The organism is Streptococcus infantis (assembly GCF_964243025.1).
Taxonomy (GTDB): domain Bacteria; phylum Bacillota; class Bacilli; order Lactobacillales; family Streptococcaceae; genus Streptococcus; species Streptococcus infantis_N.
Genome location: NZ_CAXTDJ010000004.1, coordinates 57672 through 114142 on the forward strand (window position 1 = coordinate 57672; position 56471 = coordinate 114142).

Here is a 56471-nt window from a genome sequence, read left to right on the forward strand (position 1 = left end):
TTGAGTTCACGATACTTGGTTTGAATTTTTTCCTGCTCTTTTAAGAGCCAGTTTTCTAATAGCTGTACTGCCAAGTTATTCTCCTCTTTCTAGCCAGTTTTCTAAAACTTGGTAAACACCCGCCTTACTGTTAGCTGGAGCTACTTTTGTCGCAACTCTCTTAACAGCCTCTTCTGCATTTTCCATAGCGTATGAAATTCCTGCCAACTCTAACATTTCAATGTCATTTTCACTATCACCAAAGGCCATGATTTGTTCAGGTTTTAAGTTCCAACGTTTGAGCAATTCTACTAACCCCCACGCTTTATGAATCCCATCTTGTAAGATATCAATACAACCATAACCGCTGGAAACAGCTCGCACATGCCCATCAAATAGGTCATTAATTTCCTGTAAAACCGATTCGGATCGTTCTTCACCAACAACCATACTCATCTTGAGAACACCACCGAAGAGATTAGAGTCAAATTCATCGACGAATTGCATTCGTTGATAGAGCTTTTCAATCATCTCTGGAGTCATAAATTTATCAAGTTCTGTAAAAACTGTACCTTCTTTGACAAAACCACCATTCATAGCAGTTACAACAAACTGATCCTGACATTCTCTACCTTTAAAGTGAGCTAAAGCTCTATCAACCATGGCATCATCCCAAGTTTGTGCTTGAATCAATTCATTGTTCTCGAATATTCGAGCACCGTTAGCAACTACGAGAACCACTCTCTCTGCTAAATGTCCCAGTAATTGTCTCATACGATGAACTTCATTTCCCGTTGCAATGACAAAACGAATATCACATTGGTCCAGCTTGTCCAAAATTTTTTCTAGACGAGGTAGATCCAGTTGTCCCTTGGGGTCTAACAAGGTGCCATCCATATCCGTCGCAATTACTCTAATGTCCATCTTTTTCTTCTCGCTCTCCATTGCTACCATTTCAAACCTACATGCTCATTCATTTCTTTGTAGGCTGTATCAATCCGTTCCTTGGTTTCATCATCTAACTGGCTACGATATTTCCCACCCTCAATGAAATCATCTAAGATATAGGTCTGGTATAGATAGAGTGGATAACCTTCTGGAGAATAAGTTCCTTTTGGTGTCCTATTAACCCAGCTAGGATGAGCTTTAGCAGTCTCAATCGTAGTCTTTCCTGCTTTTTTCTTAATGGTCACGTCCATGAGAACACCACGTTCTGTCCATTTGGCATTTTCCTCATCCTGCATGGTTTCAATACGCTGATTCGATAGGAAATTCCCCATAGAGTAGATAATAAGTTTCTTATCCCCGTCTTTTTCAACTGTCTCAGCTGGTTCAACAACGTGAGGGTGTCCACCGAAGATAATATCAGCCCCCCAATCGATCATTTTATGGTATAGTTCCTTTTGCTCTTCTGTTGGTTCCAATTGATACTCAATTCCCATCTGAGGCATGACGACTGTTATATCTGCTTCTTTTTCAGCTCGTTCAATTTCTGCCTTCATTTTTTCTTCATTGAGGTCAGAAAGATGATTGTCGTAGTCTTCTTTAGAAATGTATTCTTCAATACCGTTAAAGCCATAAGAATAAGCTAGAAGAGCAACTTTTATGCCTTTGACTTCCTTGATGACGATAGGCGCCTTATCTCTTGGTTCGTGGGGGTAAACTCCGATTGGTGTCATTCCAGCTTTTTCGATAGCATCAGCAGTTGAAAAAACTCCCTCAATCTGAGAATCTAAGATATGATTGTGAGCCAAGTCTAACACTTGGTAACCAGCATCCTTTATAGCATCCATGACTTCTCCTGGTGCATTAAACAAAGGATAACCTCCTAGGTAGTGATCCTTGTTTACAGTTCCTTCAAAGTCACCGATAACTAAATCTGCTTGTTTGAGCCAAGGTTTTACATACTCAAAGTTTTCATGGAAATCATAAGTACCATCTTCCTTTAGGGCAGTTCGATAAATCGGAATATGATAGAGGAGGTCACCATTTGCCATGATGCGCACACTCGTTTCTTCTTCCGTTACGGAATTCTGACCTTTAGAGTCTGAATTCTGACTCACTGCAGGTGCATTCCTATTCCACAATGGAACTCCCTTAATTCCTTGAGCTAATAAAGTCAAAGCCATCGAAATCGCAACAACAATCAACAACACAACAACAAAGGTTTTATTACTCCACTGTCGATAGTTTTTGAAAAATTGGATAGACTCTCTGACAACTGGTAATCCTGATTGCTTTTTTCTTCTACTACGTTTTTCCATATCTTTTCTCCTTGCTTTTTGATGCAATTCTCCTTACCTTATTATACCACAGACAAATAGCTATTTCCCTTTATTAGCAACTTCTGTGACTTTCTTTCTCAACTATTTTGTGTTATCATGGAATTGTAATGGAAGGAAGGAGAGAAGATGTCTGCTATAGAACGTATTACAAAAGCTTCACATTTAATCGACATGAAAGATATTATCCGCGAGGGCAATCCAACCCTACGTGCAGTTGCCGAGGAAGTCACTTTCCCATTGAGCGATCAAGATATCATCCTTGGTGAGAAAATGATGCAATTTTTAAAACATTCGCAAGACCCAGTTATGGCTGAAAAGTTAGGTCTACGTGGAGGAGTCGGACTTGCTGCACCACAATTAGATATCTCAAAACGCATCATTGCTGTTTTAGTTCCTAATATCACCGAGGAAGGTGAAACACCTCAAGAAGCCTATGACTTACAAGCTGTTATGTACAATCCTAAGATTGTCTCACACTCAGTCCAAGACGCTGCTCTAGGAGAGGGAGAAGGTTGCCTATCAGTCGATCGTGCTGTCCCAGGTTATGTTATCCGCCATGCTCGAGTAACTGTCGACTACTTTGACAAAGATGGCGAAAAGCATCGCATCAAGCTAAAAGGCTACAACTCCATCGTTGTACAACATGAAATCGACCACTTAAATGGTGTTATGTTTTATGATCGTATCAATGAAAAGGATCCTTTCGCAGTCAAAGAAGGTTTACTCATTCTGGAATAAAGAAAATCCCGTTGAAAGACGGGGTTTTATGTTATAATAGAGCCATGAAAACAAATGATATTGTCTATGGCGTTCACGCCGTTACCGAAGCACTGTTAGCAAATACTGGAAACAAACTCTATCTCCAAGATGATTTAAGAGGTAAGAATGTAGAAAAAGTCAAGGAACTGGCAACTGAAAAGAAAGTATCCATCTCTTGGACTTCAAAAAAATCACTTTCCGAAATGACTGAAGGAGCTGTCCACCAAGGTTTTGTTCTACGTGTTTCTGAATTTGCCTATACTGAACTTGAGCAGATTCTTGCTCAGACTCGTCAAGAAGAAAACCCACTAGTATTGATCCTCGATGGACTAACTGACCCTCATAACCTAGGTTCTATCCTAAGAACAGCCGATGCAACCAATGTTTCAGGCATCATTATTCCCAAGCATCGAGCAGTTGGTGTGACACCCGTAGTTGCAAAAACAGCAACAGGTGCTATCGAGCACGTCCCCATCGCTCGCGTTACCAATCTCAGCCAAACCTTGGACAAGCTAAAAGAAGAAGGATTTTGGACCTTTGGAACTGATATGAATGGAACTCCTTGCCATAAATGGAACACCAGCGGAAAGGTCGCCCTTATTATCGGAAATGAAGGAAAAGGTATCTCAAGTAACATCAAAAAGCAGGTGGACGAGATGATCACTATTCCAATGAATGGACATGTACAGAGTCTCAATGCAAGCGTTGCTGCTGCTATTCTTATGTACGAAGTCTTCCGCAATCGATTCTAATAAAAAGTGAGGTTGGGACAAAAGATCCCGACCTCACTTTTTATTAGCAATCAAACTTTGACGCGGTAGCTGATTGAACTTTTTGTTCGTCTTTTAGACTCCAAAAAGCTCCTAATCAACCTCACGGGGCTGGGACTACGAAATCGAGACTTTGTCTATCGATTTCTGTCCCACCGCCTTTTTAACTATGTTCAGTAATATATTTATAGGCTTCTTGACCTGCAATCGCACCATCTCCAACTGCTGTTGTAACTTGGCGAAGGTCTTTCTGACGAACATCTCCAACTGCAAAGACACCTGCAACACTTGTCTTCATGTGGTCATCTGTCACAATCCAACCTGACTCATCTTGGATTTGTAACTCTTTTGTAAAATCGCTAACTGGATCTAAACCAACATAGATGAAGACACCTCCAAAGGCATGTTCAGTCACTTGATTTGTTTTAACATTTTCAATGACAACTGACTCCACACGGTTTTCACCCTTGATTTCTTTTACGACAGAATCCCAAATGAAGTAGATTTTTTCATTGGCAAAGGCGCGGTCTTGCAAGACTTTTTGAGCACGAAGCTCATCACGACGGTGAACGATGGTTACAGATTTGGCGAACTGTGTTAAGAAGATTGCTTCTTCAACAGCCGAATCTCCTCCACCTACAACCAACAAATCTTGGTCACGGAAAAAGGCTCCATCACAAACCGCACAGTAAGAAACACCTCGACTGTTAAGTTCTTCTTCACCTGGAACGCCTAAGAGGCGATGTTTTGAACCAGTCGATACGATAACTGTGCGAGTTTCAAATTCTTCATCGTCTGTGATTACTTTCTTAACATCACCATGGTCCTCAATATTTTCTACAAAGCCATAGAGATGTTCAACACCTAGATTTTCAAGAGGTTCAAACATCTTTTCTGCTAACTCAGGTCCACTAATGTTAGCATAACCTGGATAGTTTTCAATGTCAGAAGTATTGTTCATCTGACCGCCAGGAAGACCACCTTCAATCAAAGCTACTTTGAGATTGCTGCGAGCTGCATACAAGGCTGCAGTCATCCCAGCAGGACCTGCACCGATAATAATCGTATCGTACATTCTATTTCCTTCTTTCTTGTTGTAACTATTCTTATTCTAACGGATAAAATCCTATTTGACAACTATTAAGCCTTGAGAACCAACAAGATGCTCATGGTTGCAAAAGACAATACTGGAATTGTTAGAACTCCAATCATAATCATATCATAGAGGTGAGCCTGACGCTCCTTAGCAGTTTTATCGACACCTGACAGGGCTCTAAAACCAATCCAAATCCCTAAGACAACCAAGACTAGTAAAATCGTCAAAACCAAACTCTCTAAATACAAAGCAAATAGCTGAACTAACATGCTCTCTCTCATTTCTATTATTTTTAAAGAGCAAACCCAGTTAGCTTAGCCAACTGAGTTTTTCTTATCTTCTATTATATCAAATATAGGTCCGTTTGTAACTAGCAAAGAACTCTTTTGTTCGTTCTTCTTTGGGATGGTTGATAATCTCATCCGGTGTTCCAGATTCAATAATCTTTCCTTTATCCAAGAATAAAACCTTATCAGCTACTTGAGCAACAAAAGACATATCATGACTAACCAAAACCATGGTTTGACCAGACCTAGCAGCGTCTGCGATTGATTTCTCAACTTCACCCACCAATTCTGGATCAAGTGCTGAAGTTGGTTCATCCAAGAGTAAGACGTCTGGTTTCATGGCTAGAGCACGCGCTATTGCGACCCGTTGTTTTTGCCCCCCTGACAAGTGACGCGGATAATGCTGTTCACGATCAGAAAGTCCAACCTTAGCTAGCTCTTCCTTAGCAATTTCAGTCGCTTCTTCGTCCGATAGTTTTTTAACTACCACTAAGCCTTCTTTAACATTGTCTAGCGCTGTTCTACGCTCAAATAAATTAAACTGTTGGAAAACCATCGATAGTTTGCGACGAAGGGTCAGAATTTCTTCTTGCGTAATTTGAGAAAAATCAACTTTGAAATCATCAATCTGAATACTTCCACTATCAGGAGTTTCTAGATAGTTTAGGCTACGAAGAAAAGTAGATTTACCTGCTCCTGATGAACCTATCAGAGCAACAACTTCTCCTTTTTCAATCTCCAAGTCCAAGTGATCTAAGACAGTTTGACCCGAAAAGGATTTACTTAAATTTGAAATCTTAATCATTAACGTAGGTCTCCTTTCAGATCTGTTTCTACACTATCTGGTGCTTGAATAGCCATCTTTCTCTCAATAAAACGGCCAAGATTTTCAATAACGATATTTACCACCCAGTAGACAAGGGCAACTGAGATAAAACGTTCAAAGTAACGATAGTCTGCACCACCCAAAATCTGAGCTTGGGCAAAGACTTCTACAACACCTGCACTGAAGGCTAGGGAAGTCCCCTTGGTCAAGCCAATCAAGGAGTTAATCAAGGTTGGTGTTGCCACAACCGCCGCATTTGGAATGATCACTCGACGGTAAACTTGACCACGTGTCATACCAAGACTTCGAGCTGCTTCAATTTCCCCTGGATTTACAGAAAGAATGGCTGCACGGATAGTTTCACTAGCATAGGCTGCCTCGTTAAAAGCAAATGCCACAATCGCAAATGTTGCTGCTGGAATAGCATTAATGTTCAGAGAAGTTCCCCATTGTTGATTCAAGGCTTTCAAAGCTAGTGGAATCCCGTAATAAGTCAACATCAGTTGAACTAAAATTGGAGTTCCTTTTAGGAAACTAACAAAAAAGGCTTGTAATGGGTATATAAATCTAACTCGGTTGATTTTAACGATAGCAAAGATTAGGGCTAGCATGATACCAAAAAAGGCACCAAATACCGTTAACATCAATGTTGTAGGTAATTGCTGTACAATTCTTGGAATCCCATCAAAGACAGAACGCCAACTAAAAAGTTTGCCATCTGGAATATATTGCATCAAATTTTGATACCAATCAGATGCTAAAATCGTTGTAACATTCATAGAAACATCCTCTCAAGATAATGATTCATTCTATCATACTTATGCTCTAATTAAAAATATTTGCTACGAGCATATCAGATTTCATCTACCTTCTAGTTTATCATACTTTAAAAGTGGGAGGTTATATATTTTATCTATCAAGGAGATAAGTAAAATCTATTTTAATGCTAACTCTTCGTATTCTTTACGGTAGCCAATCTGCTGAATTCGTCCATCTTTCACAAGAATTGGTCGTTTTAACAACATTCCATCACTAGCTAAGAGTTTAGCTGCTTCTTTATTAGATAAAGTTCCAACCTTATCTTTCAATCCGAGTTCACGATATTTGATTCCACTCGTATTGAAGAACTGTTTTAATTCAAATCCTGAAGTTTCTAACCAGTTTAAAATCACCGTTTCACTTGGTGTTTCTTCTACTATATGAACGTCTTTATATTCAAGGCCTAGCTGATCAAGTTCCTTTTTTGCTTTTTTACAAGTTGTGCATTTTGGATATTCGATAAATTCTAACATATATTCACTTTCTAATATTTATAATCTGCCCTTTCGTGGTTCAAGAGCCAAGCTTTTCTTTCGAGTCCTGCAGCGTAACCTGTCAGTCGCTTGTTTGCTCCAAGTACTCGGTGGCAAGGTACTAGAATGGACCACGGATTACGACCTACTGCTCCACCAACTGCTTGGGCAGAGGCTACACTTAGGTCTTTAGCTATTTGTCCATAGGTTACTGTAGTTCCAAAGGGAATTTCCTGTAAGTAAGACCAAACCTTCTTTTCAAAATCCGTCCCAATCGGAGCTAGAGGAAGTTCCGACAAACTCGGATTCTGCCCTAAAAAATAGTCATCCAAATAAGAAATAGCCTGATTCAGAACAGGATGAGTTTTAACTTCTTCTATATTATCAACTATCAGGCCTCTTTCAAAATGATTTTGGCCCTCCACCCAAATACCAAATAGATATTGGTCGGTAGCAACTATTGACAAGAGCCCAATTGGAGAAGTATAGACTATTTTTGAAAATTTATTTTTCATTCGATTTTATTTTTTGATAGGCCAAGCGTTCCCCGTCTACTGGAACTTTACCAACTTGTTTAAAACCAAGCTTTTCAAAGATATGCTGCATTGCTTTGTTTTTAGCGTGCGTATCTGAACGAAAATCTAGGTAATCAAAGCCTTCAATCAAGCCTTCTAAGAAGGTCTGAGCAACACCTTGACCTTGCACATCACTAGCAACAGCAATACGGTGAAATACTAAGTATTCTGCTTCATTTCCCTCCCAGTTGCCATCATAAATTGCTTCATAAGCTTTTTCCGGGCTTTTAGTCACTGCTGCATAGGCTAAGAGTTCTCCTTCTTCCAGCGCTACGTAAGCCTGTCCAGAGATAATATCTTCAATAATGGTATCTGCATCTGGGTAGCCGTTTTGCCACTGAGTGCTACCAGCTTCTGCCAAACATTTCTTGGCTCCCTCAATCACTTGCATAATCTGATTTACTTCATTAGGAAAGGCTAAGCGAATCTCCATCATTTATCCTCTTTTCATACTATTTTCTCTCATCATAGCATAAATTATTTCTTTCTACAAGCACTTGAAACTTGACTTATTATTTCTATTATTTTATAATCTAGTTATCAAAACTAGATAAAAAGGAGTTGGAAATGAAAACTACTTTTTCCTATCCAAAATGGGAAGAAATTCCAAATATCAATCTCTATCTGGACCAGGTTCTACTCTATGTCAATCAAATCTGTCCTCCAGCTTCTCCTGACATGGAGAAAGGTTTGACAGCATCCATGGTGAACAACTATGTCAAACACGGTTATATCAGTAAACCTGAGAAGAAAAAATATCAACGCAAACAAATCGCACGATTGATTGCTATTACCACTCTCAAGTCTGTTTTTTCTATCCAAGAAATTGCTCAAACCCTTAATACTCTAAACACAGACACTAATTCAGAAGAACTTTACAATGCTTTTGTGGACTATATGAATGAAGATATTGATCCAGCTAATCCCATTATCCAGGCAAGCTGCCAAACGGTCAAACTCTATCATCAAACACTTGCACTAGTCTATTCAGAAACCGAAGAGGAGGAAACAAATGAATACTAGTTTCAAACTTAGTAAACGACTTAGTTTTGGAGAAGAAATTGCCAACAGCGTTACCCATGCTGTAGGAGCATTTATCATGCTCATCCTACTTCCTATTTCATCAACCTATAGTTATGAGGCACATGGTTTCTTATCGTCTATCGGTGTTTCCATCTTCGTCATCAGCCTCTTTCTCATGTTCCTTTCATCGACCATTTATCATTCTATGGCTTATGGTTCGACTCATAAGTACGTCTTGCGTATCATCGACCATTCTATGATTTATGTGGCAATCGCTGGATCTTATACTCCTGTGGTTTTAACTTTGATGAACAACTGGTTTGGTTATCTCATTATTGCTATCCAGTGGGGGACAACTATTTTCGGTATTCTCTATAAAATCTTTGCCAAGAAGGTCAATGAAAAATTCAGTCTCATTCTCTACCTCATCATGGGTTGGCTAGTTCTAGCTATCTTACCAGCTATCATCAGCCAAACAACTCCAATTTTCTGGAGTCTCATGGTATCAGGTGGTTTATGTTATACAGTTGGTGCCGGTTTTTACGCTAAGAAGAAACCATACTTCCATATGATTTGGCATCTCTTCATCCTAGCAGCCTCTGCTCTCCAATACATTGCCATTGTTTATTATATGTAAAAAAAGAAGTTGGGAAAAATCCCAACCTCTTTTTTTATTTACACATATTGATAAAATACTGGTGCAAGCGAAGATTATTTGTCAATTCCGGATGAAATGAAGTCACTAGCATATTCTTTTCTTGAGCGGCAACGATTTGATGATTCACTACTGCCAGAACATCAACACCCTTACCAACTTCACTAATAATAGGTCCACGGATAAAGGTCATGGGAATTTTACCAACACCCTTACAGTCTGCTTCAGTATAAAAGCTTCCTAGCTGACGTCCATAGGCATTGCGCTCTACTACTATATCCATAGTCGCTAGATGGCTTTCCTCTTGAGAAGTGATTTGTTTTGCTAGCAAAATTAAACCCGCACAAGTTCCAAAGACTGGTAAACCATTGAGAATAGCCTCTCTTAGAGAGAGTAGCATATTCTGGTCACGTAGAAGTTTGCCCATGGCCGTTGACTCGCCTCCTGGCAAAATCAAACCTGAAAGCTCACTTCGATGTTGCTGAAAATCTTCTAGGTTTCGCAGTTCAATACTTTCAACTCCTAGTTGAGCAAGCATTTTCTCATGTTCTACAAAGGCACCTTGTAGGGCCAATATTCCGATTTTCATCTATTTTCCTCGCTCAGCCATGAGAATTTGGATCTCGTTCTCGTTGATACCTACCATGGCTTCTCCTAAATCTTCAGAGATTTGAGCTAGAATTTGAGGATTTTGATAGTTGGTAACTGCCTTAACAATTGCTGCCGCACGTTTGACAGGATCACCTGACTTGAATATCCCTGAGCCAACAAAGACACCTTCTGCACCTAGCTGCATCATAAGAGCAGCGTCCGCTGGTGTTGCAACTCCTCCAGCCGCAAAGTTAACAACTGGTAATTTTCCATTTTCGTGGACATATTGAACTAATTCTACAGGTACTTGGAGTTCTTTTGCAGCAACATATAACTCGTCCTCACGGAGGTTTTGAATGCGGCGGATTTCTTGATTCATCATGCGCATATGACGAACAGCCTGTACGATATCTCCTGTTCCTGGTTCCCCTTTTGTACGAATCATAGAAGCTCCTTCAGCGATACGACGCAAGGCTTCTCCTAGGTCTTTAGCACCGCAAACAAAGGGAACTTGAAATTCTTTCTTGTCCACATGGAAACGGTCATCAGCTGGAGATAGAACTTCGCTCTCATCAATATAGTCAATCTCGATGGCTTCTAAAATTTGAGCTTCGACAAAATGTCCAATTCGAACCTTAGCCATAACTGGAATGCTGACCGCTTCTTGGATTTCCTTAATCATCTTTGGATCACTCATGCGAGAGACACCACCCGCTGCACGAATATCAGCTGGGATTCGTTCCAAGGCCATAACTGCTGCTGCACCTGCAGCCTCAGCAATTCTTGCCTGTTCAGGATTTTGAACATCCATGATGACGCCACCTTTAAGCATCTGTGCCAAATTTTTATTTAATTCATAACGATTTTCAGTCATTTTTCTTCCTCAATAGTTGTATTGGTAGCTACAGTTTTATTGTAAGGTAAAAAAGTCTACATAACAAGATAAAATAAATCAATTTGTCCGGGTACAATTATTTCTATCACAAAAAAAGCACCCACATAGGGGTACTTTTATTTCTTAGTTTTTTTAATACTTTTCACAAGATAAAAGAGATATCCTGAAACCATATAGGCAACAAAGATAGTTGCTGCCCATTTAAAGACAAAGCCCCAACCATGTTTGGTAGCATTCAAAAAGAAATAAGGGAAGGGACTATCCTTAGCATTAGGGACATCCATCTTTAGAACAAAACCGTTTAAGAGTGCAAAAATCATATAAAGCAAAGGAAGGCTAGTCCAAAGCATGGGATCAACCAACTTATATTGGCGACTCTTGTCAAAAATAATTGTATCTGCTAAAAACCAGAGAGGGACAATATAATGGCAAAGGAAATTTTCCAAACGGTAAAAATCTGTCGTCAAAGGAGCTAGCATGAAATGATAGATGACACAAGTAATCATAATACTCATAGTGACGCCACCTTTGAGACGTAGAATACCAGGACTCTGCCAACTATCACCACCACTACGCATCTTTAACAAAAGATAACCTGTAAAGAGTACAACCAAAAGGTTAGAAAGAACTGTGTAGTAAAGCAACATCCCTAAACCACCACGTTTGGTAATTTCCAAGTATACACCGGTAAAGGCTGCTATAAATAAAAAGATACGACTATAAAATATTACTTTTTCATTTTTAATCATGATTAAATCTTCTTCACAAATTCTGATTTAAGTTTCATAGCGCCAAAACCATCAATTTTACAGTCGATGTTGTGGTCACCTTCTACAATACGGATGTTTTTCACACGAGTTCCTTGCTTGAGGTCTTTAGGTGCACCTTTTACCTTAAGGTCCTTAATCAAAGTGACTGTATCTCCATCAGCTAGTTTATTTCCATTTGCATCGATGGCAACAAGGCCTTCTTCAACTTCTGCTTGCTCAGCAGGATTCCACTCATAAGCACATTCTGGGCAAACAAGAAGTGTGCCATCTTCATATACGTATTCTGAATTACATTTTGGGCAATTTGGTAATTGACTCATGTTATCTCCTTAAAAATTTATGATTATTTGATTGTCAAATTTTCTTTAACAGCAACTATTATACCTTAAAACAGACTATTTGACAAATCATGATAAAAAAACGACAAACCGAAATTCAGTTCATCGTTTTTATAGTTCTTACAAATGTTTTTGTGCTTCTGATTTAATTTTTTCAACAACTTCTAAAATAGAGAGTCCAGTCGTATCCAAATAGATTGCATCCTCAGCTTGCTTGAGAGGTGAAGTTTCACGATGACTATCTTTATAATCACGCGCCGCAATCTCTTCTTTCAAAGTTTCCAAATCTGTTTCGATTCCCTTTGAAAGATTTTCCTTGTAACGACGTTCCGCACGCTCATCTACAGATGCTACTAGAAAAATCTTCAATTCAGCCTGAGGCAAGACTACTGTTCCAATATCGCGACCATCCATGACAATACCACCTTGTCGGGCAATTTCTTGCTGGAGGGCTACTAATTTTTCACGAACAGCTGGAATCGCCGCAAAGGCAGAAACAGCATTAGTTACTTCATTTTCTCGGATTGGATTTGTTACATCTACGTCTCCAACAAAAACAAGCTGTTCTCCTGTTTCAGCGCGGCCAAAACTAATCGGGTATTGTTCCAATAATTCAAGAAGTTGAGATGGTTCATCTGAGCTAATTTGGTTTCTCAATGCGATGTAAGTTGCCGCACGATACATAGCGCCTGTATCCAGATAAGTATAGCCAAAGTCCTTAGCAATAATCTTAGCTACTGTACTCTTACCACTGGAAGCTGGCCCATCAATAGCAATCTGAATTGTTTTCATTGTCACTCCTATCTTGTCTTAAGGACATCACCAGGATTTGCAAACCAAGTTCCTGAAGACATATGACCAGGGTTTAGAGCTTCAAGTTGAGCAATAGAAATCCCAGCTCGAGCTGCAATCGCTGCTTCCCCTTCTCCTGCCATGACTGTAATAGTTCCTTCAGAATCAGTACGTGCCTCTGTATGTTCTTGTTGAGTTGTCTCTGCTTCTGTTGACTCTGTTGACTGGGCAGTAGTAGCCACTGTTGTAACTTCTTCTACTTTTGGAGCCGAAGAATCATAAAAATCTTTCAAAGCTGAAGTGCGATCACTTCCGCCTGATGACAAGTAGACCAATACAACTACCATCCCAACAACAATCACAAAGAAGAGAACAGCTAGAACCGTTAAAATACGATTGGCCACGACACCTGAACCTTTTTTGTTTCGTTGACGGCGTTCTGTTCTTGATTCCTCTTCTTGGTTTTCATAAATATCTTCTTGCCACGGTTCCTTTTCCATACCTTACTCCTTGAGTTTTTTTTAGTTTCTTATTACAATATAAATATGAAGATTAGACTTATACCTGAACGTTGCATCGCTTGTGGGCTCTGCCAAACTTATTCAGAATTATTTGATTACCATGATAATGGTATCGTCCGTTTTTACGATGAATCTGAGCAATTAGAGCGAGAAATTGTTTGCAACGACGACATTTTAGAAGCCGTTAAAAATTGCCCTACTCGTGCTCTGATTATAGATGAATCTTAAAATTTGGTGGAACATCAATCTCTAATTTCCACTCTCTCTAGTTTAGCATATTTTTCTAGAAAATTATAGTCTTTTGCTAGCTATTTTTATACAATTTTACTTTTATTTGTTCCAGCATTTCAATAATAAATAAACTGTTCTTTTAAGACGTTTTTCTATCACTTAAGCACTAATCAAATTTTTTATTTCAACCACATATAAAGTTATAAAAAAAGAGGAATTACTTCCTCTTTTTTTGTTTAATCAAACGATTAGTCATCAAATCCATTTGGATGTTTGCTTTGCCAACGCCATGCATCTTCACACATTTCTGTAATACCAAGTCCAGCTTCCCAACCTAGTTCTTCCTTAGCTTTTGCTGGGTCTGAGTAGCAGGCTGCAATATCACCAGGGCGACGTTCAACGATACGGTATGGAATTGGGCGCCCAACAGCTTTTTCCATATTTTGGATAATTTCAAGAACTGAGTAGCCTTTCCCAGTACCAAGGTTATACACATTGAGTCCAGAGCCTTTTTGAAGCTTCTTAAGGGCGGCAACGTGTCCTTTTGCTAAGTCAACGACGTGGATATAGTCACGAACACCTGTTCCATCTTCAGTATCGTAGTCATCTCCGAAGACTTGAACTTGTTCTAACTTACCAACTGCGACTTGTGTTACATATGGCAAAAGGTTATTTGGAATACCGTTTGGATTTTCTCCTAGATCTCCACTCTCATGCGCACCGATTGGGTTGAAATAACGAAGCAACACAACGTTCCATTCTGAGTCTGCTTTATAGATATCTGTCAAGATTTCTTCCAGCATAAGCTTGGTACGGCCATAAGGGTTAGTAGCTGAAAGTGGGAAATCTTCTAGGATTGGAACAGTATGTGGATCTCCATAAACTGTTGCTGATGAACTGAAAATAATGTTCTTACAGTTGTTTTCTTCCATTGCCTTCAAAAGGCTAACTGTACCGGCAATGTTGTTATCATAGTATGCAAGAGGGATACGAGTTGACTCACCAACTGCCTTCAAACCTGCAAAATGAATCACACCTGTTGGCTCTTCATGTTTGAAAATGTCACGAAGTGTATCTGTATCGCGGATATCAGCTTCGTAGAAAGGAATTTCTACTCCTGTGATTCTTTCAACTACTTCTAAACTTTTACGGCTACTGTTGACCAAGTTATCCACCACGACCACTTGATGTCCAGCTTGGACCAGTTCGATGACCGTGTGAGTTCCGATAAAACCTGCTCCACCTGTTACCAAAATCTTTTCTTGCATCATTTTTCCTCTATTCTTAAATTATTTTTTTCATTTTACCATTTTTGATAGGGAAAGTCATTTGCTATCCTAATCCTATCGTAAAAACTAGGTAAAAAGTTTACGATTATTTCTCTTTAATATATCTTTCAGTCGGATAATCCGCTGGATCCAAGACTCCACTTCCCCCTTGAAGCATTTGGGCTAGGTGATAGCCTATAATGGGTCCAGTTGTCAATCCTGACGATCCTAATCCACTCGCAACAAATACTCCTGACAAGTTTGGCACTTGTCCGAAAAACGGCGAAAAATCACTCGTATAAGCACGAATCCCCACGCGCTCACCACTTATCATTATATCTTTTATGCTAGGATAAAACGGACTTGCTACTTCAGCCATTTGCTGGAGCAAATTTTTATCGACTGTAAGGTCAAATCCCATATCATTTTCATGGGTAGCTCCTAGAGATAACTTACCGCCGGGAAATGGTATCAAATCCCACTCACCTTCTGGCATAACTACAGGGTAAGCTCCCATGTCTTGTTCCACTTGATAATCTCGGAGTTGCCCCTTTTGAGGACGAATGTCTACCTCATATCCTAAAGGCTCTAAGATGTGATCAAGCCAAGCTCCTGTGGACAAGATAACTTGGTCAAACATTTGATTGTCTATCTGATAACCCGGTACTAGAGGAGTTAGACTGACCTCCTTCTTTACGACCTTCACTTGACTGGCTTCGAGCAAGCGACTTACTAGGAGTTGCCCATCTACTCGAGCTCCACCTGAAGCGTAGAGCAATCTCTCAAATCCCTCTAATCCAGGGAATAGGTTACTTGTAGTAGCTTGGTCCAAAATGGCTAATTCGCCAATTAAGGGAGATTCATCCCTACGTTGCAAGGCTAAGTCATAGAATTCTTCGAGCTTGGAATCATCTTTTTTGAGAAGTAAGACTCCTGAGCGCTGGTAAAAATCAACTTGTTGACCCGATTTTTCTAAATCAGCTAATAAATCCACATAAAAATCCGCTCCCAAGCGAGCCATCTTGTACCAAGCTTTATTACGTCGTTTAGAGAACCAGGGACTAATAATTCCTGCTGCGGCCTTAGTTGCTTGGCCCTTTCCATAATCAAAAACAGTTACTTCGATATCTGCTTCTTTAGAGAGGTAGTAAGCGGCAGTTGCCCCTACAATCCCTGCTCCTACAATGGCAACTTTTTTCATTGTCTTTACCTTCTAACTAGATATGATGGAATGGATTGGTAGAAGCCTGACTTGCGATAACTTCGAGAGACCAAGCATTCTCTTTCTTCCATTCGTTCAAGAGCTCTGCAATTTTTTCGATAAAAAGTACTTCGATATAGTGTCCCGGATCTAGAGCTAACAAACCATCTGACAGCATATCTTGTGCAGTGTGGTAGTATATGTCTCCAGTAATGTAGACATCTGCTCCTTTTGCCAAAGCATCAAAGTAGAAAGACTGCCCACTGCCACCACAAATAGCTACTCTTGAAATGGTCTTTTGCAAATCAGTCTCTTGATAATACACCATACGAAAGCTATCCAGACCAAATACTTCCTTAACATGACTCGCAAATTCTTCAAAGGTTTGAGGGCGAATATTGCCAATACGACCGATCCCACGTTCAGGACCTGTTTCCTGCAGATAAGTTGTATCCTCAATACCCAATAGTTGGCAGAACCAGTCATTAAGACCATTTTCAACAATATCGATATTAGTATGACTGACATAGACAGCGATATCGTGCTTGATGAGATTGATATAAATCTGATTTTGAGGACGGCTAGCTACCAAGTCCTTGATTGGACGAAAGATAGGCGCGTGCTTGACGATAATCAAATCTACTCCCTTTTTAATGGCTTCTGCAACCGTTTCTTCACGAATATCGAGGGCAACCATGACCTTTTGGATTTCTTTGTCTAGGGTACCAATCTGCAAACCACGGCTATCACCCTCCATAGAAAATTCTTGGGGGCAATAGGCTTCATAACGATTAATCACTTCACTTGCTTTCATGGAGCACCTCCTTGATGGCTTGAATTTTATCTGCTAGAACCTGACGTTCTTCTTGTTTTTTTTCTGGAATTTGACTAAGGGCAAACTCAAGCTTAGCAGCTTCTTTTTGCCACTTTTGGACAAATACGGGGCTAAGTCCTTTAGATAGAAAAGGGCCAAAGCGGGTGTCACTTGCTGACAATGTCATTTCACCAGCTTCTACTACTATAATCTCGTAAAATTTGCCAGCTTCCTCTAAAATGCTTTCGGCTACAATCTGGAATCCATGGTCCTGTAACCAGCTACGCAACTCGTCTTCTCGGTTATTGGGTTGGAGAATCAATCGCTCAACAGTTGCTAGTTTGTCCAAACCATCTTCTAATATCGTAGCAATCAAGCGACCACCCATTCCAGCAATAGTGATGACAGAGACCTGGTCACTTTCTTCGAAAGCTGCTAAACCATTGGCTAAACGAACCTGAATTTTCTCAGTCAAACCATGACTTTCAACATTTGTAACTGCAGATTGATAGGGACCTTCTACAACTTCTCCTGCAATAGCACGTTCGATATGACCCTTTTCAACTAATTCAATCGGTAAATAAGCATGGTCGCTCCCGACATCTAGTAGAACAGCTCCTTGAGGTACAAAAGAAGCCACCATTTCTAATCTCTTTGAAATCATCTTCTCTCACTTTCCAAAAGTCTATTTCCCTTTATTATACCATATTTTAGCTAGCAATCCTCCACCTAAAAAAGACCGCAATCACGGATTGCAGTCTTTCTTTATCTTTTAACTTGATAACGATTTGTCAGGATGAAAATGACAGCAAATATGACCATCATAATGCCATAGACAGGTAATGTTTGTCCTGTCAGTGTTGAAATTTCAAGCAATTTTTGAATTCTTGGAAATAGAGCTGTTCCAAGGAAGCCACCAACTGACCAAATAATCAAGAGCACACGCCACAGACTAAATGGCAAACAAGCTCTAACTACAGACATGAAACCAATCGATGCCAGTAGATAATACAGAAGTGTTGAAATTTCAATGGCTGACCAACCTTGACTGGTTCCAAAAATTTTAATAAATAGAACGCTAAAGACTACCATCAAGGCACTTGGTAAAGCACGAAGCATGGACTTTCTGAGGAAGTTTTGTTCTACTGGTTTGATATTTCGTTCAAAGGTCAATACGAACGGCGGGAAACCTTCCACAAACTGGTCAATCATGGTAATCTGAATCGGAATAAATGGGAAAATCAGAATCCATTCAGTACGACCCAACAATGCACTTGCAATACAGATAACTGCAAGCAAGAAAGAGTAGATTGTCTTAATCAAGAAAATCGGTGCGATGTGGGCAATATTATTGACCACACGACGACCTTCAAAGAGAATCTCAGGTACATCATTAAAGTCTGAGTTCAAGAGAACCAGATTTGCAATCTGACGGGTCGCTGGATCTCCTTCAGCCATAACGATGGAACAATCTGCCTCGCGGAGAGCAAGGATATCATTGACACCATCTCCTGTCATGGCTGTAGTATGTCCTGCTTTTTTCAGAGTTTGGATGATTAGTTTCTTTTGATGAGGCGAGACACGTCCAAAAATCGCTGTCTCCTCAGCCATAGCAATTAATTCCTCGTCCGTGATTTTTGAACAATCTACATAGCTATGATAATCTGCAAAACCTGCTTTTTGAGCAATACTTGAAACGGTAACTGGATTATCACCAGAAATAATTTTCAGCCCTACTTCCTGAGAACGAAGATAGTCTAAAGTTTCAGCTGCCCCTTCTCGGATTGGATCTAAAATCTCAAGCAGAGCCAAAGCCTGAATATCAGATGGCTTCTGTGGTTTATGGTGATCAAGTTTTTCTTGACTGAGAGCCAGAACCAAGACACGAGATCCTCGTTCAAGAGCTTCCCTAGCTTCAGGAACTTCAGCATCCAACAACATCTCTGGTGCGCCTAGGAAAACAGTTCCGAGACCTTCCAATTCCATCGCTCCCCATTTTCGATCACTAGAAAATGGAAGACTAGAAATCATCGGATAGGCTACCTCTCCCGCAAAACGCTTTCGAATAGCTTGGGCAGTTGGATTTTTATCCTCACTGTGTGCCATATAGCTGGTTAGTATTTTTGCAATAGCATCCTTGTCATAAGCCTGGGTCAGCGGAAGGACAGTCTCAACCTGCATCTTTCCTTGAGTGATGGTACCTGTTTTATCCAAACAAAGCATATCCACGCGTGCAAGGGTTTCAACAGAATACATCTCCTGCACCAAGACCTTCTTCAAACCTAGCTTGATAACAGCGGTTAAAAGAGAGGTAATGGTCAAAAGGGCAATTCCCTTAGGCAACATTCCTAAAAGAGCTGTAGAAGAATTCACTACAGAAGACTTCAGTGGCAGACCTTTTAAGACCAAGGCTTCAAGCAAGAGAGCAATACCAAAAGGAATGATAATTTTCCCAGTAAAGCCGGCTAACTGGTCTAGCGATTTCATGATACGTGAGTTAATTGGCTTCACTGTCTTGGCTTCAAGCATGAGTTTAGCAGCATAGTTATCCGCTCCAACATGATGTACCTGAGCGAGGACAGACCCACTTGCAAGAAAGCTACCCGACAACATTAAGTCTTCTACTTCTTTTTGCACCAAGTCGCTCTCACCCGTTAACATAGCTTCATTGACTTCTGCAAAACCTTCTAACACAATCGCATCACTTGGAATCTGATCTCCTGCTGATAAGCGAATCACGTCATCCAAAACAAGTTCTTCAGGATCCAAAGCAATCTCTTGTCCATCACGAATAGTCGTAATCTTTTCTTTATTCAAGAGGTTGAGTTTATCAACCATATGTTTGGCTCGTAGCTCGGTAACAATCCCTGAAAAAGCATTAAAACAGATAACGGCAAAGAAGACCAAGTTGCTCCATGCTTGAACAAAAGCGAGTGCTAAGGCGATGGCAAAGTTTAGAGCATTGAATAAAGTAAAGACATTTCGCTTTACAATCTGCCATGTACTAGTACTAGCTGAAGCTTGGAAATCATTGACCTGTCCCTGTTTCTGACGTTCTTTTACTTCTGATTGGCTTAATCCCAACATTTTATTTTTATCCATAAACTCTATCATATCATTTTTTTTTGAATATTTCTAATTTCATATAAAAAGCTATTCCGCCTAAACAAAAAACATTTGCCTGTCCTAGTATGATAAGGTATAATAAAAGAAAGAAAACTGAAGGAGACATCATGTTTTACACTTATCTGCGTGGGCTGGTTATGTTGATTCTATGGTCAATCAATGGAAATGCTCACTTTCACAATACTGAAAAAATTCCAAATTTAGATGAAAACTATATCCTTGTGGCCCCACATCGTACCTGGTGGGATCCAGTCTATATGGCTTTTGCAACAAAACCAAAGCAATTTGTCTTTATGGCAAAAAAAGAACTCTTTTCAAATCGCATCTTTGGTTGGTGGATTCGCATGTGTGGTGCTTTCCCTATCGACCGTGATAACCCAGGTTCTTCTGCTATCAAATATCCAATTAATGTTCTTAAAAAGAGCAATCGCTCACTGATTATGTTTCCTAGTGGTAGCCGTCATTCTAACGATGTTAAGGGTGGTGTTGCTCTAATTGCGAAGATGGCTAAAGTTCGCATAATGCCAGTTACCTATACTGGACCTATGACACTAAAAGGACTCATCAGCCGTGAACGTATTGATATGAACTTCGGAAACCCTATCGATATCTCGGACATTAAAAAGATGAATGATGAGGGAATTGAGATGGTTGCAGACCGCATCCAATCTGAGTTTCAACGCCTGGATGAGGAAACAAAACAGTGGCACAACAATAAAAAACCAAATCCACTGTGGTGGCTGATCCGTATCCCTGCCTTGATTTTAGCAATTATTATCGGAATTCTAACAATCCTCTTTACTTTTGTAGCAAGTTTTGTTTGGAATCCAGATAAAAAGAGAGAGCAATTACAATAGTCTAATCTTCACAAGCCCAAGCAATAAACTTGGGCTTTTTTCAATGAATTAAGATACTATTTAGTATATTGACAAAAGCTTAAATCTATAGTATACTTTCAAAGTAAGCTGATTTAGCTCAGTAGGCAGAGCGCATCCATGGTAAGGATGAGGTCGCCGGTTCGATCCCGGCAATTAGCATCATTCAGCAGTTCCTATCTGAGGAGCTGTTTTTTTCTTGACAAAGTATTGACCCTATAGTACAATATAGTCTGCGATGAGTCGATATGTAGCGAGAGCTACAATTGCGCAAAGGAGGTCATAACGCAGGAGCGGACCTTGAGAAATTGTGTGAACCAGTTTCTTACATGGAGATGCCTCTCATGCTCTCTGGTTTTCCAGAGAGTTTTTTTAATTCCTTTATATTCTACAACAAAAAAAGACCTATCACATAAGCTCGAAAGCTTGATGAGATAGGTTTTTGTTTTTTTGATTAACGTACAGTACGGATACGCATTGTGTTTGTACGAACTGCTTCTCCAAGTGGCACACCAGCTACGATAATGATATCGTCACCAGATTGAACCAAACCTTGCTCAACAGCAATTTTTTCAGCAAGTTCAAACATATCGTCAGTATTTGAAGGACGTTCAGTTGTTACTGGAATAACACCCCAGTTCAACATCAATCCACGTTCAGTCAATTCATCGAAAGTAATTGCCAAAATGTCAGCATTTGGACGGTATTTAGAGATCAAACGTGCTGTGTGACCAGTCTTAGTCAATGTAACAACCAATTTGATATCCATTGAGTTTGCTGCATCTTTAACTGCTGATGCCATAACTTCTGTCTTAGAATTACGTTCAAATGTATCTGAGTTCAAACGTCCGTATTCGTTAAGAAGAGTTTGAGCGTTCTTGTCGATTGTAGCCATTGTACGAACAGACTCAAGTGGGTATTTACCGTTTGCAGACTCACCTGAAAGCATTGTAGCGTCAGTTCCGTCGATAACAGCGTTAAATACGTCTGATACCTCTGAACGAGTCGCACGTGGTTTTTCAGTCATTGTTTCAAGCATGTTTGTTGCAGTGATAACAACTTTACCAGCAGCGTTTACTTTAGTGATGATCATTTTTTGGTAAACTGGAACCATTTCGAATGGTACTTCGATACCCATGTCACCACGAGCAATCATGATACCGTCAGCAGCTTCAATGATTTCGTCCAAGTTATCGATACCTTGTTGGTTTTCGATCTTAGCGAACAATTGAACGTGACCGTTACCAGTTTCTTCACAGATAGCACGAACTTCGTTTACGTCTTTTGCAGTACGAACGAATGAGATTGCGATGAAGTTGATACCTTGTTCAAGACCGAAGCGGATATCAGCGTTATCACGTTCAGCAAGAGCTGGGAAAGGAATTTTAGTGTTAGGGATGTTTACACCTTTTTGTTTAGCAATAACACCGTCATTTTCAACTTCAACGATGAATTCACGACTTGCGTCGTCTTTTTCTACAACGCGAAGACCAAGTTTACCATCGTCAACCAATACTTGGCGACCAACTTCAACGTCATCATAGATATCAAGAGCACCAGCAACGTTCAATGCAATCACTTCACGAGTTGATTTGATTCCTTGTTTAGTTGCAACACGGATTTTTTCACCAGTTTTGTATGAGTACTCTTTAGCTTCACCTTCGAACAATTCAGTACGGATTTCTGGACCTTTAGTGTCAAGAAGGAAACCAACTTTTTTACCTGCAAGTTTTTCTGCAAGTTTAACAGTTGCCATACGGTCACCTTGTTCTTGGTGGTCACCGTGTGAGAAGTTGAAACGGAAAGTGTTAGCTCCTGCTTCAATCAATTGAGCAATGTTTTTAGCTGAAGCTTCAACATCAAGTTTTTCACCCCAGTATCCATCATCACCGAATTTTTTACCACCACGGATTTCTACCGCAGGACCCAAAGTTGCAACGATTTTTACACGTTTGTTCATGATTTTTGTGACTCCTTTATATAATTCGACCTTTAATGGTCATTTTACCAGATTAGTTAAAGTTGATTATGACAAGCTCTTGTTCAAGTCAGAAAGTTCAAGATCAGCTTTATGAGGGTTGTTAACGACAATTTTACCATCAGCTGTTAGGCTAAACAAAGCTCCTTCTTCTGCTGTTCCAAGAATTGGATTCTCAACCATTTTCTCGTTACGAATACCGACAGCGACACCACCGATTCCTTGTTTAAGGAGTTTAACAGCGTGTGCTCCCATACGAGATGCCAATACACGGTCACGAGCAGTTGGTGAACCACCACGTTGGATGTGACCAAGTTCTGTAACACGAAGGTCACTTGTATCGCCAGCTTCTTTTAGTTTTTGACCAAATTCAGCTGCTGACATGACACCTTCTGCCAAAACGATAATATTGTGTTTTTTACCGTGTTCATATCCAGCTTTGATGCTTGCTACGATATCTTCAAATTTGAAACCTTCTTCAGGGATGATGATTTCGTCAGCACCAGTTGCAATACCTGCCCAAAGAGCGATATCACCAGCGTTACGTCCCATTACTTCAACGACGAAAGTACGACGGTGACTTGACGATGTATCACGAATCTTATCGATCGCATCCATAGCAGTTGTTACTGCAGTGTCAAATCCGATTGTAAAGTCTGTACCTACGATATCGTTATCAATTGTTCCTGGAAGTCCGATAGCAGGGAATCCATGCTCAGTCAAGCGCATAGCTCCATGATAAGAACCGTCACCACCGATAACTACGACACCTTCGATACCGTGTTTTTTCAATTGCTCAATCCCTTTAAGTTGACCTTCGAGTTTTGCAAACTCAGGGTAACGAGCAGAGTGAAGGAAAGTACCACCACGTGAAATGATGTCTCCTACTGAAGCAGCATCAAGTGGATAAATTTCACCAGCAACCATACCAGCGTATCCATCATAGATACCAAAAACTTCCATTCCTTCTGAGATTGCTTGACGAACAACTGCACGAATGGCAGCATTCATACCAGGGGCGTCCCCACCACTAGTCAAAACAGCAATACGTTTCATTTGGTTTTGCTCCTTTTTCTTTTAACATTCTAACTGATTATACCATATTTAAAGTTAAAATTCTTTTATTTTCATTGATTTTTAACGATAAATCGTTTTCATGACAATCTGTTTTAAAGATTCTTGTAAGCCAGCGTCTTTTGCAACTAAATAACCAGGCAAAAGAACATTTTTTTGTTCATTTTCATAACGGATGACAACAGGAATTTGCCCCTTGTACTGATCTAAAATATGATAAATTTCAGAATCGTGGTCATGATTAGCTACCTGAATCCAAAAACGCTCACTCACTGCTTCTTTCAGATTATTTAAAATTAATTGAAGACGACCATCTCTGGATTGCACTTTTCCATTTAGGTAATAGAAACTTCCTTCGTGCAAGCGATTTTTAAATTGGCGGTACTGTTCAGAAAAAACAGTGACCTCCAGACTTGTTTTACTATCAGTAACTTTCAAAAAGGCCATATTTTCACCTTTTTTAGTTCGAATCACTCGGATAGACTGAATCTCAACGAGCACTGTAGCTGTCTGTCCCTCGAAAAGCTCAGATAAACTCACGATTGGATACAAAGGATTCTTCGCTAAAACTAGCAATGGGTGTTGGCTAATTCCAACGCCTAACCAATCTTGCTCTTTTTGGAATTTTTCAATATTTGAAAAGTCCTCTGTATCTGTCCAACTATAGCTAGAATCCCCAAAGAGACTACCTAATTCTTCTACAAAGATAAATAGAGTTGGTAGATTGGTTAAGATTTTTTGACGATTTTTATCAAATCCGTCAAAAAGTCCTACTTCCACTAAAGGGGTTAAGAGGCTAATCTTTTGATAATTTTTGGGTAATCGTGTGATAAAATCTTCAACACTGTTAAATGGACGATTCTCTATAATCCAGTAGGCAAAATCACGAGGCATTCCCTTGATACTCTTGAGTCCTAAATGGATTGTCTTATCTGCTAGCTTATCTTGATATGGAACCGTATTGATAGAAAGCGGAGCTAGTTCAAATCCCATATCAAGTGCATCTAGAATATAATCTCCGCTAGCATAATTGAGCATGACCTGATAAAAGATTGCAGGAAAATGTGTTTTAAAGTAGGCAAGCTGAAAGGCTAAGGCAGCATAAGCATATGCATGCGAACGGTTAAAACCATAACCGGCAAATTTTTCCATTACGGTAAAAACTTCTTGAGCCTGTTTTTGTCCATGCCCTTTTTCAAGGGCACCTTGGATAAAACTTTCTTCCATTCGGTGCATCTCAGACGCATTCTTTTTCCCCATAGCACGACGCAACATATCGGCTTTCCCAAGGCTAAAACCAGCATAGCGTTGAGCTACTTGCATCACCTGCTCTTGGTAGAGCATAATACCATAAGTCGGAGCTAGAATATCTTCTAAAACAGGGTCCAGAACCGTCACCTTTTCTTTACCATGTTTTCGAGCCACAAAGTTGTCGATATAGTCACTCGCACCTGGTCTGTTAAGGGAAGTCGTTGCTACTACTTCTTCAAAATTTTGTGGTTTCACGCGTTTCAATAAGCGAATGGCTCCAGGTTGTTCAAACTGAAAGATTCCCTTGGTCTTACCAGTCGCAAAGAGGGCTAAGGTTGCCTCATCCTCAAGGTCAATATCCTCAATCCTTAGTGAAATTCCTTGGGTTTCATATAAGAGCTCCTGCATTTTTTGAGCGAAGGTTAGGTTTCGAAGGCCCAAGAAATCCATCTTGAGCAAGCCATTTCCTTCAACTCCATGGGCATCATACTGGGTAATCAGCATATCTTCCCCATACTTGAGAGGGATATAATCTGTTAGATTTTTATCACTGATAACGACACCAGCTGCATGGATAGAAGTCTGTCGTGGATAACCTTCAATCTTTTTGGCAATAGAGAAAGCCTTTTGGTACTCCATCTTACTCTGAATGATTTGCCTAAAACCAAGATTTCCTTCATAGGTTGTCGTTAGAGTATCTTTAGAGCCTATTTTTTTCGTAATGGCCGTCAATTCATATTCAGGGACACCATAACGTTTGAAGACATCTCGGATGGCTTGCTTGGCTCCAAAGGTTGAATAAGTGACAATCTGAGCAGCATGGATACTACCATAACGGTCACGAACATAACGGATAAACTCAGGGCGATAGATATCTGGGATATCAATATCAATATCTGGCATGGTGTAACGTTCACGATTCAAGAAACGCTCAAAGATGAGGTTCTTAGTTACAGGATCAATCCCAGTAATATCGAGGGCGTAGGCTACTAAACTTCCAACTGCTGACCCACGTCCCATTCCCATATAATAGCCTTGAGAACGACCAAAACGTAAGAGATCCCAGACAACCAAGAAATAGTCATCAAACCCCATATCATGAATCACAGATAACTCATCTTCTAAACGAGCCTGATAATCTTGATTCCATAACCCTTTCTGCTTCAGACCCTGAATAGCTCGTTCCCGGAGTTCTTCAACAGCTGGTCTCTCCGGATTAAAACGAGGAAGCTTGAGACTACTATCAATCTCGTAGGAAGTCCCCTTGGTCAATCTTGCTAGGTTTTCGACTGCTTGTGGAAACTTCTCTACAAAAACCTGTTCTAGACGGTCAGCAGGCAAAAACAAGCCCTGTTGAGATTGGACATCAACCTCTCGTAAGGTCACATTTCCCTTGATCGCTTTAAGCATCTGTAAGGCTTCCAAATCCTCAGGTTCGAAAGAATTAACACGATAAAGAGGGAGAATTGGTTGAGAAAAATTCGATTGAGGTGTATCTGGATAAACCCCGATATAGTAATCGTGTCCTAAATCTAAACCAGCAATTTCAGAATAATATGGAACAATAACACAAATATCCTCTAGGTAAGAAGAAAAATCAGTCCATTCTTTTTTACCTGTCATCTTTAAAGACGACAGCTTCATCAGGTTTTGATAACCTCGATTTGACAGGGCTAGAAAACGTAGATTGATCCATTCATCTTGATGATGAACAGTCATCTCAAGACCTAATAAAGGCTGAATCTCCTGTTTTTGGCATTCTTTGATAAAGTAATAGGCCCCGTAGAGATTGTCTTCATCCATGATTCCAAGTGATGAATAGCCATATTCCTTCCCTTGGCTGACATATCTCTTAATTGAAACCATGCTCTCCATAAAACTATAGACAGTTTTTGTATCCAGTTGGGCAATCATTCTTTCTCACCTCCCTTATTCTTTCTCTATTATACCATTTAAAAAATAGAAAAACAGATACTTTTGTTCTTATCAAACTAAAAAACCACAGCCTTAAATGCTATGGTTTTGTGATATGAAATAAGTTCGAAGAAGAGTTGCACCTAGCTTTTTAACTTAGTTACTTGTATCTTTCGTTAAAAATATCCCGATTAGAACTAGGACTAGTGAGAGATAAGGAAAAACCCTAAACATCTGCCAATCCGGGTCGAATGCTAAAAGTCCGGAAAGCAAATAAAATCCTACACTCGCATACAAGAAATTTCTATTTACTTTCTTGATTCCTATCTGTGTTAAGACAGTTGCTATAGCGTAAGCAATTAAATTAGGACCTAGAAAAATCAAGAATACAATTCCCCATGGACCAACAACTAAAGCAAGAGTTAAAAATAGAAGAATATAGGTAAGTGCCAAATAAAATGAGAAAGATAGAAGAGCCGAAGGTTTCTTGACAGCTTTTGGACCATTCTGCATATCTTCCACCGAATTATTTTCTACAATTAGTTTATCTTCTTCTTTGTTTAGCTCTACATTTGGATTTTGGTCTGACATTTTTTTCTCTCACTAATTTGTTTAATTACCTTTATTATAGCCCAATTTGTCACATTAAGCTAGATAGAAAAAAGCCATCTATGTTAGTCTCAGACAAACGCTCACATTTGTCTGAAATAAACTAACATAAATGACCTACACTACTCCGTATCAAGTTTTTCTGAGTCAGGTGAAATGGTCTAACTCAATTTGACAAATGAGGAGTTTTTATTATTTTTCACGAATCACTTCTACCTTGTATCCATCTGGATCTTTGATAAAGTAATAGTTTGGTTGAGTACCTGGAAGTCCTTTAGGTTCCGTTACTTCATAACCTTTTTCGCTATGTTCTTTGTGAAGAGCTTCAAGGTCAGGTGTACTTAGAGCGATGTGAGCAAAGCCGTCACCCACAACATAAGGCCCATGATCATAGTTGTAAGTCAACTCCAATTCATAATCATCACCGTCAAGACCTAGATAAACAATCGTAAAAGCATAGTCTGGAAAATCCTTGCGACGTAATTCCTTAAATCCAAAAGCATCTTGGTAAAAAGCAATTGATTTTTCAAGATTTTCTACTCGCAAGCAAGTATGTAACATTTTTGAAGCCATATTTTTCTCCTTTGTTTAAAAAAGACTGGGACAAATTTGCACCAGTCTTATGAATAATTATTTACCAAGTTTTGCTTTAGCTGCATCTGCAAGAGCTGTGAAAGCTGCTGCATCGTTAACAGCCAAGTCAGCAAGCATTTTACGGTTAACTTCGATCTCAGCTAATTTCAAACCATGCATCAATTGTGAGTATGAAAGTCCGTTCATACGAGCTGCCGCATTGATACGTGTGATCCACAATTTGCGGAAGTCACGTTTCTTTTGACGACGGTCACGGTATGCATAGTAGTAAGAGTTCATTACTTGTTCTTTTGCAGTACGGAACAAGATGTGTTTAGCTCCATAGTAACCTTTAGCTAATTTAAGAATACGTTTACGACGTTTGCGTGATACAACGCCACCTTTAACACGTGCCATTTATATTTCCTCCAATATTTCCTAGAATTGTTAACTTACAAATACGCGATTATTTCAAGCGAGTAAGCATTGCTTTGATACGTTTGAAATCTCCTGAATGCACCATAGATGCTTTACGAAGATGACGACGTTGTTTCTTAGTTTTTCCGTGGAAACGGTGAGAAGTGTAAGCACGGAAACGTTTAAGTCCACCAGAACCTGTACGTTTGAAACGTTTAGCTGATGCGCGGTGTGTTTTTTGTTTTGGCATGATATTTTCTCCTTTTTTTAACTTTCTGACAGATTATTTCTTGTCAGTTGCTGGGGCCAACTGCATGAACATTTGACGACCATCCATTTTAGCACGTTGTTCGATGATAGCAATATCTTGAGTTGCTTCAGCGAAATCGGCTAAAACTTTTGCTCCAATCTCTTTATGGGTAATCATACGACCCTTAAAGCGAATGGAAACCTTCACTTTGTTCCCTTTTTCAAGGAACTTGCGAGCACTGCGAAGTTTCGTATCGAAATCACCCTTATCAATAACTGGGCTCAATCGAACTTCTTTCACGGTCACAACGCTTTGTTTTTTGCGTTGTTCTTTTTGTTTCTTCTGGTACTCAAATTTGAACTTACCGTAGTCCATAATTTTCGCAACAGGAGGTTTAGCTTGAGGTTGAATGAGAACCAAGTCCACATTAGCGTCGTCCGCAAGTGCTTGCGCTTCACCAAGTGGTTTGATACCCAATTGTTCGCCCTCAAGACCGATTAAGCGAACTTCACGTACACGAATTTCATCATTGATGAATAAGTCTTGCTTTGCTATGGTTTTCACCTCTTTTTTTAGTTTAGAGAAAAACAAGAGCGGACTTGCTAACGCAAATCCGCTCTACATGATTATAGTTCATTTCTGAAACTTGATCTGTAGGGGCCAGACAACGTTAGTCGCAAGGCGAGAAGTTCTCACTTCTGCTTTTCTCATCTTGTATATGATATCAAGTTTTTCCCTACTTGTCAAGATAAAAATAATCTTTTTTAGTTTTTTTCTAATATTTGAATTTAAATCCAATTATTGGGTACGAGAATAGTATATTTCATGTGGTTTTAAACGATTTCCTAGTAATTCAGAGACTGTAACAAAGCTATACCCTTGTCCCTGCAAATATTCAATAACTTTTGGCAATGAGTTAACAGATGTTTGATGGATATCGTGAATGAGGATGATAGACCCATCTGTCGTTTGACGTTGGACTTCTGTTAAAATAGCAGCTTCGTTTTTACTCTTCCAGTCTAAGCTATCGACATCCCACATGATAAAGCTCAAATCGAGGCTATTACGAATATCATCCGAAATAGCACCATATGGTGGGCGCATTAATTTTGAGCTTTTCCCAAGGACACTTTTAATAGCATCTTCTGTATCTGTAATTTGTTTCTTAGCATCTTCTAATGAGAGTTGTGTTAAAACTGGATGGTTCCAACTATGATTTCCGACCTCATGTCCCTCAGCCTGCATACGTTTGAGGATAGCTTCATTGCCTGCAATATTTTTTCCTTGGACAAAGAAGGTTGCTTTGATTTTGTACTTAGCTAAGATATCCAAGGCTTGTGGCGTTGTGTTGCCATCGGGACCATCATCAAAGGTAAGAGCTACCACTTTTTTATGTTTTTCTGCTTGAACTTTTTTATAAAGTTCAGCATCCTTTTCTGTTAGATAGGACGTCTGAATAAAATCAAAGAAATCTGAAATAGGCATTGCTATTTCTTCTACATTATTAGTTGCTTTGACTGGATAAAGAACTAATTGGCTATCTTTATAGGCAAACTTCAAAGTTGATAATTCTGCTTCTGATAAATCAGCTGAAACTTGATCAACCACTGATTGCTCGACTTTTTTATCCTGAAGGGTCGACTTAAGGTCTTCGAGTAATTTTTCCTTGGCTTTGCTTGCATCTGTGAATAGTTGGTCTAGCGTAAAGACGGAACCATCTTCTTTTAGATATAACTGATCCAAAGTAGTATTTTCTAATTCGACGACATTCGAATTCGCCAAATCATAAGCTTGTTTTTTAATCAATCGATTTTCAATCCCAGTTAAAGAGGATTCCCCTTTTTCTGAGTAATAAAAAATCAACTGTTCTTTACCTTCTACTTTGTCAGTGATATCTTTTACGATAAGATCCTTGACAGAGGAGATAGGGCTGTCCCCGACTAGTGGATAATAGGTGATGATTTCTGATTTCTCTTTGCGGAAATGCTCTTTTTGACTTCCCTGTGAGTAGGCGTCATTTTTTTCCTTCTTGAGACTCTCAATCTTCTGCTCAAAAGCTTGCTTGTTCAGCACTTTATAGCCAATCACACTACCGAGTGCTATCATTGTGAAAAACAAAAGCAAGACAAAAATGCCAAGTTTTTTATTGTTTTTCTTCTTTACTTTATTCTGGGGTAATCTCTTTTTTGTCATAGTCTTATCATATCAAATCAGAGCTATAATTTCAATGAAAATATAGAAGAAAGTCATTTTTAATAGGAAAAGAAAAGTAAAAGAACCCTAGAAAAATCTAGGATTCTTTTATAAATTTATAAATTAGAAGCGAATACTTTCTCTTGTTTTCTCATAAGAAGTAACAAAACGGTTGGTTACTCCAGGCTCAGCAACTTCTAATGCTTGAGAGATTTTTTCGAAAGATGTTTGGTAATCAAAAGTTGTTTCAAAGATATTCAAAGCTTCTTGGAAAGCTTGTTGGATACGATCATCAAATGATCTATAACGGTTAGAATATTGAAGCAATTGTTCTGTCAATGTTGCATTTTGAACGATACTGTATGCTTCTTCTTCCAACATGTTCATATCATTTGTCGCAATCTCAAGGATACGATTGACAGATTCAATATTTACTTGTGCTTGTTCCAACTCAGCCATCAAGTCTTCTGTACTATGACTTGCATCAAAGAATAGTTTCAAGAATTTTTGTGGAATTCCTGGAAGATTTCTCTTCTCCATGTAGCGTTTAATCGTATGCAGACGGTTGACATATACATTTGCTTTTTGACGAGCATTGATGTCATCTTTTTCAATTTTAACGAGACGTTCACTAACACCGATTTGGTTATCTTCAATATCTTTTAATGTAGATTGGAGATTTTCCAAACGTTCTTGTAAGACAGAATATGCTTCTGAAACTTCTGACTCTGCATTGGTCATTTCTTCAATAGTAGCATTCAAGGCTGAGATATCAGCTTGAAGACGACGAACTCGATTCACATCGCTTTCTGAAATCAAATAGGTTTTCCCAAGACGTTCGATATCTTTAACTAGTACCTGATTGTTTTCTTTCAAGTGTTTAAGATAGGTAGGAAGGGTAGTTACCAATTTCTCAAAAGCTTTATGAGCTTTAACTTCACGTGTGAAAATATCATAAAGTGCATTGATTTCTTCTTGGATTTGAGTGTTTTCATACTCTGCATTATCCAACTCCAGTGTACGGATATTTTCATGATTATTCTTCAAGGCTTCATAGAGAAGTTGAAGACGAGATTCGATATCAGTTTCTACAAAATGGTAGTTTTCATCTAAAAGCTTGCGGTAACCAGCTTCTAAATCTTCAAGTTGTTCTGGCAATTCAGTAGTAAGCTTAGTGACAATCGCTGGAATTCTTTCAACGATATGTGTCAAAGCTAAAATATGATTTTCAGCGTTATCTAAAATGCCTGCTGCTTCAACCGGATCTCCCGATGAATTCAAGGTTACAAATTGAGAAAACTCAGATTGGATGTTCTCCAATTGTTTTTCAATTTCTGGAAGAGCTTGACCATATTTTTCAGGATCTTCAGCTACAGTGTTTTGTAGTTTCTCAAATAAATCTAGGGCATGCAGAACACGTCCACTATTTTTTGACTCTTGTTTTTCCAACTCAGACAAGGCATTACGAATTGCTGCAATATCTTCTTCAACAAGTTGGATTTGACTTTCAATTTGATCAATCTGGTGCTTAGCTTTCAAGAAACGGAATGAGTTATTGTATCCTTCAGCTTCAAAGAGGTTATTCTCGATATCTGCAAAAGAGTTCAGAGACAAATCTACCCATTTTTGGTTCCATTCTCTAAAAGCAACCTGACTTTGACCAATCAGATGCATATTTTTAACAACCTCTACCTCATCATTAACAGGGAGGTTATATAGTTCTTCTTTTTTTTCTTCTAAAGCTGCAAGTCTACTCTCATTTCGTTTACGTAGCAAAATTGCTACTGCAAAAGCAATAAGAAGCAGAACTGCAATTCCAATCAAAGTAATAATCAACTGATTATTTGACATATCAAACTCCTTTTATACATGACACAATTGTAATGATTATATCATATTTTTCAAACCTTGGGAACTATTTCCCAATTTTTTTATACGTCAAGAGTACTGTAAACAGCGTTTTCTTCGATGAATTCTCGACGTGGTTCTACTCGATCACCCATGAGCATATCAAAAATCTTATCTGCTTCTGCAGCGTCATCTACTGATACACGAGCCATGAGGCGATGTTCAGGATTCATCGTGGTTTCCCAAAGTTGGTGGTCATCCATCTCTCCAAGACCTTTATAACGTTGAATGGTTGGTTTAGAACGACCTTCGCTGTAGCGTGCTAAAGCTTCTTGCAGGCGTGTTTCCTGATCTGCTCCTGGTTGAATATACTCTTTGATTTCACTACCAACCTTAACACCATAAATCGGTGGTTGAGCGATATAAACATATCCTGCCTCTAGAACGGGTTTCATATAACGATAAATCAAAGTTAACAAGAGTGTTCGAATATGAGCACCATCGACATCGGCATCTGTCATGATAACCAGTTTTTGATAGCGAGCTTTGCTAACATCAAACTCAGCACCAAATCCTGTTCCCATAGCTGTAAACAAGCTACGGATTTCCTCATTAGCTAAAATCTTGTCCATACTCGCTTTTTCAACGTTGAGGATTTTACCACGAATTGGTAAAATAGCTTGGAATTCACGGTCACGGCCTGATTTCGCAGAACCTCCCGCTGAGTCTCCTTCGACGATGAAAAGTTCAGTTTCAGCTGGATTGTTTGATGAACAGTCAGCTAATTTTCCTGGAAGATTTGAAATCTCTAAGCCGGATTTTTTACGAGTAACTTCACGCGCACGCTTGGCAGCAACACGCGCTTTGGCAGCCAAAATCCCTTTTTCAACGATGCGCTTAGCAATCTGTGGATTTTCCAAAAGGAAGTCAGAAAATGCATCGCTGAAGAGGCGATTGGTAATCTTCACAACTTCACTATTTCCAAGTTTGGTCTTAGTTTGCCCTTCAAACTGAGGGTTTGGATGTTTCACAGAGATAACGGCTGTCAATCCTTCACGGACATCCTCACCTGTTAGGTTATCTTCGTTATCTTTTAGAAGCTTGTTTTTACGAGCATAGTCATTGATAACACGAGTTAAGGCTGTACGGAAACCTTGCTCATGTGTTCCACCTTCATGGGTATGAATATTGTTGGCGAAACTCATGACATTCTCGTGGTAACCCGTTGTGTACTGCATGGCTACTTCAACTGTGATATCATCCATCTCACCGTCTGTGTAGATTGGTGTATCAAAGATAACATCCTTGTTTTCGTTGATGTACTCAACGTAGCTCGCAATCCCACCTTCGTAGTGATAATGCTTGGTTTGTTCAAGTCCTTCACGTTTGTCAGTAATAGAAATTTGAAGCCCACGGTTCAAAAAGGCTAACTCTTGAATCCGTTTATTTAATTTATCAAAATCAAATGTCGTTGTCTCAATAAAAATTTCTGGGTCTGGAGTAAAGTGAACGATTGTTCCTGTTTTATCCGTATCCCCGATCACCTCAAGGTCTGCAACAACATGTCCACGACGGTATTCTTGGTAGTGAATCTTTCCATTTTTATGAACGCGAACATCCAACTGTGTTGAAAGAGCATTTACAACTGATGACCCTACACCATGGAGTCCACCAGATACCTTGTATCCGCCACCGCCGAATTTACCTCCGGCGTGAAGAACAGTAAAGACTGTTTCAACTGCAGGACGACCTGTTTTTTCTTGGATATCAACAGGGATACCACGCCCATCGTCAATAACTGTAATTGAATCATCTGGCTCAATAAAAACTTCGATATGACTAGCAAATCCAGCCAAGGCTTCGTCGATAGAGTTATCTACGATTTCCCAGACTAGGTGGTGAAGACCCTCTTTCGAAGTTGAACCGATGTACATACCTGGACGCATACGAACAGCCTCCAGACCTTCCAAAACTTGAATTTGACTGGCATCATAATCTTGTGCCTGTTGGTTTTTAATATCTTCTGTCATTTTTCCCCTTTTTCTTACATGTCTATTGCTTGTTTTAAGGACACAACATCCTCAAAGAGATAGGCATCTAAGCCTGCAGCATGTCCTGCTTCTACATCAATGGCACGGTCACCAATGACTAGACCTGACCTTATATGATACTTATCACGTAAATAAATCATCGATTCAGGATCAGGCTTGCGTTTAAAACCTGAACTAGCCGTCACTACTTCTGTAAAGTAAGGAGCTATCTCAGTTTTCGCTAGAATTTCCAATACTTGGTCGTTTCGATGAGAAACCAAGAAGTTACGGCCACCTTGGTCCGAAATATTCTCTAAAAGAGTAGGAATCCCATCAAACAAAACTGGGTGTTCAAGCTCACGGGCTTCATTTTCCTTATATTTTTCAAGAAAGTTTTCAATACCTGGAGCATACTTTTCGATAGCAAAGGCAGTCGAAACCTTCAAAGCTTCGTATACACTATCGTGTTCCTGCTCAATCCCGAACTCTGCTAATGTTTCTACAAAAGCTGCTGTAGAAGTTTCATAATTATCAAGCAGGGTTCCACCTAAATCCCAGATGTAATCGTGATATTTCATACCCTTCATTATACCATTTTTTATAAAAAAAAGCGATGTTTACCTTGGTTTTTGCCATTAAAAAAGAGAAGAATCTTCTCCATCAAGAAAGATTCTCCTCCGTTTGTTCATTATTTTTCAAATAGATCTGTGTATAGCATGCCATTTCTTAGTGACTCAGCATCTCCGCCCAGTGTTTCAACTAAGTGATAGGCAAAAGCCAAAGCTGTTGCTGGACCACGGCTCGTAATGATATTGCCATCTACAACGACTGTTTCTTTATGGTAGTGACCGTCAGCAATTTGTTCTTGGACTCCATCATAGCAGGTGAAGTTTCTTCCTTCTAGGAGGCCAGCTCGATTCAAAGCAATTGGAGCAGCACAGATGGCTGCTACTTTTTTACCGGTTTCCTCAAATCTTTGAAGCTCAGAGACCAATTGCTCATTGTCCCGCAAGTGGGCAGCACCAGGCATACCTCCTGGAAGAACAATCATGTCATACTCTGATAAATCACCGTCAAACACTCGATCAGCTTGAACTTGAATAGCATGTGAACCTGTCACTTTATCTTCAAATCCTACCATATGGCAGGTGATATTTGCGCGGCGCATGACGTCTACGACCGTCAAGGCTTCAATTTCTTCGAAGCCGTTTGCTAGGATAACTGCAACTTTAGGCATAGCGACCTCCTTATTTCACTTTTTTCAACACAACTTTTTTACGTTTGAATCTTGTTCGACCACTCTTTTCATCAGCCAAATGGGTTTGGTAGCTCATTGATAAAAGCAAACCGACACCAATTAGATTACTGATAATAGCGGATCCACCTTGGGAAATAAAGGGCAAAGGAATCCCTGTCAGAGGAAGAAGACCAGTAACAGCACCAATATTTTCAAAGATATGGAACAAGAGCATCATGATAAATCCAGTTGAGATGTAGGTATAAAATTGATTATTGGATTTTAGGGTAATCTTTAACATGCGATAGATGAGCAGTAGATAGAGAGCAACCACAACAACTGAACCAATAAATCCAAAATCTTCCGCGATTACTGTGAAAATCATATCACTCTCTCGGACTGGAATAAGAAGATTAGACACATTAAAGCCTTGACCAAAGATACCACCGCTACCAATCGCGATTTGACCCTGTGCCTGTTGATAGGTAGTCGTTTGGGCATAATCAAACGGATTGAGCCAAGCTAGGATACGATTTATCTGATAAGTTGGCATCCCAATCTGATGCATAAAGGCTCGCCCGTCTTTTGTGATAAAGATTGCTAGGAAGCCTGCAATCGCCGATACAACTGCTACAAAAATTGGAATAATAATCTTCCAAGAAACACCAGACAATAAGACAAGTCCTGCAAAGATTGCAACAAAAACCATAGCTGTACCAAGGTCACTTTGCAAGGCTAGCAAAACCATAACAGGCATTGTGAATATAATCATCCACAAAATTAATAAAAAATCTAAACCAATCGTTCGTTCTTTGTCTTTATGTTTCTTGGTAAAGGTTACGATAACGTATGCCAGCATCAAAATATAGGATATCTTCATGAATTCGGAAGGTTGAAAGAGTGTATAACCACCGATTGACACCCAGTTTTTCGCACCAGTTGCAGCTACTAAACTCGGGTTGTAGAAGACTAAAGGCAAGACCATCAAGGCTAGACCGAGTCCATATAAATAAGGTGTGGACTGCCAGAGAAATTTTGTGTTAAAAAACATGACTATGAAGCTAAAAACAATTCCTAGCGATATCCAAGCCAGTTGTTGTCCTAGTATGGGCCAAACATTGTTTGGGTAGTCATGACTAACTGCTATATAAATAGCTACAACTCCAATCACCAACAAACAAAATACTGGTAATATTAAACTATAATCGACCCTAGAGTCGAGAGAACGTTTCATAAAAGGCCTCCTTCATTCTTTCAGGTATTCATTTCATTGTTTATTTAAAAATTCTTGAACTTTTGAGAATACTTGCTCTCGGCTAATGACTCTAACTCGACTAGTACGAGATAAAGCCTTGCTGATTTGCTTACCATAGCGTTTACTTGCCATGCGGCTATCTAGAATCAGAACTGCAGAGCGTTGCCCCACTCGACGCATGGTTCGTCCAATCGCTTGCTTGAGGCGAATAATGGCCATAGGAAGCTGATAATCATAAAAAGGATTTTTCCCTTCAAGACGGAGCTCTTGGTTCATCTTTTTAGTAAAGGGATCTTCTGGATTTTGGAAAGGCAAACGAGTCACCACTTCAATCACTCGAGGATGTCTTGAAAAATCGACACCTTCCCAAAAACTTCCCGCCCCAAGCAAGAGCTCACGCTCGCCTCTTTCAAAGCGTTTTTTCAATTGGGCAGGTTCACCGTGCTTGTACTGGGCCAGATGGGGAACCCTCAAAGCATCTGAAACTTGCAACAATAAATCTTTTGCAGTAAATAAGACTAGAATGGGTTCTTCAAGCTGGAATAATTCTTCTAGAACTTCTACAATTGTTTGTGCATATTCCTCGGATGAAATTTCTGTCACCAACGGAAAATCATTCACCAACAAGATTTCCTGATTTTCCTGAAACTGTTCGTCCATGCAGTAAAAGGCAGCTTGAGGAAAACCTAACAATTCTGGTAAAGAAACCCTACTACTAATTTCAAGGGTTGCAGAGATTCCTAATAGCTGACAGGTTTCTGGGAAAATCTGAGAAAAGAGCAAACGATGATTGCGACTAGAAGTGATTTCAACCTTCTTACTAGACACATCTGAAGTCGATAACCAAAATTCTCCCTCAGATGTAAAAAATCTCTGATAGTCTTTAAATTCTGGTAAATTTAACTCAGAAAAATCTTGGCGGAGCTTGTCAATGCTACTAGCTGGGCACATCTTCCGTTTACCAGATAAGAACTGATCGAGTAGGTAAGAAACTTCAAAACGAATACTTTCTAGCAAGCGTCTTTGAAGCATACCCTCTTCCCTCGATAGAGCTTGGTCTAGTTGATCTAGCAAATCCGTTAACAAATAAGTTTTACGAGAAAGATTTTCCAATGTCAACAAGACTTTCTGGGCTTCATCTAAAATCAAGAGACGCCCTTCTAAGAGACTAGGATCATCTTCAAGTCGAGTAACGAGGTAAGCATGATTGGTCACAAGCAACTTGCAAGAACGAGCCTTGTCCTGACCTCGTTTCCAAAAATCCTCTAGCCAAAAGAGAGAGTCTTTGTGAAGGTTGCCATCGTGTACCAAGTTCGGTAAAAATTGCTGGTAGCGATATAGCTGACCAATCTCGTCTAAATCTCCTGTATCTGTCTCTGTCAACCAAACTAGAAGTTGCATCTTGAAACGAGTATACAAACGATTGGACTCTTCTTCCTCTAGCGCTGCATGAAAGGCATCTAGCTTCAAGTAATTCTGAGGACCTTTAAGACTATGAATAGAGATATGGAAAATCTCTTCTAGTCTTTTAGCCTCCTCTTGTATCACCTGATTTTGAAGGATTTTAGTCGGAACACTGAGTAGGATTCCCTCTTCATTCTCAAGTGACAAGGCCGGTAGCAGGTAACCATAGGTTTTCCCGATTCCTGTTTGAGCCTGAATAAAGGAAATGGCTTCCCCTTGTAAAAACTCTTGAACCTTTTGGGCAAATTCTTCTTGTTGACTTCTCTCTTCCAAACCTAGCAAGGCAATATTGGTCTCGAAATCTTTTGAGAGTTTGCGTGGAGAAAGGACTGGCTTTTCTTTTCTCAAAAATAAACCTTGCACTTCTACCAAATCATGATCAACGAGGAGAGACTGCTTCTGATAAACTTCCTCTATGACTAGGTAAGATTCATAGAGTAAGCTGTCTGATAAACTCAATAAGCGCTCCAACAACCCTTTTGGCAGTCCAAACATCTTTTGTCTCATACAAAGAAAGAGTTCTGCTGTTGCTTGGGCATCAGATAGGGCTGAATGGGCTTGCTCTAGAGGAATCCCCAACTCTTGGCAAAGAATGCCGAGATTATACTTCTCAAGCTGAGGGTAAAATATTTGAGCCAACTCCACTGTATCGATACGAGGCGTGCGCAATTCATAACCCTCAAAAAAGAGGAATTCTGCCAATAAGTTAGCATCGAACTGAACATTGTGCGCAACAAAAATACCGTCTTTGACCAGTTCAAAAATCTTTTCAGCCACCTGAGAAAACTCTGGAGCCTTTGCCAAACGTTTATCAGTCAAACCCGTTAATTCTTTGATATGAGAATCCAAGTGTTCATGAGGGTTGACATCAGTAGCATACTGTTCAACAATCTCATCATCTTCAATGACTACAATTCCCACTTGGATGATTTTTGCCTTGCTTCCGGTACTTGTAGCTTCTAAATCTACAACCACATACCGATTATTTCTAAAATTCATCACTAAAAATTATATCAAAATTTGCACCATTTGACACCCCTGAACTTTATTTGAAGAGTCAAGTTTCTTGCAAGATTCGAAAAAAAATGATTGAATTAAATTGTAGAAAAGGAGGGAACTCATGAACCCATTAGATTTGTTTAATCAAGTAAAAGAACTCATTGAGAACAAAGATTTTTCTGCAGCAAAAACTTTTGTTGAAGAAAACAAGGATCAACTCGGTGAGTACCTAAGCCAAGCACAAGCTTTGGTCTCAGGATCAGAAGGACTTGACGGTCTTGTAGATAAGGTCAAAGGCCTCTTCTAATCATCAAAAGACACCTGATATTTTCAGGTGTCTTTTTGTATTTTTTTCATGAATGCAGGAATATGTTGACTAATCGTGGTTGGCAGAACTACAAAGTTGTCCTCAGCCAATTCTTGAGCAATTGCTGAGTGCAAATATGTCGCTACCGTCACTCTTTCATACAGACTAACTCGAGGAAATTGCCCTGCAAAGCCAGCAATCATCCCAGCCAGAGTATCACCCATTCCCCCAGTCGCCTGATAAGGGCCGCCAACACTCAATTGATAACAATCAGTTTGACCAGCTTGCCAAATTCGGGTAGCAGGACCTTTTTGAACTAGAATCGTTCCTGAAGGAAATCTCTTCAAGGCCTCCCCTGTTTCCTCAGTGCCTTGGGAATCCAAATCTAAGCCTGACAAGACTTGCCATTCCCTTTGGTGTGGCGTTAAAACAAGATGAGCTTTGGGAAAATTCATTTCAGCCTTCGCTAAAATAGATAGGGCGCCACCATCCAGTATGAGGGTCTGATCTTGATTTGAATGATGAAAGACTATTTGGAGAAGCTCTTCTCCACGCTCATCATCCACTAGTCCAGGTCCGACCAAGACAACACTTGCTTTCTGTAACTGTTGCTCAAGTAATTGCTTATCATCAAGGTCAAAAGCCATAGCCTCCGGCAGATGGCTATGCAGAGCTGGAATATTCTCTTTATCCGTTGCTACTGTCACCAAGCCTGCGCCACTTCTAACCGCCCCTAAAGCAGCCATAATAATCGCTCCACCATAAGGATACGTTCCCCCAATCAAGAGAAGACGACCGTAGTCTCCCTTATGACTAGAACAAGGACGCTCGATGATTACTTTTTTTAGTAGAGCTTGATCAATGACTTTCATAAGCTACTCCTTCATGCTTGTTCTTACTTTCATTATACTACATAAAATAAAGAAAAACATCAATTGAAATAAGTATCTTTACAGCAAATGAAAAGTCGAGATATCACTATCTCAACCATTTTTCATCATAAACTTAATTTCTATCCAGCGTTCTTAAAGCAGCCTGATAAGTCTGCTCCATCAGCATGGTAATGGTCATTGGACCAACTCCACCAGGTACAGGGGTGATATGACTAGCAATTGGTGCAACAGCATCGTAGTCAACATCTCCACAGAGCTTGCCATTTTCATCTCGGTTCATTCCCACATCAATGACAACTGCACCTGGTTTGACAAAGTCAGCAGTCACAAATTTGGCGCGACCGATGGCTACGACCAAAATATCGGCTTTAGAAGCTACTTGGGCTAGATTGTGGGTGCGAGAGTGAGTCAAGGTTACAGTTGCATTTTTAGCCAACAGTAACTGGGCCATAGGCTTCCCGACAATATTGGAACGACCAATTACGACCGCATTTTTACCTTCTAAGTCAATCCCATATTCATGAAACATTTCCATAATTCCTGCAGGTGTTGAAGGAATCATAACTGGGTGACCAGACCAGAGGCGTCCCATGTTGAGTGGATGGAAACCATCCACATCCTTTTCTGGATTAATGGCTAGTAAAACAGCTTCTTCATCGATGTGTTTTGGTAATGGCAGCTGAACCAAAATCCCATGCCAAGCTGGATCTTGATTGTATTTAGCGATTAATTCTAACAATTCCTCTTGAGTAATGGTCTCAGGAACTCGCACGACTTCACTTTGGAAGCCTGCAGCGATAGCAGAACGCTCCTTGTTGCGTACGTAAACTTGGCTTGCTGGATTTTCTCCGACTAAAATAACGACCAATCCTGGAACCAAACCTGTCTCTTCCTTTAATTTGGCTGTTTTTTCAGCCAACTGGCCTTGTAGCTTAGCTGCCAAAGCCTTTCCATCAATCATCTGTGTCATGTATTTTCTCTTTTCTAACAAATATTCTCTATTATAACAGAAAATCGTTCGGCATTCTAACACTTCTTACCTAAGATACCCTATAGTCTGAAACTATAAGAAAAAGCCCACTTGGAGCTTTTCATGGTATTCTTACAAAACCTTACTCAAGAAATCCTTGGTTCTTTGTTCTTGGGTTTGTTCAAAGACTTGCTCTGGAGTTCCGTCTTCGACAACGACACCATCAGCCATAAAGATGACACGATCTGCTACTTCACGAGCAAAGCCCATTTCATGCGTTACGATAACCATGGTCATTCCTGACTGAGCAAGTTCTTGCATAACTGCTAGTACTTCTCCTACCATTTCTGGGTCTAGAGCAGAAGTCGGTTCATCAAAGAGTAGGACATCTGGCTCCATGGCTAGACCACGAGCAATAGCGATACGTTGTTGTTGCCCACCAGACAGACTTTGAGGATAAGCATCTGCCTTATCTGGTAAACCAACCTTTTCCAAGAGCTCATGCGCTCTCTTCTCAGCCACTTCCTTACTTTCACCTTTTGTCTTGATTGGAGAAAGTGTGATGTTTTCCTTCACTGTCATATTCGGGAAGAGATTAAATTGTTGGAAAACCATTCCCATCTTTTCTCGCATGGCAAAGAGGTCATTTTTCTTATCGGTAATGTCAACACCTTCAAATATGACTTTTCCTTTAGTAGCTTCTTCGAGGAGATTCATCGAACGAAGGAGGGTTGACTTACCGCTACCAGAAGGTCCGATAATCACCACTACTTCCCCTTTTTTAATTTCAAGATCAATTCCTTTTAAAACTTCATTTTTCCCAAAGTTTTTATGAAGGTTTTCAATTTTTATAAGTGTTTCAGTCATTATTTCTTATCTCCTTGTCCCATACGATTTTCAAAAGCTTTCAAGGCCAGTGTCAAGATAGAGGTCATAATCAAGTAGTAAAAGGCTGCAAATAAGAGCGGTGTTAAAGGTAGGTAAGTGGTTGTTGATACTGTAGTAGCTCCATTCCACAACTCCATAACCCCGATAGCTGACAAGAGCGAGCTATCCTTGATAATAGTGATAAACTCATTTCCTAGAGAAGGTAAGATATTTTTGATAGCCTGGGGTAAAATGACATAGCGCATGGCATTCTTAGGACGAATACCTAGTGAATAAGCTGCTTCTAATTGTCCCTTTGGCACTGCATTAATCCCAGCACGAACCGTTTCTGATACATAGGCACCACTATTCATAGAGATAATCAAAATCCCTGGAATCAAACGAGTCAGATCAACATCTAAGATCCCAATTTGAATAGTCGGAGCACTAATATGCATCAAGGCAAATGCAATCATAATCTGCACCATCATCGGAGTCCCACGGAAGACCCATATATATAGATTAGCAAACCAGGCGAGTGGTTTAATTTTTGAACGTTGTGCAAAGGCCAACAGCACTCCTAGAATGGTCCCCAAGAAGACCACCAAGATAGATATGATAATTGTTACAACGGCTCCATAGTTAAAATATGGTAGATATTTCGGTAAAAAAGAAAAATTCATGGATACTCTACTTTCTGCTTTTAATATTTAAACTTAAAACTTGTATAAGGATAACATATATTGCATAAAAATTCAACATTTTCTCCTAATATTTTCAATAAATTTTCAAAGACGATAGAAATAGCGAGAAATCTTAGTTTTTTTCTAGTCAAGTCGAGTCTGTTTATGGTAAAATAGTAAAGATAAGAAATGGAGGAGAATCAAAATGGAATCACATTTGGTTAGAATCATCAATCGCTTAGAAGCAATGACTAAAGATGGTGGTAACTTGAAACGTAACTTTGAGCGCGAAGGAGTTGTTGTCGCAGAGGTTGCTTTTAACCACGACGAAGAAAACGGACCACTCTTTACACTTCGTGACGTTGAAGCTCGTGAAACATATACATTTGATAGCATCGACCTCATTGCGATGGAAATCTACGAACTTTTATACTAATTGTTGAATAAATGCCGGAGAAGTCTCCTGCTTTGACCAATGAAAATCCTTTTTGCATGACAAATAGGATTTTTCTTTTTATCCCTATATTTCATCTACAAAACTCTTTTATCATGACTTCTAAGACTCAATCTTTTTACTTGCTTTCCCCTTCAATCATGATATAATGAGACTAAAGAACTTTGACTATTTTTGACCTTTCTGTTTTAGTCAAAGCCAAGAAAGAAACGAGGTAGTGGTATGCTCTGTCAAAATTGTAAAATCAATGACTCAACGATCCATCTTTACACCAATCTTAATGGACAACAAAAGCAAATTGACCTTTGCCAAAATTGCTACAAAATTATCAAAACAGATCCAAACAATAGCTTATTCAAAGGCATTACAGATTTAAACAATCGTGATTTTGATCCATTTGGAGACTTCTTTAATGATCTGAATAACTTTAGACCTTCTTCTAATAATAATGTTCCTCCAACCCAGTCAGGTGGTGGATATGGTGGCAATGGTGGTTTTGGTTCCCAAAATCGAGGGCCAGCTCAAACACCTCCTCCTAGTCAAGAAAAAGGACTCTTGGATGAGTACGGTATCAACATAACTGAGATTGCCCGCCGTGGAAATGTCGATCCTGTTATCGGTCGCGACGAAGAAATCATCCGTGTCATTGAAATTCTCAATCGTAGAACCAAAAACAATCCCGTCCTTATCGGAGAGCCTGGTGTTGGTAAGACAGCAGTTGTCGAAGGCCTCGCTCAAAAAATTGTAGATGGTGATGTTCCCCACAAACTTCAAGGGAAAGAAGTCATTCGTTTAGACGTTGTTAGCCTTGTCCAAGGTACAGGAATTCGTGGACAGTTCGAAGAGCGCATGCAAAAACTCATGGAAGAAATTCGTGAGCGCAAAGATGTCATCCTCTTTATCGACGAAATTCATGAAATTGTCGGTGCGGGTTCTGCTGGAGACGGTAATATGGATGCAGGAAATATTCTGAAACCTGCCCTTTCTCGTGGCGAACTTCAACTAGTTGGTGCTACTACCCTCAATGAATACCGCATCATTGAAAAAGACGCCGCCCTTGAGCGCCGTATGCAACCTGTTAAGGTGGATGAACCAACTGTGGAAGAGACTATTATTATCCTCAAAGGTATCCAAAAGAAATACGAAGATTACCACCACGTTCATTATACAGATGCTGCTATCGAAGCTGCTGCTACTCTTTCTAACCGCTACATCCAAGATCGTTTCTTGCCGGACAAGGCTATTGACCTCCTAGATGAGGCTGGTTCTAAAATGAACTTAACTTTGAATTTTGTGGATCCTAAGGTCATCGACCAACGCTTAATCGAGGCAGAAAATCTCAAGGCCCAAGCAACTCGAGATGAAGATTTTGAGAAAGCAGCCTACTTCCGTGACCAGATTGCTAAATATAAAGAAATGCAAAAGACAAAAGTAACGGATCAGGATACCCCGATTATCAGTGAAAAGACGATTGAACACATTATTGAGCAAAAGACTAATATTCCAGTTGGTGATTTGAAAGAAAAAGAACAGTCTCAACTCATCAACCTAGCAGACGACCTCAAGGCTCATGTCATTGGTCAAGATGATGCAGTTGATAAGATTGCTAAGGCTATCCGCCGTAACCGTGTTGGGCTTGGAACTCCAAACCGTCCAATCGGTAGCTTCCTCTTTGTTGGTCCTACTGGTGTCGGTAAGACAGAGCTCTCTAAACAACTGGCCATCGAACTCTTTGGGTCTGCTGATAGCATGATTCGCTTTGATATGAGCGAATACATGGAAAAACATAGCGTTGCTAAACTCGTCGGTGCCCCTCCAGGATACGTCGGTTATGATGAAGCAGGTCAATTGACCGAAAAAGTGCGTCGCAACCCCTACTCACTTATCCTCCTTGACGAGGTTGAAAAAGCCCATCCAGATGTTATGCATATGTTCCTTCAAGTATTGGATGATGGCCGTTTAACGGACGGTCAAGGACGCACTGTTAGCTTTAAGGATGCCATCATTATCATGACCTCAAATGCAGGTACAGGCAAAGCTGAAGCTAGTGTTGGATTTGGTGCTGCTAGAGAAGGTCGTACCAACTCCGTCCTTGGAGAATTAGGCAATTTCTTTAGCCCTGAGTTCATGAACCGCTTCGATGGCATTATCGAATTCAAGGCTCTCAGCAAGGAAAATCTCCTTCAAATAGTTGACCTCATGCTAGATGATGTAAATAAACGACTCTCAAGCAATAACATCCATCTCGATGTTACAGATAAGGTTAAAGAAAAACTTGTAGACCTTGGCTACGATCCAAAAATGGGAGCTCGTCCACTACGTCGAACTATTCAGGACTATATCGAAGATGCCATTACGGACTATTACCTTGAAAATCCAAGCGAAAAAGAGCTCAAGGCAGTCATGACAAGTAAGGGGAAAATCCTGATTAAGCCAAAAAATAAAATAGAAACAGTTGAGTCAGACGACTAATTCCTCATATACAAAAGAATTTTCTTGCTTGACAGTAAGAGCATTCTTTACTATTATAGAAAGAAAGCGCACTCACGAAGGAGAACTTTATGGCAAATCCAACATTTGGAGAAAAAAAAGAGGGAGTAACCTACAAAAATAGATATGGAGTTTATGCAGTCATACCTGATGCAAACCATGAAAAGATTATCCTCGTACAAGCTCCAAATGGTGCATGGTTCTTACCAGGAGGTGAAATCGAAGAAGGCGAAAACCATCTCGAAGCTCTCAAACGAGAGTTGATTGAAGAATTAGGATTTACAGCTGAAATCGGCACCTACTACGGCCAAGCTGATGAATATTTTTATTCTAGACATCGTGATACCTACTACTACAATCCAGCCTATCTCTACGAAGCTACTTCTTATCAAGAAATCCAAAAACCTCTCGAGGACTTCAATCACTTAGCTTGGTTCCCAATCGATGAAGCTATTGCTAACTTAAAACGTGGAAGTCACAAATGGGCGATTGAAGCTTGGAAAAAACAACATCAAATTTAAACTATCTTTACCAAATTTCCCAAAAAGTGCTATAATAGACATAGAAATACAGGAGGAATCCCTATGAAGCTTATCAATACTACAAATTCACACTCGCAACTTGTTAAAAGTCAGCTAGAAAGTACCGACGCAACGCTTGTAGAGGTTTATTCTGCGGGAAATACAGATGTTATTTTTACTCAGGCTCCACTTCATTACGAAATCCTCATTTCCAATAAACATCGGGCAATCCGTGAAAAAGAAATGGAAAAAATTAAAGAATTTTTCCTCAGTCGTAAAATTAATCAACAGGCTATTGATAAGGCAAATATTAAAACCCTCTATTCTGATAAATTGATTGAGATTTCAATCCCTACAAAATAGAATTAATCTACCCTACAGTTAAAACTGCGGGGGTTTTTTATGCTTTTTTTCTGTACATTTCTAAAATAACTACCCTGTCTAAACTTTTTGTGAAAAATTCACACTTTAATCGAAAAATATGAGAAATTTCGTTATAATAGATAGAGAGATTTTAATGAAGGAGTTTGATATGAAAGAAATAGTATACAGAGAAGCCAGGCTAGATGAATACCAAAAAATCGGGAAAGTGTTGGCTGGTGCCTTTATGGACTACCCTTTCATGACTCTTATCAAAGACGATTTAAAAAAACCAGAATATTACCCAGCATTCTTAGAATTATTGGATAGCCTTCTGACCAAACTCTATATCAAAGGAGAGACCTGTCTAGTCGCTGAACAAGACGGGGAAATCATGGCCGTTGCCCTCCTGCAACAAAAGGATTTTTCCATTCTATCTTATTTGCTGAATGGTATGGTCAAGCTTTTCCGTTTTATTACTCCGCGCAATCTCTTGAAATATCTTGATTTGGTGGAACGTTCCGAACAGCATTTGAAAAGATCCGGAAATTTTGACTGGTATTTGATGATGTTGGGTGTCAACGCTTCTAGTCAAAACCAAGGAATCGGGAGTGCTTTTCTACAAGAAGGTATTGAACCTTATCTTAAATCCAAAGGCTGCAAACGCTTGGGCTTGATTACTAGTACTGAAAAAAATGTTTGTTTCTATGAAAAAAACAAGTATGAATTACTAGATTCGATGATGTTGGAGTACGGAACAAAATCTATTGGAAACTGGGCTTTTGTAAAAAACCTGGATAACTAATTTTTAACATAAAAAAGATTGGTCTAAGAACCAATCTTTTTTTAGTTTACTTAACGGCTTCTTTCAAGGCTTCTACCTTATCCAAGCGTTCCCATGGAAGATCAATATCTGTACGTCCCATATGTCCATAAGCCGCTGTTTGACGGTAGATTGGACGTTTGAGATCAAGCATTTGGATGATTCCTGCAGGACGAAGGTCAAAGATTTGACGCGCTGCTTTTTCAAGCTTACTTTCAGCTACTGTTCCTGTACCGAAAGTATCGATACGGACAGATACAGGTTGAGCTACCCCAATCGCGTATGCCAATTGCACTTCTGCTTTCTTAGCAAGACCTGCAGCAACAATGTTTTTGGCAATATAGCGAGCTGCATAAGAAGCTGAACGGTCAACCTTAGTCGCGTCCTTACCAGAGAAGGCACCACCACCGTGACGTGAGTAACCACCATAGGTATCCACGATGATCTTACGACCCGTCAAACCTGAGTCCCCTTGAGGTCCTCCGATAACGAAACGACCTGTTGGATTGATGAAGAATTTAGTCTCATCATCTAGGTAAGAAGCTGGAATCACTTCCTTGATGACCTTGTTGATTACATCCTCATGGATTTGTTCATTGCTGACTTCTGGATCGTGTTGAGTTGAAATAACGACAGTATCCACACGCACTGGTTGGTCATTTTCATCATATTCAACAGTAACTTGAGATTTAGCGTCTGGACGAAGGTAGCTAATTTCACCAGACTTACGTAGCTCTGCCAAGCGACGAACCAACTTGTGGCTGAGTGAGATTGGCAATGGCATGAGTTCTTCAGTTTCATCCACCGCAAAACCAAACATGAGACCTTGGTCGCCAGCTCCAATCAAATCAAGTGGATCTTGATCCGCATTCCCACGAACTTCTAAGGCTTCATTAACCCCTTGAGCGATATCTGGTGATTGTTCTACCAAGGATGGGTGAACTCCTACCGTCTCCGCAGAAAAACCGTACTCTGTATTGGTATAACCGATTTCTGCAATGGTATCACGAACCACTCGGTTAATATCGACATAAGCATTGGTTGAAATTTCACCGAAAACATGTACGGAACCAGTATAAACAGCTGTTTCAGCAGCCACGTGTGCTTCTGGGTCTTGCTCTAGAATAGCATCCAAGATAGCATCTGAAATTTGGTCTGCAATCTTATCTGGATGCCCCTCAGATACAGATTCAGACGTGAATAATTTACGTTCTGACATAAAAATGTCCCCCCTTAAAAAATATTCGTTATAGAGTTACAAAGAACTGGTAGGAAGAGTATTTACAATCAATCCCACCACCTTATCGGGACCATATAACCTAACTATTATAACACGAATCTTTGAAAAATACTCGTATGATTGCTATTTTTCTTACTAGGAAAGTGTTTTCTAATCATAACCAAATAAAAACTCTTAAAATAGATGAGTTTCTACTTTAAGAGTGATGTTATAAACTAATTATTTTCTAGATAAAATTCAAACCGTTCTCCGACGTATTGGCTCTTTACATACTCAAAAGCCGTTCCGTCATCAAAGTAAGAAACCTGAGTCAAACCTAAAATAGCATGCCCTTTTTCAACTTCTAAGTAATGAGCTATCTTTTCTTTTGCTAAACGCGCATATATGGTCTGGTGAGATTTACCAATTCGATAACCATGCTCTTGCAAGGTTTGAAAGAAGTGCTTGGTTACTTCTTCTTTTTTGAAATTTTTGATAAATTTCTCAGGGATCGACGCCACTTCATAGACTACAGGGACTTTGTCGGCATAGCGAACACGCTCCATACGAATGATGTTATCAGTTGGCAGTAAACCAAGTTTAGCCACTTCTTGCTCATTTGGAATGGTTCGACGATAAGAAATCAAGTGACTAGACGGAGTTTTCCCTTGAGCTTTAACAATCTCCGTAAAACTAGTTGTTCCACGCATTCTTTCCTGAACACGTGTACTTGAAACAAAGGTCCCACTACCTACACGTCGTTCCAAAACCCCTTCTTCAACCAAAAGAGAGATTGCTTGACGTAAGGTCATGCGGCTAACGGCAAATTCTTCTGCTAAATCTCGCTCACTTGGAAGTCTTTCCCCAATTTTCCAACTTCCCTCATCAATGTCTTTCTTGATTTGGTCGTGGATTTTCATATAAGCTGGTAACATGCTTGATCACTTCTTTTCTTTATTTTTTCCATTGTACCGTAACTCATAGGGAAAAGTCAAACCGCACTTGTTTGGTTGGTAATTCTAACCCTTTTATGATAGAATATTCAAGAAGATATTTCTTTGAAGAAAGGGAAAAGATGAGCAACATTTCAACTGATTTGCAAGATGTCGAAAAGATCATCGTGTTGGACTATGGTAGCCAGTACAACCAACTCATCTCACGTCGTATCCGTGAGATTGGTGTCTTTTCAGAACTAAAAAGTCACAAGATTTCGGCTGACGAAGTCCGTGCTATCAATCCTATTGGGATTGTACTTTCAGGTGGTCCAAACTCTGTTTACGAAGAAGGATCGTTTGATATTGATCCAGAGATTTTTGAACTTGGAATTCCGATTTTGGGAATCTGCTATGGTATGCAGCTATTGACTCACAAGCTTGGAGGAAAAGTTGTTCCTGCAGGCGATGCTGGTAACCGTGAATACGGTCAATCAACATTGACTCACACAGAATCAGCTCTTTTTGCGGGTACTCCAGATGAGCAACTTGTCTTGATGAGCCACGGGGATGCTGTAACGGAAATTCCTGCTGACTTTGTTCGTACTGGAACTTCTGCAGACTGTCCTTATGCATCTATTGAAAACCCTGATAAGAAAATTTACGGTATCCAATTCCACCCAGAAGTTCGCCACTCAGTTCACGGTTATGATATTTTGCGTAACTTTGCTTTAAATATCTGTGGTGCCAAAGGTGACTGGACTATGGATAACTTCATCGAGATGCAAATCAAACAAATCCGTGAAAAAGTTGGAGATAAACGTGTTCTTCTCGGACTTTCTGGTGGTGTTGACTCTTCTGTTGTTGGGGTTCTTCTCCAAAAAGCTATCGGCGATCAATTGATCTGTATCTTTGTAGACCACGGTCTTCTCCGTAAAGGAGAAGCTGACCAAGTTATGGATATGCTTGGTGGTAAGTTTGGGTTGAACATCGTTAAGGCAGATGCTGCCAAACGTTTCCTTGATAAGTTGGCAGGTGTATCTGATCCTGAACAAAAACGGAAGATTATCGGTAACGAGTTTGTCTATGTCTTTGACGATGAGGCAAGCAAACTAACAGATGTGAAATTCCTTGCTCAAGGAACTCTTTATACTGACGTGATTGAGTCTGGTACGGATACTGCTCAAACCATCAAGTCTCACCACAACGTGGGTGGACTTCCTGAAGACATGCAGTTTGAACTGATCGAGCCACTCAACACTCTTTACAAGGACGAAGTTCGTGCACTTGGTACTGAACTTGGTATGCCAGACCACATCGTATGGCGCCAACCATTCCCAGGACCAGGACTTGCTATCCGTGTCATGGGTGAAATCACTGAAGAAAAACTTGAAACAGTTCGTGAATCAGACGCTATCCTGCGTGAAGAAATCGCTAAAGCTGGCCTTGACCGCGACATCTGGCAATATTTCACTGTTAACACTGGCGTTCGTTCAGTAGGTGTTATGGGAGATGGACGTACTTACGACTACACCATCGCTATCCGTGCTATCACTTCTATCGATGGTATGACAGCTGACTTCGCTAAGATCCCTTGGGAAGTGCTCCAAAAAATCTCTGTTCGTATCGTAAACGAAGTTGACCACGTTAACCGCATCGTCTATGATATCACAAGTAAACCACCTGCAACCGTTGAGTGGGAATGATTTATAAACATGATTTGAAGTGAAATGGTTGTTTTAACAGCATTTTCAGTTATTATAAAAGGTTAAAAATAAATCAAAATTGATTGGTTCCCCACCAAAAATCCCACCAGAAATATTCTGATGGGATTTTTTTATATTAAATTTTATTCTTCTATTATTTGATGCTTTACAAGCTTTCTTAAAATCTTATAACTCTTTGATTTCTATGGACTTGCAGACTATATTATATCCATCATAACCATCAAGATATAAAGAATAATGCTTTAATTCTTGGAGCTTGTTAATTTCTTCAAAAAGATGCCTGTTCGCTTCCATTAACTGTAATATAATTGATGAATTAAATATTTCTAAAACTTTATCATAAGCTTCAATTGTATCTACAGAAAATAATGCGTTTGCTTTTGAAAAATAGTGGACTTCTTGAAATATCAATTCAACTTCTGAATATAGGTCATCATAATCATATCCCTTTAAGTTGATACAAATATTTGTACCTGAAAAAGTTATTTTAGGTAACTCAGACAAAAGTGAAGAAAACATTGGAAGAGTGTATATCATTTTATTTTCCATTATTCGTACCCCCGCTACGTCTTACAGTAGAAACTCCTTCCGAATTTAGTTTATTACGTAATAACTGCTCATCCAGTAATTTCTCATGTAATGGACTACCAGTATTATCAGTTACATGCCACTGATTTCTAGGAACTCCTGCAACTGTTAACGCTTGAGAGTTTCTTGTATTTTTAATTAAAACATTACCATCTCTATTAATATACTCCACAGGAAGATCCGAAACAGACACATCTTTATTTTTTATTGCTTGTGCTAAATCATCCACAGTTTTTATCTCATAACCAGCAATATCAGAATATTTTTGCGATCCATATGCACTAAAATTATTACTATAGGTCTTCTGGAAATAATTTGCTTTATCCATAGGATGAGGTAACGTTACTTGTGAATATGATACAGGTTTACTAGTCGGCCCAGGCAATACTAGTTGCTGAACAGGGGTTACATCCTTACGTGGTCTCGTGACTGGTACATCCCCTGATTTTGGCTTCGTCGTCACCACCTCTAAATTTATTCCAACAACTACACCTGATCTACCTATAATGTTATTAGAATATCATTAAAATATATTTAACTTTATAACTTTTAGAAACTTTCTATATCAAATTTTTTCAGCTGAAGAAGAGCTACACTATTTATAGTTTTGAAAAGTAATCTTCTATTAACGCATTCGTGTCGTACATTTTTAATATATTTTCAAAATCTATAGATGAAATTTCAGACACATCAAACTCATCTGTTGCATTTATTTCATCAAAATCACTTGGATATGGGTCTTCACTCAACTCCATAGGTGTCCGAGTATCAAAGTAAGCTACATGTCCATCACGAAATATATCTAATCGTTTCATTTCATAACGTTCTTCGTCTATTGCAGAATACATTACGATCGGATCATAGTCATTCGTATGATTCCAAATTGTTTTATAATATAACATAAAAATCTCTCCTAATTCTTTCCGTGACTAACAATTCTATCAGTCAAGTCTAGAGGATTTTCATTAGGGAGTACATATACCCCATCTCTACCTTTTACTACTGTCAAATTGCTAGTATCAACACCTATATAATTAGAATACTTACTTCCTTGCCAAGGATTGTTTATAAATTGTTTAGAAAGAGAAGCATTACTTCGCGTTCCTGGAGCTATGTCTGAGAAATACTGACCATTTCCATAACGAGCATCTTTAGAATTATTCGCCTTTAATGATGGATTTAAAGTTCCTGTATCTAATATACCAGCCAACCCTTTCTCGGATGTGTAATGGTACAAGGTAGATGGTTTCTCAACAATATCTGACGCTTTATATACTGTTCCATCAGGATTTACATAAAAATCTGGCTTAACCTTAGGCTTCTCCGCAAACATTTGGAGATTATCTACTGTCATTGGTAGACGTCCACCTGTAGGCTTCGTCGTCACAACATCAGCCTTAGGATCCTTCTTAGGAGACACACTACCTGCTCCGTTGGTAAAGGTGTTAAAGGCAAAGTTCATGGCGACTGTTTGACCAGTAATCTTATTTCCTGTGGCCAAATCAATACCTGTGTCAATCGCAGTCTCAACCGCTGATTCCACTCCAATCTTGGCAACTTGTCGAACTGCTTGATTTCCAATATTTTGAGTCACATTTGTTGCTAGACTAGCTCCTGCTCCCACCAATTGGCCGCCAATAAGACCTGAGATAGCACCTGTTCCTGCTCCTTTAGCGATCGAACCAACCAATTCCCAACCACGTTGGCCAGAACTATAGGCATCATATCCTGAGAGGATCTGTGTCCTCACCTGGGTAGCTATCCTCAGTTAAGAAAGTACCTCCCTGACTATCATAATATCTTGCTCGTAAATAGTCAAGTCCAGTATCGTCACGAGCTTCGCCATTATAGGCGAATGGAGTCCCTGTCGTATCTGTGCTTGTCTTTCTTGCGCCATAGAGGTTATAGCTGGTTAATGCGACAGCTTGTCCATCCTTGGTCAAGCCTGTCACAGAGCCTGACTGGTTAGTCAAGTAGTTGTAGCTGTCACCTGTTTGGTTGTTGAGGTAGCTAGCTCGACCTCAACCATAGCTAGAGATGAGCTTATTCTGCTTACCTACATGGCGGAGTTCGGTGAGACAAAAAATTTAATCTTTTGATGATTTCATAGCAAAACACCCCAAAAGTTAGATTTTTTCTGTCTAACTTTTGGGGTGCAGTTCAAATTTCTGATGGGATTTTAATATTTCATGATAATTCTTACCAGAAAAACTTTCGATAAATTCTAGCAATCGTTAAAAAGATAGCATAAAGTATGCCTAAGATAGTTAAAACTATTTTTCCAGTACTCAATTCTGAACCGATGATCAATATATGAAAGAGAGGAGCGAGACCGGTACACACATATATCAAATAAGCAATAACATTTATTTCACCAATCCCAGCAATAAAATCTTTAAAATCTCTCATTTAACTTCTCCTACAATCTACTTTTAATTTAAGTATATTATAAACTTCAGAAAAATAAAAGAATGTTATGATTAGATTTTAAGATTCCCAATATCTTCTACTTATGAATTCTGTCAATCCCGATGTAGAACTATAAAAAAACAGTAAAACCACTTGGTTCTACTGTCTGATGTTTAAAATGTTTGACGCTTAGCTTTACGCTCTGCACGTCCACGGGCACGACTTTCAGCACGCTTGGTCTTCCGGCGTTTTTCATCGACCGCCCATTGAATTTTCTTTTTATAGCCTGGTTTGACTTTTTTCTTTTTCTTTTTGACCAAGCCAATCATTTCGATATCCAGTTTTTCCTGTTTTTTCTCACGATTGGCACGACGGTCACGGTCATAAGTGTCCTGGAATTCTCCATCTTTAACCACCTTAGGTACAAACTTAATTCCTAATTTCTCCAACTCACGAATATCTGAGTCGTCACTTGGTTGATAGAGGGTGATGGCTGTACCTGGTAGACCATTACGTCCAGTTCGTCCAACACGGTGGACAAAGAAGGACAAGTCCTGTGGAATGGCATCATTGATAACGTGGCTGACACCTTCGATGTCAATCCCACGCGCAGCCAGGTCAGTTGCTACGATATACTCAAAATCAAGATTTTTCACCTGATTCATGATCCGTTTGCGTTCACGAGGAGCAATATCTCCATGGATCTTAGCCACCTTTAATCCTTGAGCTGTTAGGTAGCTGTGCAATTCATCCGCACGAGTTTTTGTATTGACAAAAATCATGGCGAGATATGGCTGCATGACTTGAGTCAACTCATAAATCTGAGCATTTTTGTCACGACCCTTGGTCGAAATCAACCAGTTGTCAATGGTATCAGAGATAACGGTTTTGGTCTTGATTTTCTCCATGACAGGATTTGACAAATATTTCTTCAAGAATGGTTGCAGTTTTTGTGGGATAGTTGCTGAAAAGACCATAAACTGCAAGTCTTTCGGAAGACTTCCTGCAATCTTATCAACTGTTTCCAAGAATCCCATATCTAGAGTCATATCAGCTTCATCGACTACAAAGGTCTTAGCTTTGTGAATGGCTAGGTCACCAGACTTGACCAAGTCATAAATACGACCTGGAGTTCCGATTACGATATGTGGTTGATTACTTGCTAAT

Annotated in this window: 62 protein-coding genes, 1 tRNA gene and 1 other annotated feature (2 of these 64 cut by a window edge); of the genes, 14 read left to right on the forward strand and 49 right to left on the reverse strand. The window is 39.6% G+C overall.

What is annotated here, in order from left to right:
- The 3 genes in view from ACESNQ_RS05550 to ACESNQ_RS05560 are tightly spaced (at most 23 nt apart) and all read right to left on the reverse strand, a layout consistent with a single transcriptional unit that may run on beyond the window.
- Positions 1 to 74 carry the start of an SGNH/GDSL hydrolase family protein gene (locus ACESNQ_RS05550; RefSeq protein ID WP_373075649.1) on the reverse strand. It extends 562 nt beyond the left edge of the window, so 74 of the gene's 636 nt are visible here — the first part of the coding sequence; its start codon is at positions 72 to 74; its stop codon lies off the left edge, out of view.
- A gap of 1 nt (position 75) precedes the next feature.
- Positions 76 to 903: a Cof-type HAD-IIB family hydrolase gene (locus tag ACESNQ_RS05555; protein ID WP_025170366.1), complete on the reverse strand. Its 828-nt coding sequence runs from the start codon at positions 901 to 903 to the stop codon at positions 76 to 78.
- Between the two features lie 23 nt (positions 904 to 926).
- Positions 927 to 2243 (reverse strand): CapA family protein, encoded by a 1317-nt coding sequence (locus tag ACESNQ_RS05560; RefSeq protein WP_373075651.1) that lies wholly within the window; start codon positions 2241 to 2243, stop codon positions 927 to 929.
- Positions 2244 to 2390: 147 nt separating this feature from the next.
- On the opposite strand from ACESNQ_RS05560, the gene def reads away from it, so the two are divergent.
- Positions 2391 to 3002 carry a peptide deformylase gene (gene def, locus ACESNQ_RS05565; RefSeq protein ID WP_070677533.1) on the forward strand — a complete coding sequence of 204 codons (612 nt, stop codon included), beginning with the start codon at positions 2391 to 2393 and terminating at the stop codon, positions 3000 to 3002.
- Positions 3003 to 3046: 44 nt separating this feature from the next.
- A complete protein-coding gene (gene rlmB / locus ACESNQ_RS05570; protein WP_024053549.1) occupies positions 3047 to 3775 on the forward strand; it encodes a 23S rRNA (guanosine(2251)-2'-O)-methyltransferase RlmB in 729 nt (242 codons plus the stop codon).
- A 181-nt stretch (positions 3776 to 3956) separates the two neighbouring features.
- Here the strand turns inward: rlmB and trxB are convergent, their stop codons facing one another.
- From trxB to ACESNQ_RS05605, 7 genes are all read right to left on the reverse strand, one after another.
- Positions 3957 to 4868 (reverse strand): thioredoxin-disulfide reductase, encoded by a 912-nt coding sequence (gene trxB / locus ACESNQ_RS05575; protein WP_373075654.1) that lies wholly within the window; start codon positions 4866 to 4868, stop codon positions 3957 to 3959.
- Positions 4869 to 4933: 65 nt separating this feature from the next.
- A complete protein-coding gene (locus ACESNQ_RS05580; RefSeq protein WP_004253933.1) occupies positions 4934 to 5158 on the reverse strand; it encodes a DUF4059 family protein in 225 nt (74 codons plus the stop codon).
- A 79-nt stretch (positions 5159 to 5237) separates the two neighbouring features.
- Complete coding sequence (locus ACESNQ_RS05585) at positions 5238 to 5981, reverse strand: amino acid ABC transporter ATP-binding protein (RefSeq protein ID WP_373075656.1); 744 nt, start codon at positions 5979 to 5981, stop codon at positions 5238 to 5240.
- Complete coding sequence (locus tag ACESNQ_RS05590; protein WP_373075658.1) at positions 5981 to 6781, reverse strand: amino acid ABC transporter permease; 801 nt, start codon at positions 6779 to 6781, stop codon at positions 5981 to 5983. Before ACESNQ_RS05590 ends, ACESNQ_RS05585 begins: the two co-directional genes overlap by 1 nt.
- Before the next feature lie 156 nt (positions 6782 to 6937).
- A complete protein-coding gene (locus ACESNQ_RS05595; RefSeq protein WP_142556807.1) occupies positions 6938 to 7294 on the reverse strand; it encodes a Spx/MgsR family RNA polymerase-binding regulatory protein in 357 nt (118 codons plus the stop codon).
- 11 nt (positions 7295 to 7305) lie between these two features.
- Entirely contained in the window at positions 7306 to 7809 is a 504-nt protein-coding gene (locus tag ACESNQ_RS05600) for a methylated-DNA--[protein]-cysteine S-methyltransferase (RefSeq protein WP_373075660.1), read from the reverse strand.
- A complete protein-coding gene (locus tag ACESNQ_RS05605; protein ID WP_373075835.1) occupies positions 7799 to 8302 on the reverse strand; it encodes a GNAT family N-acetyltransferase in 504 nt (167 codons plus the stop codon). The genes ACESNQ_RS05600 and ACESNQ_RS05605 overlap by 11 nt, the downstream gene beginning before the upstream one ends.
- A 134-nt stretch (positions 8303 to 8436) precedes the next feature.
- Between ACESNQ_RS05605 and ACESNQ_RS05610 the strand changes: the two genes are divergently transcribed.
- The gene (locus ACESNQ_RS05610; protein WP_373075662.1) at positions 8437 to 8892 is read left to right on the forward strand and encodes a DUF1836 domain-containing protein; all 456 of its coding nucleotides are present in this window, start codon (positions 8437 to 8439) and stop codon (positions 8890 to 8892) included.
- Positions 8882 to 9529, forward strand: coding sequence for a PAQR family membrane homeostasis protein TrhA (trhA, locus tag ACESNQ_RS05615; RefSeq protein WP_045615505.1), 648 nt, complete (start codon positions 8882 to 8884; stop codon positions 9527 to 9529). Before ACESNQ_RS05610 ends, trhA begins: the two co-directional genes overlap by 11 nt.
- A gap of 34 nt (positions 9530 to 9563) precedes the next feature.
- Here trhA and pdxT read toward each other — a convergent pair whose 3' ends face one another.
- From pdxT to ACESNQ_RS05645, 6 genes are all read right to left on the reverse strand, one after another.
- The gene (gene pdxT / locus ACESNQ_RS05620; RefSeq protein WP_373075664.1) at positions 9564 to 10136 is read right to left on the reverse strand and encodes a pyridoxal 5'-phosphate synthase glutaminase subunit PdxT; all 573 of its coding nucleotides are present in this window, start codon (positions 10134 to 10136) and stop codon (positions 9564 to 9566) included.
- Complete coding sequence (gene pdxS / locus ACESNQ_RS05625) at positions 10137 to 11012, reverse strand: pyridoxal 5'-phosphate synthase lyase subunit PdxS (protein ID WP_004253907.1); 876 nt, start codon at positions 11010 to 11012, stop codon at positions 10137 to 10139.
- A gap of 137 nt (positions 11013 to 11149) precedes the next feature.
- Complete coding sequence (locus ACESNQ_RS05630) at positions 11150 to 11782, reverse strand: Pr6Pr family membrane protein (protein WP_373075667.1); 633 nt, start codon at positions 11780 to 11782, stop codon at positions 11150 to 11152.
- Between the two features lie 2 nt (positions 11783 to 11784).
- Positions 11785 to 12123 (reverse strand): zinc ribbon domain-containing protein YjdM, encoded by a 339-nt coding sequence (locus tag ACESNQ_RS05635; protein ID WP_373075669.1) that lies wholly within the window; start codon positions 12121 to 12123, stop codon positions 11785 to 11787.
- Positions 12124 to 12261: 138 nt separating this feature from the next.
- Positions 12262 to 12933 (reverse strand): (d)CMP kinase, encoded by a 672-nt coding sequence (cmk, locus tag ACESNQ_RS05640; RefSeq protein WP_373075671.1) that lies wholly within the window; start codon positions 12931 to 12933, stop codon positions 12262 to 12264.
- An 8-nt stretch (positions 12934 to 12941) separates the two neighbouring features.
- Positions 12942 to 13433: an SAG1386/EF1546 family surface-associated protein gene (locus ACESNQ_RS05645; protein WP_373075673.1), complete on the reverse strand. Its 492-nt coding sequence runs from the start codon at positions 13431 to 13433 to the stop codon at positions 12942 to 12944.
- 45 nt (positions 13434 to 13478) lie between these two features.
- On the opposite strand from ACESNQ_RS05645, the gene ACESNQ_RS05650 reads away from it, so the two are divergent.
- Positions 13479 to 13682 (forward strand): ferredoxin, encoded by a 204-nt coding sequence (locus ACESNQ_RS05650; RefSeq protein WP_373075675.1) that lies wholly within the window; start codon positions 13479 to 13481, stop codon positions 13680 to 13682.
- A gap of 251 nt (positions 13683 to 13933) precedes the next feature.
- On the opposite strand, the gene galE is transcribed toward ACESNQ_RS05650, so the two are convergent.
- The 5 genes from galE to ACESNQ_RS05675 form a co-directional block, all read right to left on the reverse strand.
- Positions 13934 to 14953, reverse strand: a complete 1020-nt coding sequence (galE, locus tag ACESNQ_RS05655; RefSeq protein ID WP_373075836.1) for a UDP-glucose 4-epimerase GalE — start codon at positions 14951 to 14953, stop codon at positions 13934 to 13936.
- A gap of 106 nt (positions 14954 to 15059) precedes the next feature.
- On the reverse strand, positions 15060 to 16154 hold the full coding sequence (locus ACESNQ_RS05660; protein WP_373075677.1) for an NAD(P)/FAD-dependent oxidoreductase: 1095 nt from the start codon (positions 16152 to 16154) through the stop codon (positions 15060 to 15062).
- A 16-nt stretch (positions 16155 to 16170) separates the two neighbouring features.
- Positions 16171 to 16968, reverse strand: coding sequence for a Nif3-like dinuclear metal center hexameric protein (locus ACESNQ_RS05665; RefSeq protein WP_373075679.1), 798 nt, complete (start codon positions 16966 to 16968; stop codon positions 16171 to 16173).
- Positions 16955 to 17632 carry a tRNA (adenine(22)-N(1))-methyltransferase gene (locus ACESNQ_RS05670; RefSeq protein WP_373075681.1) on the reverse strand — a complete coding sequence of 226 codons (678 nt, stop codon included), beginning with the start codon at positions 17630 to 17632 and terminating at the stop codon, positions 16955 to 16957. Before ACESNQ_RS05670 ends, ACESNQ_RS05665 begins: the two co-directional genes overlap by 14 nt.
- Before the next feature lie 101 nt (positions 17633 to 17733).
- Positions 17734 to 20070 (reverse strand): cation-translocating P-type ATPase, encoded by a 2337-nt coding sequence (locus ACESNQ_RS05675; RefSeq protein WP_373075683.1) that lies wholly within the window; start codon positions 20068 to 20070, stop codon positions 17734 to 17736.
- 131 nt (positions 20071 to 20201) lie between these two features.
- Between ACESNQ_RS05675 and ACESNQ_RS05680 the strand changes: the two genes are divergently transcribed.
- Entirely contained in the window at positions 20202 to 20951 is a 750-nt protein-coding gene (locus ACESNQ_RS05680; RefSeq protein WP_373075685.1) for a lysophospholipid acyltransferase family protein, read from the forward strand.
- 107 nt (positions 20952 to 21058) lie between these two features.
- Positions 21059 to 21131: transfer RNA gene (locus tag ACESNQ_RS05685), tRNA-Thr, on the forward strand.
- 292 nt (positions 21132 to 21423) lie between these two features.
- On the opposite strand, the gene pyk is transcribed toward ACESNQ_RS05685, so the two are convergent.
- The 15 genes from pyk to ACESNQ_RS05760 form a co-directional block, all read right to left on the reverse strand.
- Positions 21424 to 22929 carry a pyruvate kinase gene (gene pyk / locus ACESNQ_RS05690; RefSeq protein WP_373075687.1) on the reverse strand — a complete coding sequence of 502 codons (1506 nt, stop codon included), beginning with the start codon at positions 22927 to 22929 and terminating at the stop codon, positions 21424 to 21426.
- A gap of 66 nt (positions 22930 to 22995) precedes the next feature.
- Complete coding sequence (gene pfkA, locus ACESNQ_RS05695; RefSeq protein ID WP_004253883.1) at positions 22996 to 24003, reverse strand: 6-phosphofructokinase; 1008 nt, start codon at positions 24001 to 24003, stop codon at positions 22996 to 22998.
- Between the two features lie 81 nt (positions 24004 to 24084).
- Positions 24085 to 27186, reverse strand: coding sequence for a DNA polymerase III subunit alpha (locus tag ACESNQ_RS05700; RefSeq protein ID WP_373075689.1), 3102 nt, complete (start codon positions 27184 to 27186; stop codon positions 24085 to 24087).
- Between the two features lie 156 nt (positions 27187 to 27342).
- Positions 27343 to 27777, reverse strand: coding sequence for a hypothetical protein (locus tag ACESNQ_RS05705; RefSeq protein ID WP_373075691.1), 435 nt, complete (start codon positions 27775 to 27777; stop codon positions 27343 to 27345).
- Positions 27778 to 27987: 210 nt separating this feature from the next.
- Entirely contained in the window at positions 27988 to 28368 is a 381-nt protein-coding gene (gene gloA, locus ACESNQ_RS05710; protein WP_045615477.1) for a lactoylglutathione lyase, read from the reverse strand.
- A 57-nt stretch (positions 28369 to 28425) separates the two neighbouring features.
- Positions 28426 to 28785 (reverse strand): 50S ribosomal protein L20, encoded by a 360-nt coding sequence (rplT, locus tag ACESNQ_RS05715; RefSeq protein WP_000124834.1) that lies wholly within the window; start codon positions 28783 to 28785, stop codon positions 28426 to 28428.
- Between the two features lie 49 nt (positions 28786 to 28834).
- The gene (gene rpmI, locus ACESNQ_RS05720; protein WP_001125942.1) at positions 28835 to 29035 is read right to left on the reverse strand and encodes a 50S ribosomal protein L35; all 201 of its coding nucleotides are present in this window, start codon (positions 29033 to 29035) and stop codon (positions 28835 to 28837) included.
- Between the two features lie 33 nt (positions 29036 to 29068).
- Complete coding sequence (gene infC / locus ACESNQ_RS05725) at positions 29069 to 29599, reverse strand: translation initiation factor IF-3 (protein WP_004253871.1); 531 nt, start codon at positions 29597 to 29599, stop codon at positions 29069 to 29071.
- Positions 29600 to 29614: 15 nt separating this feature from the next.
- Positions 29615 to 29745: a sequence feature (ribosomal protein L20 leader region), on the reverse strand.
- A gap of 88 nt (positions 29746 to 29833) precedes the next feature.
- Entirely contained in the window at positions 29834 to 31228 is a 1395-nt protein-coding gene (gene pgdA / locus ACESNQ_RS05730) for a peptidoglycan-N-acetylglucosamine deacetylase PgdA (RefSeq protein WP_373075698.1), read from the reverse strand.
- Positions 31229 to 31351: 123 nt separating this feature from the next.
- Positions 31352 to 33079 (reverse strand): septation ring formation regulator EzrA, encoded by a 1728-nt coding sequence (gene ezrA / locus ACESNQ_RS05735; RefSeq protein ID WP_373075700.1) that lies wholly within the window; start codon positions 33077 to 33079, stop codon positions 31352 to 31354.
- A gap of 80 nt (positions 33080 to 33159) precedes the next feature.
- Positions 33160 to 35106, reverse strand: coding sequence for a DNA topoisomerase (ATP-hydrolyzing) subunit B (gene gyrB / locus ACESNQ_RS05740; protein ID WP_373075702.1), 1947 nt, complete (start codon positions 35104 to 35106; stop codon positions 33160 to 33162).
- Positions 35107 to 35120: 14 nt separating this feature from the next.
- Positions 35121 to 35684 carry an HAD family hydrolase gene (locus tag ACESNQ_RS05745; protein WP_373075704.1) on the reverse strand — a complete coding sequence of 188 codons (564 nt, stop codon included), beginning with the start codon at positions 35682 to 35684 and terminating at the stop codon, positions 35121 to 35123.
- A 110-nt stretch (positions 35685 to 35794) separates the two neighbouring features.
- Positions 35795 to 36343 (reverse strand): DJ-1 family glyoxalase III, encoded by a 549-nt coding sequence (locus ACESNQ_RS05750; RefSeq protein ID WP_373075706.1) that lies wholly within the window; start codon positions 36341 to 36343, stop codon positions 35795 to 35797.
- Between the two features lie 10 nt (positions 36344 to 36353).
- A complete protein-coding gene (locus ACESNQ_RS05755; protein WP_373075708.1) occupies positions 36354 to 37577 on the reverse strand; it encodes an FtsW/RodA/SpoVE family cell cycle protein in 1224 nt (407 codons plus the stop codon).
- A 33-nt stretch (positions 37578 to 37610) separates the two neighbouring features.
- The gene (locus tag ACESNQ_RS05760; protein ID WP_373075710.1) at positions 37611 to 40061 is read right to left on the reverse strand and encodes a bifunctional DnaQ family exonuclease/ATP-dependent helicase; all 2451 of its coding nucleotides are present in this window, start codon (positions 40059 to 40061) and stop codon (positions 37611 to 37613) included.
- Between the two features lie 121 nt (positions 40062 to 40182).
- Here ACESNQ_RS05760 and ACESNQ_RS05765 point away from each other — a divergent pair, with 121 nt between their 5' ends.
- Positions 40183 to 40368, forward strand: a complete 186-nt coding sequence (locus ACESNQ_RS05765; protein ID WP_006148859.1) for a hypothetical protein — start codon at positions 40183 to 40185, stop codon at positions 40366 to 40368.
- Positions 40369 to 40391: 23 nt separating this feature from the next.
- On the opposite strand, the gene ACESNQ_RS05770 is transcribed toward ACESNQ_RS05765, so the two are convergent.
- The 4 genes from ACESNQ_RS05770 to ACESNQ_RS05785 form a co-directional block, all read right to left on the reverse strand.
- Positions 40392 to 41240, reverse strand: a complete 849-nt coding sequence (locus tag ACESNQ_RS05770; protein WP_373075712.1) for an NAD(P)H-hydrate dehydratase — start codon at positions 41238 to 41240, stop codon at positions 40392 to 40394.
- A gap of 133 nt (positions 41241 to 41373) precedes the next feature.
- Positions 41374 to 42231: a bifunctional methylenetetrahydrofolate dehydrogenase/methenyltetrahydrofolate cyclohydrolase gene (locus ACESNQ_RS05775; protein WP_373075714.1), complete on the reverse strand. Its 858-nt coding sequence runs from the start codon at positions 42229 to 42231 to the stop codon at positions 41374 to 41376.
- A 132-nt stretch (positions 42232 to 42363) separates the two neighbouring features.
- Entirely contained in the window at positions 42364 to 43098 is a 735-nt protein-coding gene (locus ACESNQ_RS05780) for an amino acid ABC transporter ATP-binding protein (protein ID WP_223339508.1), read from the reverse strand.
- Positions 43098 to 43781 (reverse strand): amino acid ABC transporter permease, encoded by a 684-nt coding sequence (locus ACESNQ_RS05785; protein ID WP_004253828.1) that lies wholly within the window; start codon positions 43779 to 43781, stop codon positions 43098 to 43100. Before ACESNQ_RS05785 ends, ACESNQ_RS05780 begins: the two co-directional genes overlap by 1 nt.
- 205 nt (positions 43782 to 43986) lie before the next feature.
- Here ACESNQ_RS05785 and ACESNQ_RS05790 point away from each other — a divergent pair, with 205 nt between their 5' ends.
- The 5 genes from ACESNQ_RS05790 (at position 43987) to ACESNQ_RS05810 (ending at position 48411) form a co-directional block, all read left to right on the forward strand.
- A complete protein-coding gene (locus ACESNQ_RS05790; protein ID WP_004253825.1) occupies positions 43987 to 44217 on the forward strand; it encodes a DUF1797 family protein in 231 nt (76 codons plus the stop codon).
- Positions 44218 to 44457: 240 nt separating this feature from the next.
- On the forward strand, positions 44458 to 46707 hold the full coding sequence (locus ACESNQ_RS05795) for an ATP-dependent Clp protease ATP-binding subunit (RefSeq protein WP_373075717.1): 2250 nt from the start codon (positions 44458 to 44460) through the stop codon (positions 46705 to 46707).
- Between the two features lie 89 nt (positions 46708 to 46796).
- Entirely contained in the window at positions 46797 to 47246 is a 450-nt protein-coding gene (locus ACESNQ_RS05800) for an NUDIX hydrolase (protein WP_006152478.1), read from the forward strand.
- 63 nt (positions 47247 to 47309) lie between these two features.
- Positions 47310 to 47609, forward strand: coding sequence for a DUF1827 family protein (locus ACESNQ_RS05805; protein ID WP_006152517.1), 300 nt, complete (start codon positions 47310 to 47312; stop codon positions 47607 to 47609).
- A 169-nt stretch (positions 47610 to 47778) separates the two neighbouring features.
- Complete coding sequence (locus ACESNQ_RS05810) at positions 47779 to 48411, forward strand: GNAT family N-acetyltransferase (protein ID WP_373075719.1); 633 nt, start codon at positions 47779 to 47781, stop codon at positions 48409 to 48411.
- Positions 48412 to 48457: 46 nt separating this feature from the next.
- Here ACESNQ_RS05810 and metK read toward each other — a convergent pair whose 3' ends face one another.
- Positions 48458 to 49648, reverse strand: a complete 1191-nt coding sequence (gene metK / locus ACESNQ_RS05815; protein ID WP_049494917.1) for a methionine adenosyltransferase — start codon at positions 49646 to 49648, stop codon at positions 48458 to 48460.
- A 236-nt stretch (positions 49649 to 49884) separates the two neighbouring features.
- Complete coding sequence (locus ACESNQ_RS05820) at positions 49885 to 50583, reverse strand: GntR family transcriptional regulator (RefSeq protein ID WP_024054207.1); 699 nt, start codon at positions 50581 to 50583, stop codon at positions 49885 to 49887.
- Between the two features lie 140 nt (positions 50584 to 50723).
- Here ACESNQ_RS05820 and guaA point away from each other — a divergent pair, with 140 nt between their 5' ends.
- Positions 50724 to 52286, forward strand: a complete 1563-nt coding sequence (gene guaA, locus ACESNQ_RS05825; protein WP_004253965.1) for a glutamine-hydrolyzing GMP synthase — start codon at positions 50724 to 50726, stop codon at positions 52284 to 52286.
- Positions 52287 to 52472: 186 nt separating this feature from the next.
- On the opposite strand, the gene ACESNQ_RS05830 is transcribed toward guaA, so the two are convergent.
- From ACESNQ_RS05830 to ACESNQ_RS05860, 7 genes are all read right to left on the reverse strand, one after another.
- Positions 52473 to 52856: a hypothetical protein gene (locus ACESNQ_RS05830; protein WP_373075722.1), complete on the reverse strand. Its 384-nt coding sequence runs from the start codon at positions 52854 to 52856 to the stop codon at positions 52473 to 52475.
- On the reverse strand, positions 52846 to 53223 hold the full coding sequence (locus ACESNQ_RS05835; RefSeq protein WP_373075724.1) for a histone H3 family protein: 378 nt from the start codon (positions 53221 to 53223) through the stop codon (positions 52846 to 52848). The genes ACESNQ_RS05830 and ACESNQ_RS05835 overlap by 11 nt, the downstream gene beginning before the upstream one ends.
- 271 nt (positions 53224 to 53494) lie before the next feature.
- On the reverse strand, positions 53495 to 53797 hold the full coding sequence (locus tag ACESNQ_RS05840; protein WP_373075726.1) for a DUF6881 domain-containing protein: 303 nt from the start codon (positions 53795 to 53797) through the stop codon (positions 53495 to 53497).
- 11 nt (positions 53798 to 53808) lie between these two features.
- On the reverse strand, positions 53809 to 54645 hold the full coding sequence (locus tag ACESNQ_RS05845; RefSeq protein WP_373075728.1) for an HYD1 signature containing ADP-ribosyltransferase family protein: 837 nt from the start codon (positions 54643 to 54645) through the stop codon (positions 53809 to 53811).
- Positions 54617 to 54868 (reverse strand): RHS repeat-associated core domain-containing protein, encoded by a 252-nt coding sequence (locus tag ACESNQ_RS05850; protein ID WP_373075730.1) that lies wholly within the window; start codon positions 54866 to 54868, stop codon positions 54617 to 54619. The genes ACESNQ_RS05845 and ACESNQ_RS05850 overlap by 29 nt, the downstream gene beginning before the upstream one ends.
- A 226-nt stretch (positions 54869 to 55094) precedes the next feature.
- Positions 55095 to 55304 (reverse strand): hypothetical protein, encoded by a 210-nt coding sequence (locus tag ACESNQ_RS05855; protein WP_373075732.1) that lies wholly within the window; start codon positions 55302 to 55304, stop codon positions 55095 to 55097.
- Positions 55305 to 55477: 173 nt separating this feature from the next.
- A protein-coding gene (locus ACESNQ_RS05860) for a DEAD/DEAH box helicase (protein ID WP_373075734.1) crosses the window boundary here: on the reverse strand, positions 55478 to 56471 show its 3' portion. Its footprint extends 350 nt past the window's final position; 994 of the gene's 1344 nt are visible here — the last part of the coding sequence; the start codon falls outside the window, past its right edge; the stop codon is at positions 55478 to 55480.

Coding starts and splice junctions, on each gene's coding strand:
- gyrB (WP_373075702.1), bottom strand. CDS start 35,106: ATGACAGAAGATATTAAAAACCAACAGGCACAAGATTATGATGCCAGT.
- ACESNQ_RS05635 (WP_373075669.1), bottom strand. CDS start 12,123: ATGAGTCAATTACCAAATTGCCCAAAATGTAATTCAGAATACGTATAT.
- ACESNQ_RS05770 (WP_373075712.1), bottom strand. CDS start 41,240: ATGAAAGTCATTGATCAAGCTCTACTAAAAAAAGTAATCATCGAGCGT.
- ezrA (WP_373075700.1), bottom strand. CDS start 33,079: ATGTCAAATAATCAGTTGATTATTACTTTGATTGGAATTGCAGTTCTG.
- ACESNQ_RS05585 (WP_373075656.1), bottom strand. CDS start 5,981: ATGATTAAGATTTCAAATTTAAGTAAATCCTTTTCGGGTCAAACTGTC.
- ACESNQ_RS05765 (WP_006148859.1), top strand. CDS start 40,183: ATGAACCCATTAGATTTGTTTAATCAAGTAAAAGAACTCATTGAGAAC.
- ACESNQ_RS05785 (WP_004253828.1), bottom strand. CDS start 43,781: ATGAATTTTTCTTTTTTACCGAAATATCTACCATATTTTAACTATGGA.
- ACESNQ_RS05795 (WP_373075717.1), top strand. CDS start 44,458: ATGCTCTGTCAAAATTGTAAAATCAATGACTCAACGATCCATCTTTAC.
- pgdA (WP_373075698.1), bottom strand. CDS start 31,228: ATGACAAAAAAGAGATTACCCCAGAATAAAGTAAAGAAGAAAAACAAT.
- ACESNQ_RS05705 (WP_373075691.1), bottom strand. CDS start 27,777: ATGTCAGACCAAAATCCAAATGTAGAGCTAAACAAAGAAGAAGATAAA.
- ACESNQ_RS05755 (WP_373075708.1), bottom strand. CDS start 37,577: ATGAAACGTTCTCTCGACTCTAGGGTCGATTATAGTTTAATATTACCA.
- ACESNQ_RS05805 (WP_006152517.1), top strand. CDS start 47,310: ATGAAGCTTATCAATACTACAAATTCACACTCGCAACTTGTTAAAAGT.
- ACESNQ_RS05840 (WP_373075726.1), bottom strand. CDS start 53,797: ATGTTATATTATAAAACAATTTGGAATCATACGAATGACTATGATCCG.
- pdxT (WP_373075664.1), bottom strand. CDS start 10,136: ATGAAAATCGGAATATTGGCCCTACAAGGTGCCTTTGTAGAACATGAG.
- ACESNQ_RS05790 (WP_004253825.1), top strand. CDS start 43,987: ATGGAATCACATTTGGTTAGAATCATCAATCGCTTAGAAGCAATGACT.
- ACESNQ_RS05800 (WP_006152478.1), top strand. CDS start 46,797: ATGGCAAATCCAACATTTGGAGAAAAAAAAGAGGGAGTAACCTACAAA.
- ACESNQ_RS05580 (WP_004253933.1), bottom strand. CDS start 5,158: ATGTTAGTTCAGCTATTTGCTTTGTATTTAGAGAGTTTGGTTTTGACG.
- ACESNQ_RS05590 (WP_373075658.1), bottom strand. CDS start 6,781: ATGAATGTTACAACGATTTTAGCATCTGATTGGTATCAAAATTTGATG.
- ACESNQ_RS05780 (WP_223339508.1), bottom strand. CDS start 43,098: ATGACTGAAACACTTATAAAAATTGAAAACCTTCATAAAAACTTTGGG.
- rpmI (WP_001125942.1), bottom strand. CDS start 29,035: ATGCCAAAACAAAAAACACACCGCGCATCAGCTAAACGTTTCAAACGT.
- ACESNQ_RS05595 (WP_142556807.1), bottom strand. CDS start 7,294: ATGTTAGAATTTATCGAATATCCAAAATGCACAACTTGTAAAAAAGCA.
- ACESNQ_RS05835 (WP_373075724.1), bottom strand. CDS start 53,223: ATGGATAAAGCAAATTATTTCCAGAAGACCTATAGTAATAATTTTAGT.
- ACESNQ_RS05775 (WP_373075714.1), bottom strand. CDS start 42,231: ATGACACAGATGATTGATGGAAAGGCTTTGGCAGCTAAGCTACAAGGC.
- ACESNQ_RS05610 (WP_373075662.1), top strand. CDS start 8,437: ATGAAAACTACTTTTTCCTATCCAAAATGGGAAGAAATTCCAAATATC.
- ACESNQ_RS05830 (WP_373075722.1), bottom strand. CDS start 52,856: ATGGAAAATAAAATGATATACACTCTTCCAATGTTTTCTTCACTTTTG.
- def (WP_070677533.1), top strand. CDS start 2,391: ATGTCTGCTATAGAACGTATTACAAAAGCTTCACATTTAATCGACATG.
- rlmB (WP_024053549.1), top strand. CDS start 3,047: ATGAAAACAAATGATATTGTCTATGGCGTTCACGCCGTTACCGAAGCA.
- ACESNQ_RS05675 (WP_373075683.1), bottom strand. CDS start 20,070: ATGGATAAAAATAAAATGTTGGGATTAAGCCAATCAGAAGTAAAAGAA.
- ACESNQ_RS05665 (WP_373075679.1), bottom strand. CDS start 16,968: ATGAAAGCAAGTGAAGTGATTAATCGTTATGAAGCCTATTGCCCCCAA.
- pdxS (WP_004253907.1), bottom strand. CDS start 11,012: ATGACTGAAAATCGTTATGAATTAAATAAAAATTTGGCACAGATGCTT.
- gloA (WP_045615477.1), bottom strand. CDS start 28,368: ATGGCTTCAAAAATGTTACATACTTGCTTGCGAGTAGAAAATCTTGAA.
- ACESNQ_RS05650 (WP_373075675.1), top strand. CDS start 13,479: ATGAAGATTAGACTTATACCTGAACGTTGCATCGCTTGTGGGCTCTGC.
- ACESNQ_RS05745 (WP_373075704.1), bottom strand. CDS start 35,684: ATGAAATATCACGATTACATCTGGGATTTAGGTGGAACCCTGCTTGAT.
- ACESNQ_RS05700 (WP_373075689.1), bottom strand. CDS start 27,186: ATGATTGCCCAACTGGATACAAAAACTGTCTATAGTTTTATGGAGAGC.
- rplT (WP_000124834.1), bottom strand. CDS start 28,785: ATGGCACGTGTTAAAGGTGGCGTTGTATCACGCAAACGTCGTAAACGT.
- ACESNQ_RS05680 (WP_373075685.1), top strand. CDS start 20,202: ATGTTTTACACTTATCTGCGTGGGCTGGTTATGTTGATTCTATGGTCA.
- pyk (WP_373075687.1), bottom strand. CDS start 22,929: ATGAACAAACGTGTAAAAATCGTTGCAACTTTGGGTCCTGCGGTAGAA.
- ACESNQ_RS05760 (WP_373075710.1), bottom strand. CDS start 40,061: ATGAATTTTAGAAATAATCGGTATGTGGTTGTAGATTTAGAAGCTACA.
- ACESNQ_RS05555 (WP_025170366.1), bottom strand. CDS start 903: ATGGACATTAGAGTAATTGCGACGGATATGGATGGCACCTTGTTAGAC.
- ACESNQ_RS05670 (WP_373075681.1), bottom strand. CDS start 17,632: ATGATTTCAAAGAGATTAGAAATGGTGGCTTCTTTTGTACCTCAAGGA.
- ACESNQ_RS05820 (WP_024054207.1), bottom strand. CDS start 50,583: ATGTTACCAGCTTATATGAAAATCCACGACCAAATCAAGAAAGACATT.
- ACESNQ_RS05855 (WP_373075732.1), bottom strand. CDS start 55,304: ATGAGAGATTTTAAAGATTTTATTGCTGGGATTGGTGAAATAAATGTT.
- ACESNQ_RS05645 (WP_373075673.1), bottom strand. CDS start 13,433: ATGGAAAAGGAACCGTGGCAAGAAGATATTTATGAAAACCAAGAAGAG.
- metK (WP_049494917.1), bottom strand. CDS start 49,648: ATGTCAGAACGTAAATTATTCACGTCTGAATCTGTATCTGAGGGGCAT.
- ACESNQ_RS05600 (WP_373075660.1), bottom strand. CDS start 7,809: ATGAAAAATAAATTTTCAAAAATAGTCTATACTTCTCCAATTGGGCTC.
- guaA (WP_004253965.1), top strand. CDS start 50,724: ATGAGCAACATTTCAACTGATTTGCAAGATGTCGAAAAGATCATCGTG.
- ACESNQ_RS05810 (WP_373075719.1), top strand. CDS start 47,779: ATGAAAGAAATAGTATACAGAGAAGCCAGGCTAGATGAATACCAAAAA.
- cmk (WP_373075671.1), bottom strand. CDS start 12,933: ATGAAAACAATTCAGATTGCTATTGATGGGCCAGCTTCCAGTGGTAAG.
- ACESNQ_RS05660 (WP_373075677.1), bottom strand. CDS start 16,154: ATGAAAAAAGTTGCCATTGTAGGAGCAGGGATTGTAGGGGCAACTGCC.
- trxB (WP_373075654.1), bottom strand. CDS start 4,868: ATGTACGATACGATTATTATCGGTGCAGGTCCTGCTGGGATGACTGCA.
- trhA (WP_045615505.1), top strand. CDS start 8,882: ATGAATACTAGTTTCAAACTTAGTAAACGACTTAGTTTTGGAGAAGAA.
- ACESNQ_RS05605 (WP_373075835.1), bottom strand. CDS start 8,302: ATGGAGATTCGCTTAGCCTTTCCTAATGAAGTAAATCAGATTATGCAA.
- galE (WP_373075836.1), bottom strand. CDS start 14,953: ATGCAAGAAAAGATTTTGGTAACAGGTGGAGCAGGTTTTATCGGAACT.
- ACESNQ_RS05750 (WP_373075706.1), bottom strand. CDS start 36,343: ATGCCTAAAGTTGCAGTTATCCTAGCAAACGGCTTCGAAGAAATTGAA.
- pfkA (WP_004253883.1), bottom strand. CDS start 24,003: ATGAAACGTATTGCTGTTTTGACTAGTGGTGGGGACGCCCCTGGTATG.
- ACESNQ_RS05630 (WP_373075667.1), bottom strand. CDS start 11,782: ATGATTAAAAATGAAAAAGTAATATTTTATAGTCGTATCTTTTTATTT.
- ACESNQ_RS05560 (WP_373075651.1), bottom strand. CDS start 2,243: ATGGAAAAACGTAGTAGAAGAAAAAAGCAATCAGGATTACCAGTTGTC.